A 53211-nucleotide genomic window follows, 5' to 3' on the forward strand; every position below is an offset into this window, starting at 1 on the left:
ACCGCCGGATTGGAAATGCTGCCAGTCTTTGGTTATTTTCAAACCTACGCCAACGCCGCTGTCGGACACAGCGGTATAGGTCAGGTAATACGTATCATCGATCTGTGTAACCCGGCAATCCTCGATACCGAAACGTTCGAGATAGCCCTGGCCGAATAGCGAGGCTTTTGCCTCGGGCTCCGAAAAATGGATGCCGTCGTCGCTGCGCAATAAGCGTAAATGTGAAACGGTGGTCAAGTAATCCAGGCCTTTATAACTGATCACCCGCGCATCGGTGGCGATCAGGTTGGGGTCGTTCAGCGGCACCTCGATGATCTCGGTGTTCCCGGTAGCGTTCAGCGCGGGGAAAAAGATGACCCCTTCTTTTTGCGCTACGCCCTCTGCAACCCGCACCAGCAGCCAGGTCTTGCCCTCAAAGCGAAACACGCCCGGGTTAAGCAGGCTGATGATCTGCAAACCTTGACCGCTTGGTTTCAGATCTTTAGGCATCAGCAGCGGATTTTCCGGAAAGCGGTGAGCGATATCTGTCATCATTTTTTCATGATCTGGTGTCCTATTGTGGCAAACAAAGCAAATACGATATGTGCCGGAACAAGCTGAAGATAGTATTTATCAAAACGAAGGGATGGAGGCAGCGGGTGAGCCTTGAATGTAGCCCTCCAGATCGCCACGGCCAGCAATCCGCTGATGCTGCCCAGCCAGAGCGCAGTTTTCCAGTCAGGCTTGATCCGGCCTCTTTGCCATAAGGTGATGTATACCATAGCAAATAGCAAACCGACCGCATAGTGTCCCAGCCAACCCAATGCCTGACTTTCCTTTTTTTTGAGCTTAGGAACCAGCCGGTTAGCCAGCTGGCCGAGCCGTTCGGGTTCGCTGAAGTTTTCGCCATCAGCCAGCGATACCAGGTAACTGAACAACGTCATGAACGTGGTACCCGTAATGCCCGTGATCAATAGATCCTTAGTTTTCATGGGTGTCAATAATGGTCAGATCACGTGTTGCTGGCCCCGTTAACACTTTACCATTTATGTCATAGCGTGCACCATGGCAGGGGCAATCCCAGGTCTTTTCGGCACCGTTCCAGTTAATGATACAGGCCGCATGCGTACACACCGGGCTGAGCGCATGGATCTCTCCTGTGTCATCGCGGTAGGCCGCGACCTTTTTGCCATCCACCTCGACCAGCTTGCCGGTACCTGGCTGTAATCTTTTGAGTGAATCCGTTTCATGAACATTGATCCTGTCGGCTATAAAGTGATAAGCCACATCCGCATTCTCTTTCACAAACTCGCTGAAGCTGTCTATCGGTTTGATCCGTGAAGGGCTGAATAATTTTTCGTACCTGTTTGCTTTCCCTAAGATCAAGTCGGCAAGAATCTTACCCGCGACCGTGCCGAGCATCATCCCGTTACCGTTATAACCGGTAGCACAATAAATCCCTTTGGCCGCCAGCGGCATTTGGCCGATATAGGGCAAGCCGTCGACCGGCACGTAATATTGCGAAGACCAGCGGTATTTGACCGACGAAACGTTATAATAGGCGCGAACGTATTTCTCCAGTCCGGCAAAGGCCTTTTCCGCGTCTTCATGCCCGGTCTTATGATCGAGGCCGCCGACGAGCAAAAGCTCTTCACCGCCGATCACGTGCGTACGCACATAATGGTAAGGCTCTTGCGAATCATAGATCAGCGCATCAGGGTATTTCCCGTTTTTAAGCTTGACCGCCAGCACATAACTTCGGTAAGGCGCGCATTCAAAATTGAACAGATTGATATTCGGCGGTGTATGGGTAGCGTAGATCACGGCTCTCGCCTGAATGCCGTTTGCCATATGCAGACCGTCTTTACTTTCCGCGCTTTCGATCCGTGTATTTTCCAGGATAAGGCCGCCGCCAGCTAAAAAGTTTTTCTGTAAATTTTGCAGATATTTCAGCGGATGGAACTGCGCCTGGCCCGGCCAAAGCAGGGCCTTTTTAAAGGGCACCGGGGTCGGTACTTTATCGGCATATGCTACTGCCACACCCGCTTTCGCGGCTCCCTGGTAGATCTCGTCCAGCAGTTTAACCTCCTCGTCGGTTTCCGCATATAAATAGCCCGGCTTAACTTCAAAGTCGCAATCCTTTTGCCAGGCCACGATCAGGTCGTAACCTTCGCGTATCGCCTGGGCGAACAATTGCGCACCGTCTTCACCAAAGGCGCTTTCGGCCTCGGCATAGGTCGTATCCGCGAAAGTGTTAATATGGGCGCTCGTACCCCCGGTCGTACCAAAGCCGGCTTGCTGCGCCTCTGCTATGACGACGTTTTTACCCGCTTGCTGCAAAGTCAGCGCTGCGGTCAGCCCGGTGATCCCGGCGCCTACGACGAGGCAGTCATACACTTTTTGAGCCCCGGATTGCCGGGCAGTAACAGAGGTTATGCTGGTTTGCCAGGGGGATACCATTTGTCCGTCACGGGTAATAGCGGCTGTTTCGATTGCTTTTTTCATCACGTCTGATATAACCTTGTTTTATCTCCGCAGGTTTTAAAATTCTATAAATAATTAACAAATATTAACTATTAGCTTTTTAAAATTTCTTTAAACCATAATCGGGGTCTTTTTGTTGATTTTTTACAGCAAACGAAAACCTATGAAAGCAGCAGTATTTCACAAACCCGGCCAGATCACCTGCGATAACGTTGAAGATCCGAAGATCGAACTGGCCACCGATGTTATTTTAAAGGTCACTTCGACGGCCATTTGCGGTTCGGACCTGCACATTCTGAGCGGCGCGGTGCCGCAAAAAGAACCGATGATCATGGGCCATGAGTTCATGGGCGTGGTCGAAGAAGTGGGCAAAGAAGTAAAGAACCTGAAACGCGGCGACCGCGTGGTGGTACCCTTTCCCATCGCCTGCGGGCATTGTTTCTTCTGTCAGCATGGTGCTTCACCTGCCTGCGAAAATTCCAATTACAAAACCTATGGCCCGGACGGCGACCTGATGGACCAGAAAGGCGCAGCGCTGTTCGGCTATACCGATCTCTACGGCGGCTATTCCGGGGGGCAGGCGCAATATGTGCGGGTTCCCTACGCGGACATCAGCCCGCGTATTGTGCCGGACAATTTAACGGATGAGCAGGTACTGTTCCTTACCGATATCTTTCCCACAGGCTGGTCGGCCATCGACTGGGCGCAGCTAAAAGGTGGTGAAGTGGTGGCTATTTTTGGTTCGGGTCCGGTTGGCCTGATGGCGCAGAAAGCCGCCTGGCTGAACGGCGCTGGACGTGTGATCGCGATCGATCCGCTCAACTACCGCTTGGAAAAAGCCAAAGCGGTGAATCAGGTGGATACGCTGAACCCGCATGAAGTGGATGTGGTGGAGGCGATTCGCGGCATGACCAATGGCCGCGGCGCTGATGTCTGCGTCGATGCCGTAGGCTTTGAGCCGGAACGCAATTTCTTCGATAAGCTGAAGGCCACGGTCAATTTGGAGAAAGGGAGCATCAAGGTGCTGGAAATGGCTTTTAAAGCGGTACGCCGTATGGGCACGGTATCTATCATGGGCGTTTACGGCTCACCTTATGATAATTTTCCGCTTCATCGCCTTTTTGATAAGGGTATCACCCTGAAAATGGGCCAGGCGCCGGTACTGAACTATGTCGATCACCTGATCGATCTGGTGAAGCAGGACAAAGTGAAACTGGATGATATCATCACTCACCGACTACCGTTGACGCAGGTGGAACATGCTTACAAAATATTTGACGAAAAGGAAGAAGACTGCGTCAAGGTGGTCCTTGATCCGCATGCATAACCATGAAACACACCCTCACCAAACGGAAAAGCTGGAAGGCGATGCTGAAGGCGGCGGCGGGGCCAGTAAAATTGCCGGTGGCACATGACGCGCTCACAGCGCGCCTGATCGAGCTTGCCGGATTCGATGCTTACCAGATCGGCGGGTACGCTCTTTCAGGTGCCACACATGCCATTCCGGATATAGACCTTGAAAAATTCGGCGAAAAAAAATTCTCAGCAGAATGGATCATGCAGGCCTCGCCCTTGCCCGTACTGGTAGACATTGATGACGGGTACGGCGATGTAAAGAATGTAACCCGTACTGTACAGGAATACATCCGCCTGGGGGCTTCAGCCATGTTTATGGAAGACCAGCAGCCGCCGAAGAAATGCGGGCATATGGACGACAAAAAAGTGGTCGACGAACAAGTTATGCTGCAAAAGATCAGGGCCGCGGTTTCCGCCCGTGACGGCCACGATTTTTTTATTCTGGCGCGCACCGACGCCATTGACCCGGAAGGGATCGACAACGCTATTGTGCGCGCCAAAGCTTACCTGGATGCCGGTGCCGACGGCGTGTACCTGGAAGGGCCAAAGACCCTGGAAGACCTGGAAAAGATCGGGAAAGCATTAAACGACGTTCCGCTGGCGACCAGTATCTTGGAAAATGGCGGCAAGACACCTTGGTGTTCGCCAAAGGACTTGGGTGACATGGGCTATAGCATGATCCTATACCCGACTACCGTGATCTTCCAGGTGACAAAAACTATTGGCAAGGCGCTCCACCATTTAAAAGAAGGCAAACCGATGGGGCCATCTCAGGGCGTGGATATGCACCAGTTCATGGAGATCGTAGATCTGCCTTACTGGCAGGATATTGAAGAAAAATTTGAAGGAAAAACGTTATGATCACAAAGGAAAAAACTCCGAAAAAACAAAACCGGCAGCCAGGCATCGAGGCTAAAATGAACCCGGCCCCGGAATACATCAAAGATAACTATAAACCTGCAGGCAAGTTGCTGGACAAAGTCGCGCTGATCACCGGCGGCGATAGTGGGATCGGCAGGGCGGTCAGTGTACATTTTGCGGAAGAGGGTGCAGATATCGTCATTGTTTACCTGAATGAGGATGCAGATGCCAAAGCAACAAGCGACCTGGTTGAAGCAGCCGGAAGAAAATGCCTCCTCATAAAAGGTGATGTCAAGGATGCGGATTTTTGCAAAAACGCAGTGGAGCAAACCGTGAAAACCTATGGCAAACTCAACATACTGGTTAATAATGCCGGCATGCAGTTCCCCGAAAAAGATGTAAAAAACATCACTGAAGAACAACTGGACATCACCTTTAAAACGAATATCTACGCCTATTTCTATTTTGCTGAAGCAGCTGTCGAACACATGGGTGCCGGTGATTGCATTATCAATACGACCTCGGTTACTGCCTATCGTTCCTCTCCTTCGCTGATCGACTATTCATCGACCAAAGGTGCCATCACTACATTTACGCGGTCACTGGCCACTAACCTGGTCGATAAGCAAATACGGGTCAATGCGGTTGCCCCCGGCCCGGTTTGGACGCCGTTGATCGTTTCGACCTTCGATGAGGAGAAGATCAAATCATTCGGCAGCGAAACGGCCATGAAACGCGCTGGCCAACCCTCGGAGCTGGGGCCGGCTTACGTATTTCTAGCCTCCGATGACGCCTCGTTCATTACCGGGCAGGTCATTCATGTCAACGGCGGGGAAGTGGTGAACGGATAAATATTTAGCTAAAACCCATAAAATCAAATCCTATGGAAAATCAACAGAAAACAGTACTGATCACCGGCGGCACCAGCGGGATCGGCAAAGAACTGGCGAAACTGTTCGCACAGGACAACTATAACCTTATTATCGTGGCGCGCGATCAACAGGAACTGGAAAGCACTGCGGCAGAACTCGGTTCATCAGGTATTAATGTAGAAACCATTGCCAAAGACCTTTCCAATATAGATGAAGCTTTCGCACTTTGCCAGGAGATCGGCGACCGGAAGATCGATGTACTGGTCAATGATGCAGGCCAGGGCGTTTACGGCCTTTTCAAGGACAACGATATTGAACGCGAACTGGACATTGTCCACCTGAACATCTGCGCGACGGTGATCCTGACCAAATATTTCGTGCAGCAAATGGTCAGCCGCGGTCAAGGACGCATCCTGAACCTCGGCTCGGTAGCGGGCAAATTGCCCGGTCCATGGCAGGCGGTCTATCATGCGACCAAGGCCTTCGTCTTATCCTTTACTACCGCGGTGCGCGAAGAAGTTAAAGATTCCGGCGTTACCTTGACCGCCTTAATGCCGGGCGTGACCGATACCGATTTCTTTAACAAAGCCGGGATGAATGAAAGCAAAGTGGTGCAGGATAAAGAAGCCATGGCTGATCCGGCGGATGTGGCCAAAGCGGGTTATGAAGCGCTGATGGCCGGGGATGACCGGGTGATCGCGGGCTTTAAGAATAAACTGGAAGTGAATGCCGCTAACCTGATGCCGGACAGTGCTGTGGCGCATAACCTTTATGAACAGCAAAAACCCGTCGAACACGAATAATGAGGCGGAATTTCCGGATAACTATGGAAGCAAAAACTGTAGGTATTGAACAGATCAAAGTGCAGGATGACGGCACCTTCCCGAACAGCCGATTTCCCGCGCTGCTGTATAAGGATGTATTGGATATTCCGGTACTTTTCAAAGCTGCCCATGTAAAAAACCAGTTCGAGAAAAACGGTTGGTCGAACAGCTGGGATGCTGGCATCTTTGAATATCATCATTACCATAGCGTCACCCATGAAGTGCTCGGGGTTTACAAAGGTCAGACCACGCTGCAGCTCGGTGGTCCGAATGGGCAAAAAGTATTCATCGAAAAAGCCGACGTACTGGTCATACCGGCGGGTGTGGCTCATAAAAATCTGGGAGACGAAAGCGGAGTCAGCGTAGTAGGCGCGTATTTCGGCGGGCGGGACTATGACATGAATTACGGTAGGCCCGGCGAAAGGCCGGCTACTGATGAGAATATCAAAAAAGTCCCGGTCCCGGCAAATGATCCGGTATACGGACGAGATAAGGGGCTCTTTAAAATTTGGAAATAATGGAAACGAAAACAAAGACGGCGAGGAAAAAAAAGGATATGTCCGCCAGCTATAACCGTTATAAAAAATTCGGCGGGCAGCAATATACCGGCATGCAGATCGGCCGCAGCCACCACTGGGACTACGATGCCGGCGACTGGAAGGAAACCAAAATCACCCCTGAACTCTGGGAGATATCCTACGCGGTGACCAAACGCCGCAAAGGCCATGCGCCGGAAAACTCCGGGGTACCTGTCGGTACGGAATACCAATGGTATATCCTGGCGCATCAGCACGTTAAAAAACTGAACGCGAATGACTATTCGACCGAAATGAGCGGCCTGAAATTCAAGTTGGCGCACAAACGCGCGGATAAGGAGAAATGGAGCGCGACCGCACCGACGCAACGCAAGCACCTGATCGGCTACTTGCGTGAACTGGCAGACAGTTTGGAAAAAGACCCCATCCACCTGCAATTTGAATATGAGGGTAAGGAATACCGGGGCGAGGCGGTACCAATCTCAGAAACCTGTTCAGAGGGTGTCTGTTTTGAGGCGGATATCTCTTTGAATGATGAAGACCTCGGGATCATTCGCTGCGCCAAAAGTGGCTGGAAAATGGACAGGTTGGAACAGGAACTGGTAGACGTGATCGGCAACGAGATCTTTTTGTACTATGAATAATTAACAATTTAAAATATAATCGACTATGGCAAAGAATTCAGCAAAGACACATGACAAGGTTCATAAGGCTTTACACGAAGAAAAAGAAGGTACGCTGAAAAGCGGAAGCGGTAAAAAAGTAACCTCAAGAAAGCAAGCGATCGCCATCGGCTTGTCCGAAGCGCGCAAAGAAGGTGATAAAGCCCCGAAGAAAAAATCTTAACCTAACCATCCTATGAAAGACGAACACAAAATGACCCGGCGGCAGGCGGTTGCCGGGCTGGGCACTACGCTTGCCGCCGTCGCAGTAGCGCCTGCATTTGGCGGCACCGCGCTTAAGCTGAAACCCGCCGATGGACCGGTCAAGATCAGTGATCCCACCAAAATCCATCCCAAACCCCCATTTAAAAGCCAGCCACAGCCCTGGCCGGGTTTGCAGAGCAAAATGGACCCCATACCCGATTGCGGGGAAACCAGCTACAAGGGCTCTGGCCGTCTGATGGGCCGCAAGGCATTGATCACTGGCGGTGATTCAGGCATGGGGCGTGCGGCAGCTATCGCTTATGCCCGCGAGGGCGCAGACGTGGCGATCAACTATTACCCGACCGAAGAACCCGATGCGCAGGAAGTCATCGCCCTGATCAGAAAAGAAGGACGCAAAGCCATTGCCATTCCCGGCGATCTGCGCAGCGAGGAATTTTGTAAATCGTTGGTGCAAAAAGCGATTGCCGGTTTAGGGGGGTTGGACATTATTGTCAATAATGCCGGAAGGCAGCAGTCGATCAATTCCATTGTGGATGTAACCACGGAGGAATTTGATTCGACGATGAAGACCAATATATACGCGCCTTTCTGGATCATCCGCGAAGCGCTGCCGCATTTGCCGCCGGGTTCGGCCATTATCGGCACGACCTCGGAGCAGGCTTATGACCCCTCACCGGATTTATATGCTTACGCGCAAACAAAAGCTGCTACGATGAACTATGTGAAATCGCTGGCCAAGCAATTGGGACCGAAAGGTATCAGGGTAAACGGCGTCGCACCGGGGCCGGTATGGACGGCTTTGCAGATCAGCGGCGGTGCGCAGCCGGAGAAACAACAGATGTTCGGTAGCTGGACAATGCTGGGCAGGCCGGGGCAGCCGGCGGAGCTGGCGTCAATCTATGTACAGTTAGCGGCAGCCGATGCCAGTTTTGCCAGCGGCCAGGTTTATGGTTCATCGGGAGGTGTGGGTCAGCCATGAGAAAGTTATTCGTATTTGTTTTATTGGCTTTTGGTATGGTTGCCGAAGCCCAGATCCCGCAGCCGGACCCGGATACTACGGCCAAACATTTTCTGATCGTGGCCAGTATCAAGAATTTGCAGGAAGTCAGTTCAGGTCAGTTGGCGGTACAGAAAGCGATGAATCCTGATGTCAAAATGTTCGGCCAGATGATGGTCAAAGATCACGGCGATGCGGAGCAAAAATTATTGGCTTTAGCCAAAAGCCGCGGCATTGCTTTGCCGGCAGCAGCGACCGGGGGCATCAAGCCCGACCTGATGCTGGCACATGCCGGCGCAAAATTTGATCAGCTGTATGTGCATGGTATGGTCAGCGGGCATCGGAATACGGTGGAGATTTTTGAGAATTATGCGACCACGGGCAAGGACCCGGCCGTCAAAGCGTTTGCACAGCAAATGCTGCCGGTGCTGAAGCATCACCTTATGGAGATCCAGGCTATCGATCAAAAGCTGAAATAAATAAAAGAGGCGGGGTGATGCTCCGCCTCCTGATATATCTACCTTACATTTGTCCCGCCCAATCATCGTCACTATCCCCGCGGAGCAGGATCATAGCGAACCAAATGATGAAACTGATACCCAGCAGGTCTTTCAGCCCGGCGGGCAGTTGCCGGTGAGATAGCCATTGCATTCCTGCCCACAACAGCAGTGTCAGTAAGGCAAGCGCCGCAGCCAGCGGCTCCGGAATAATTTTGTACTTCATGCCATTTCCTCCAGGTTTTTTAACCGGAAGATCTCCCTGGCGATCAGCTTGCAATTGTGGCCAAGCTCGTCCAGCGTGCAGCAGATCGTCTTGATCTTTACCGGTAAGTCATTTACCGTTTCCATTAGGTCAATATGCAGCAGGCAGCCGTCCCTGAGCTGTTCAGCCCCTTTCAGCTGCCCGAACAAGCTATAGGCCGCCTCCCGGTCATTGCCGAAAAAGTACTGCCCGTAATCTGTAAATCCCTGCGGCGTTTTCAGGCTCAGCAGGATATAAAATTGTGTTTTCATAGTCGTGTTTAAACACCAAGAGCCCCTGTCGCAGGAGCTCTTGCATTAAAAAACTATTACACTTATTTGATCTCGATCTGGCGGCGCACCGCTTTGGCTTCTTCGCGTTTGGCAATATCGATGCACAGGATACCGTCGGTATATGAAGCATCGATCTGGCTGTGATCAGCGCTGTCCGGCAGCGTGAAAGAACGCACGAATGAACTGTAGCTGAACTCGCGCTTGTTATAGTTCTTTTGGCTGTCATTTTGCTCCGACTGCTGCTCTACCGAAATAGTGAGCTGGTTGCGTTCCAGGTTCAGCTTGAAATCTTCTTTTTTTAATCCCGGTGCAGCCAGTTCAACATGGTAGCTGTTCTCACTCTCGCTGATATTAACCGCTGGTACGCGGGTGATCATGCGGTCGTTGAAAAACGTGTCGCTGAAGATCGATTCGAAAACATCATTAAAGCCTGGCAATAATGTGTTGTTACGGTTGTTGTTGAATTTAACTAAGGTCATGGCCTTTTCTCCTTTAAATGTTACTCTAAAAAATTAATGTCAATTGTTAATTAAACTATACTAGTCCAGCAACGCCTATGCCAATCCAGCATTCCTGAAAAAATTGCAGAAATGCGCTGCAAAATTTTCAGCGGAAATGTCAGAATTTCAGCGACCGGTTCTGGCTTTCAGTTCGTTATTCAAGCTTTAATGGAAAGCCCGGACGAAGAAGTTTTTCAGTATTCCCACAAAGGCCTGCCACCCGCTGGACTCCGGATCTTGATATTCCCTGGATCGGGATGACAGTAGCGATCTTTTTGGCTTTGGATTAATGAGCACTTTGGCAAATAATCCTACCGCGGCTTTTTTGATCACCCTGAATACACCGTCCTTTTTCTTGATATCCTTTTTGATGTCTGGTACTTCAGATTACTGTAAATGGAGTGACATACCCATTTATTTCCCGTCAATTAAAGTCATTTTGCTGAATATATCGATGGCTCCCCGTTCTACATCCACCTTAGCGTTACTTTTAAAAAATTCTTCAGGTTGAGGAGGTCGGTGCCCTTGAATGACAGGCCCGTAACCATATCGGGGGTATCTTTAAGCACGAGCAGCAACAGGCCTTTACACCAGCGACGCTCCAGGCGCTTTTCGACCGGGGCCTGCTCAACGGTAGTGAAAAGAACGGCTCCATGAATTATAACCTGCATAAGATCATGAGGGCCAATGACGCTCTACGGATCCGGACCTGCTGGCTCCGGGGCTTGATTAAATGGGGGTGATTCATCAATGCGGGTATGAGAATTGCATTTGTAAGCATAGTATGGATCTCGGACAATTCGATCGGTTAGATTACACACGTAAAACGGAAGCTATCCTGAAAGGGACCTTCCTGGCCACCCGCATAACCGCAGCGTATTCCGTAAAGCTGTATAATGTCGATAACTTCTACGTGGAAGTATACTTTCATAACCGCAGCCAACTGATCATCCGTTTCCGGGCTTTCGACCAGACAGCCCTCGTATTGCCTTACCTGGATGAATTAAAGATCGCTGTCTAAATATGCCGATGGGTCCGTTCAGCTGTCTATTATCATAAGCGGCACGGCACGGCTTTGCTACACTAAAATATAAAAGCGTACCCAAATCAGGCGATACGGCGCGGTGGTATCACATTTGCAGGAGTTGGTTAATATTTAACTAAAACATCAAACCATGAGATCATTACTGTATATTCTCGCTGTCATCCTGATTATAGGCTGGGCGATCGGAACTTTTGCTTATGCCGCTGGCGGCCTTATCCACATTTTACTGGTTATCGCCATTATTTCGCTGATATTAGGTTTTCTGCGCCGCGATACCACCGTCGTTTAAGTTATTTAATCGAAGAAATACCAAAAGGTCCGGTCATTCCGGGCCTTTTTCACGAAAAAAGAAATTGATCGGATGAATTGGTGGATCGGATGTTCTGGTTTTCATTATAAACATTGGAAAGGCAGCTTTTACCCGGCTGACCTTCCCCAAACACGCTGGTTCGGCTATTATGCGGCAAACTTCCCAACCTTGGAGCTGAACGTTACATTTTACCGCTTCCCGAAACTGCCGGTACTGCGCGCCTGGTACGACAAGTCGCCCTCGGATTTCCGCTTCGCGGTGAAAGCACCAAAAGCGATCACGCATTATAAACAATTCCACGGTACAGCGGATATGCTGACAGATTTTTATCGCACGACGGGTGATGGCCTGCAGGAGAAATTAGGTCCGGTTCTTTTTCAGTTTCCTCCACGTTTTCGCTATGAGCCTGACCGGCTTGAACGTGTGCTGAACCAGCTTGACCCTTCATTCCATAATGTTTTGGAGTTCCGGCATCCGGGCTGGTGGTGCGATGCGGTTTACAATGCGTTGAGGCAGCGGGGAGTAACGTTCTGCGGGATGAGTTATCCCGGGCTGCCCGCTGATATCATCGTGACCTCGCCGACCGTTTACTATCGTTTTCATGGAGTACCGGAGCGCTACCGGTCTGCTTACAGCGATGCGCAACTGCAGGCTTTTACGGAAAAGCTGCTTAAAGATGAAAATATCAGGGATACCTGGTGTTATTTTAATAATGACGCGGCGGTTGCGGCTATTCCCAATGCCCGTACGCTTAGGCAATTTGCAGAAGCAAACCGCTAATGCCCGGGCGCTAATGCCTTAGCACCTCCCTACGCGATCAGGCCCGGGTGGAATGGACCGTAACCCTGGTTATTATGCAGAAATTGCCGGCTGGTGGATTTAAAGATATGGATATCCTTCATCAGCATACGCGCCAACAGATTTTGAACCCGTTTTTCGTGAACCGGTTTTTCAGCAGCCGGTCCCGGAATGTTGTTTAATGCGATCACTTTCATAAGTTGAGCAGTTCAACTTTAATGCCATTAGTCGATACGATTCAATGCTGCCGGAATACGGCGGATTGACGGCCGCAACTGACTACTTTAAAAGACTGGCCTTCCTGTTATACCGACAGGTCAAGGTCAATTTTCTCCCGGGTTTTTATCGGCGCGGGCACAAACTATCTAAAAAAACGAGGCGGGCACCGCCCGGGCTGACTTTCCCGGAATGGCATGATATTGGTAATTGGTAAGGTCTAATCTAATATGAAAAACATTATGGCAACTACCGAAAATGCAACAGGCGTGATCAACGACCTGATCGGGATCAACAACGACCGCGTCGCGGGTTTTGAAAAAGCGATAGCCGATATCAATGACGAGCATATCGATCTGAAGGAATTATTTCAGCGCTATGCTGCGCAGAGCCGTCAGAACAGCGAAGAACTGGCCGGTATAGTAGGCGCTGAAGGCGAGCCGGTAGAAACCGGTACCAGCGTAGCCGGCAGTCTGCACCGCGCCTGGATTGATGTGAAATCGCTCTTCGGCGGCAACACCCGCGAAAGTATTTTGTCCGAAGCCGAGCGCGGTGAAGATGCGATCAAAAAAGCTTACCGTGATGCGCTCGAAGACGAAGATCTAACCGCAGAGGCGCGTACCATCGTCAGCCGCCAGCAAAGCGGTATCGACGCTGCCCATGATGAAGTAAAAGCTTTGCGCGACGCGGCCAAATAAATCGTTCGATCTATAACAGGCGCTGCCACCGGCAGCGCCTTACTTTTTTACCGATGAATAGTATAGACCAACAACAACCCGAAGAAAACCGGGAAAACCTGAGCGGTGCTGCAGCCGTGGAAAAGATCAAAGAACTGGCCGGCCAAACGCAGACCTGCTTTTTCAATACCGACCTGAAGTCCGGACGTGCCGCCGCAACACGGCCTATGTCCGTTCAGCAGATCGACGGCGAGGGAAACCTGTGGTTCCTGAGTGCGGTAGACAGCCATAAAAATGCGGAAATTCAACAAGACAGCCGCGTTCAGCTTTTATTTATGGGTTCGGCCCATTCCGATTTTCTGACCCTGGGCGGCGAGGCCAGCATCAGCACCGATAAGGCAAAGATCAAAGAACTATGGGAACCCATCGTCAAGACCTGGTTCACCGGGGGTGAGGATGACCCGCGTATCACCGTGATCAAAGTAGTGCCCGATGAGGGCTATTACTGGGATACCAAACACGGCAAAATGGTCGCCTTCCTCAAGATGATCGCCGGCGCAATTACCGGCAAAACTTTGGATGACAGCATTCAGGGAACGGTGAAACCATGAAAGCTTTATTCATCAACTGCACGCTGAAGCGTACGCCCGCATTCTCTAATACGGAAGCGCTGGCAAAAAAAGCCGCTGAACAATTTCAGGCTAAAGGCATTGAAACCGAGATCATTCGCCTTAATGATTATACCGTGCTGACCGGTAATAGCTCCGATGAAGGTGAAGGCGATGAATGGCCGCAGATACTGGAGAAGATCAAGGCCTGCAATATCTTTATTATTGCCACGCCTATTTGGATGGGGCACCTGGCTTCGACCGCGCAAAAGGTGATCGAACGGCTGGATGCCATTTTCCGGGATGAAGACCTGATCGATGAGAAGACCGGGCAGTTCATGCCTTATAACAAGGTGGCCGGTTGCCTGGTGACGGGCAATGAAGATGGTGCACATAGCTGCGCCGCGCAGGTACTCTGGTCTTTACAGGAAGTGGGCTTCACGATCCCGCCTAATGTCAATGCGTATTGGGTGGGTTTGGCCGGTGGTGAAGAAGATTATGTGGAAGCCGGCGGCGAGCGTTATTTGTATACCAACAAGAGCCTGCGTTACATGACCGAAAACCTCGCCTGGTTCGCGCAGCTCTTACAAGATCACCCTATCGGTACCAATTTGCTGGAGGCCGAAGAAAAAGCTAAAGCCGAAAGCGATGAGGAATAAAAGTCCGTTTCGCCGCATCGCTATTTTAGGCGGCGGCCCCTCTGCCTTATTTGTTTTCAAACGCCTGCTGGAAAGCGAACATCCGGGTTTCATCGTGGACATTTATGAAAAAAGCGGCGAGCTGGGCTGCGGGATGCCTTACGGACACGATGGCTCCGCAGATGAACACGTCACCAATGTTTCGGGCAACGAGATCCCGGAATTGCCCGCCGACATGGCCGACTGGGTGAAAAAAGTGCCGAAAGATACGCTGGATAAATACCACCTCGATCCCGGAAAGTTCAATGATTATAAAGTACTGCCGCGCCTGCTTTTTGGCCAGTATCTATGTGACCAGTTTAAAGTGTTGTTACAGCAAGCCAAAGAGGTCGGCCTGAAAACACAGGTGTATTACAACACCATTGTCCTGGACATCGTTGACCAGCCTGACCAGCAACAAGTAGAAGTAGTAACCAATAAAGGCGCCGACATTTATGATCATGTGATCATCTGTACCGGCCACCTCTGGCCCAAAAAGCACGAAGGCCGGGCGCCGGGCTGGTTCGATTCGCCTTACCCGCCGGAAAAGATCGCGCTAAAGGCCGGTTACCCTGTAGCGGTAAGAGGCGCTTCGCTGACAGCCATCGATGCCATTCGTACCCTCGGGCGTCACAACGGCAGCTTTGAAAAGGATGAAAAAGGGCGGCTGCACTTTTACCCCGAAAGTCCCGGTTTTAAGATCGTGATGCACTCGCGTAACGGGCTCCTGCCCGCTGTGCGCTTCCACCTGGAAGATTCACATTTAGGCAAAGACACCGTGTTGTCACCGGAAAAGATCGCGGCTAATCGTGAAGCCAACGCGGGTTTTTTATCCCTGGATTATGTTTTCGAGGATAACTTCAAAAAAGGTATCCGCGAACATGATCCGGCGTGTTACGAAGAAATCAAAGACATGAATATGGAGGCTTTTGTCGATCACATGATGGCTAAACGTGAAGCGCAGGATCCGTTCGAACTGCTGAAAGCCGAGTATGCTGAAGCCGAACGCTCGATCAAAACGCGTACATCTGTTTATTGGAAGGAAATGCTGGCCGTTCTCAGTTTTGCCATGAATTACCCGGCTAAATATTTTTCGGCCGAAGATTACCAGCGTATACACCAGACACTGATGCCGCTCATCTCCGTAGTCATCGCCTTCGTCCCGCAAAGCTCGGCGGAAACCCTGATGGCTATGCACGAGGCGGGTTGCCTGGAAATGAAAATAGTGGATCACAGCGCAGAACCTGAACCCAGTGAACAGGGAGGTGCGGACTATGCCGGCGTACATTACGAGCTCTTCATCGACTGTATCGGCCAGCCGCATATTCCGTTTGAAGATATTCCCTTTGAGGGGCTGAAAGCCGCCGGCACGCATGCGCGCCTGGGCTACCGGGACCAGCCCGATGAATACCTGACCGTCCCCGGTCTGGCGATCAACGACCGTTTCCAGTTACTGGACGCTTACGGCGCGCTGAATGAAGGCATTTATATCATGGCCGTTCCGTTTATCGGCGGTTATAACCCGGATTATTCAGGGCTGGATTTCAGCGAGGCGGCATCTAAACTGGTGCTGGAAGGTTTACTGAATCAAGCATTAAGCCCATGAGCCTTAAACTTCATATGGTCTTATTAGGTTCCAAAGCGCCCGGCCGCAATGTCGAACAGCACGATTTCTTCTTCGGCATCGGCACTTCACTTGCCGGCCTGTTGCCGGCCATGCGCGAATTCTGGCCCGAAGCCGGTGACAGCCTGCATATCGACGGCTGGCGGGAAGTGACGCAAGTAGAGGGTTACCGGGTAAATATTCTCGACAAACCACAGGCCGACCCGCACAATCGCCGGCGGTTATTCTTTATTAATCTTGGCGGTTACCAGTCCGGTAAACTGGAGGAACAGCATTACACCTTACTCACCGTCCAGGAAGACCGGAAACAGGCGGTCAAAGCCTCGACCGGTACCGATTTTTTTAAGACGGCCTCCATCGAAAAGGTCAAAGCCGCCGCCGCGCACATCGATGAGAAATACGGCATCGATGTAGACGAAATCTATCATATTGAAGACTTGCTTTCACCGGGATGCAAAGCATTATACCATATCGAGCTACTGCCGGACCAAAGTTCAGCTACGGACGAAATTCATTTAGGTTATCTTAAACTCAACCAGTGGAACAACGGGCTGAAACATTGACCGCCTGGATAGCCGGAAAATATGCCGGTCGACATATCCCGTTTAGCGGTGAACCTTATTTCGTCCACTGCCTGGCCGTGGCCGAAGCCGCGGCCCCATACGTTAATTGGGGTTATGAGGCCGGGTTATGCCACGATCTGTTAGAAGACCACATCGCTACCGTGGAAGAATTGCGAATGGCTTTATCGGAAGCCGGCTATCGCCTCCCGGAAACCGAACTGATCATAGCCATGGTCATCGAACTGAGCGATGTTTTTACAGCGGAACACTTCCCTGACTTTAATGACAAGAAACTTCGCAGGCTGGAAAATAAGCGCCTGGTAACAATCAGTTCCCAGTCCCAAACCATCAAGTATGCTGACCTGATCGATAACGCCGCCTGGGTGCGGCAATATGAGCCGTACAAATGGCCGCGATATGCCCGGCGCAAACTCAGGTTATTGACAGCACTGGATAAAGGCAGCCAGGAATTACGTCGGCAAGCAGTGGAGGTCTTCAGCTGTGATTTGAATTTTTGATCAGAAATTGTATCATTCATTAAAAAAGAAGCTGCGAATTGCCTGGCTTTTAGAGCCGTGCTCGCCATCAGCCCCTTTCCTGTTTCCATTGTTTTTTGAGCCGCGCATATACCGTATTATCCTCCGCAGCCTTCCATCGTTCCTTAAAAATGCGTGCCGCTTCGGCCTTGTCGCTTTCGCCGGTACCGCGCTTCAGCAACACATAATTATTGGTTTGGTCATACTTCTTACCTCCTTTGTAATTCGCATATCGCCGCGCACGTGTAAATCCCATTTCCAAATACTTTCTTGCCATATCCGCGCCTACAAAATCGCCCTGCTCCAGGTAATTTTCAAAAAGCGCAAATATGGCTGAGCTGCTTTCGTCAGCGATTTCCGGGGTTTTAAAACGCCAGTAGGGCCCGATCTCACTTTTATAAGGTTCACAGATCAGTACGCCCTGTTCCCCTTTTCCAACCTGGTATAGTTCCGGATGTTCCCGGTAATTGACCTCCGGTTTCCAGGGATAATGATCATGGTCAAAATTCAGATATGCGGGTATCAATTCTGTCGTAATTTGGCCTCCATGCTCAGCGTCGTGTGCGGCACGGCCATCAGGCGCTCTTTCTGGATCAGTTTGCCGGTAGCCCTGCAAATACCATAGGTCTTATTACCGATGCGTACCAGCGCAGCTTCCAGTTGCTCGATAAATTTTTGCTGGCGACCGGCCATCTGGTAAATGGTTTCCTTTTCCAGTGTGGCCGCACCGTCTTCCAAGGTCGCATATGCGCCGCTGTTATCATCATTGCTGGCGCTGCCGTTCAGGACATCCAGTAAATCTTTATATTCTGCCCGGGCGATCTCCAGCTTATTCTGGATCAATTGTTTGAATTCGCCCAACTCCGTATCTGAGTAGCGCGTCGGCGCTGTTTTTGTCGTTGTATTTTCCATTATGGCTAAACACAAAAGAGTTTTCATGGTTTTATAAAAAAAGGAGGAACTATGCCCTGGTACAACGGCGATTATCCGCCATCTTATAAGAACCAACCCAAATATCTGCGGGATAAAGCGACCGAGATCGCCAACGAGGTATTGAAAACGACCGGCAATGAAGGCGAGGCGATCGCGACCGGTTTGAAGCAGGCACGCATTCATTTTGAGCATCACCCGGAAGAAATTCCAAAAAAACAAGAAATAACATGCCTTCGGCGGTGATCAAATCCTATCGATATGATGGGGATACACAGATCTTTGAGGTCGTCTATCATTCAGGAAAGGTATATCATTATTTAAATGTGCCGGAAAGCGAATACCGCCTGTTCAAAGCAACGATGGTTAAAGGCATTTGGTTCAACCGGCATATTAAAAATAAGTATGCGTTCAAAGAAGTGACGCCGGGATTAAATCAAACCGACCTGTTTACAACCTAGGCCGCCGGGGGCGCATCTTCCGTTCCGGGTCACCGGGGCGGCGAAGTTTTTCATACTGCGACGCAGAAGCAGGCGTTGCAGCATCTGCCAGTTTAACGCTGAGCTGCCGGTCGCCCATGGCCTCGCCATCCAGTGCGGCCATCACGGCCACAGCGTCCTTTTCCGAAACCATTTCGACGAAAGCATAGCCTTTGGCGATCCGCGTTTTCTTATCCCGCACGATCTTCATCACCACGATACTGCCATGCGGCGCAATGAGTTGCGCCAATCCCATCTCATCCATATCCAATGGAAAACCGCCGATAAAAAGTTTGATCATAAAAACAAAAGTAAAATTAAATCACCAGCCGGAAGGTCAGGTTGATCCGGGCCTTCATTGGCTTGTTAGATTTGGCAATGCGGTGCTCGAAAGCTTCCTGTAAACCGGACTTCATCAGTAGAAATGAACCGTGCTCCAGGCGAACCGAGTAGTGTTCCCGGTGATCCTGCTTATTACGGATGTCAAAACTGCGTACCTGCCCGAAGCTCACCGAAGCGATCACCGGCTGGCTGCCCATGATGCTTTCCTTATCGCTGTGCCAGGCCACCGAATCATTACCATCACGATAATAGTTCAGTAAAACACTATTGAACTGGATACCCGCCAAAGGCTCTACCATTTCGCGAATCATTTGCAATTCCGGCGTCCAGGGCAAAGTTCCTGCGATGCGTTCCGTTTCGCCATACCAGCAGGTCAGTCGTGGCGTCAGGTATTCTTTATCCCACAACTTCTGCGTCGTTTGCTTCCAGGGTGTAGTTTCAATAAAATATTGAAGCAATTGATCGCTGGCCTGCGCATCGATCAAGCTGGGTCTGTATTCCAAAAAATCTTTGGGCAAACCTTTGCTTTGCCCCGCATCCGGAAAAAACGCCAATTGCTCCATTAATACTCCTTCTCAACAATAATTTTTAAGGTTTCCGGCAAACAAGGATGTGCTTGCAAAAAAGCCGTCCGCTGCTGCCCGGCCAAATTCCCGTTCAGCCAGGTCTTCACATCGCCCCGCTCCAGGATCGCCGGCATCCGCTCATGGATCTCGGCCATCGCCCGGTTCGGCGGCATGGTGATCATCAAACAGGTGGGCAATAACACATTGGTAGCCACATCCAGCCAAATGTCCCACAATCCTGCGATGTAAAAGGGTTTGCCGTCAGCCCGCTCGACACGGTAAGATTTCTTCTGGTCTTTATTATACTCAAAAAAAGCCTGTATCCGGATCACGCAATGTTTCTTACCTAACTGGTTGCGCCATACGGTATGCAAATTTTCAATCTTCGCATGCTTATGCTTACTGTGAATTTTTTCATCATCCGCAGTCAATAAACCCCATCGGTATTGCTGCACCTTATCCGGCATAGCATCGGTCACGACCGTTAACATCGAGCCGGGATTCCCGCCTGTATTGGGCTTTGGCTTAAACTGCCTCCCATCCCTGCCTGTGATCAAAATATCTTTTTGTTCGCCTATTAAAACTCTTCCGCACATATCTAAAGTAAACGCACAAAAATACTAAATATTTTAGCAATTAATTGAATTAATTAACTCAAACGATTTTAAAGTTCATTCCTTATTATTTGATGAAACGTTTGCTTTTATTATTCGTCCTCATCTCGTCCGCGGCTTTTGCGCAGCAGGATATTTTATTGAGCACTTATCCGTATCCGTACGAGGTTAGTTATATCAATTTCGATAGTCAGCACCAAAAACTGAAAATGGCCTATATGGATATCAAGCCGCAAAAGCCGAACGGCAAAACGGTAGTACTTTTACACGGTAAAAACTTTAACGGCGCTTACTGGAAAACGACCATTGCAGCTTTGACCCAGGACGGGTACCGGGTGATCGTGCCTGACCAGATCGGCTTTGGGAAATCAAGCAAACCTGTGGGTTACCAGTTCACGTTTCAGCAACTGGCGCAAAACACCAAAAAGCTGCTCGACACACTCGGGGTCAAAAACATCGAATTGTTAGGCCATTCTATGGGCGGTATGATCGCGACCCGGTTTACCTTAATGTATCCCAATAGCGTTTCAAAATTAGTATTGGTTGACCCGCTCGGCCTGGAAGACTGGAAACGCGTCGCGCCCTATGCCTCGATCGACAGTAATTTCAAAAAGGAACTAAAAACCGATTTCGCCGCGGCCAGGAAATACCAGCAGGAGAATTATTACCACGGCACCTGGAAACCCGAATATGATGAATGGGCCAAACTGCAGGTGGCCTGGTACGGCGACCCGAATTACCCAACGGTCGCCATGGATAATGCACTCACTTCTGATATGATCTTTACACAGCCGGTGGTTTACGAATTTAATTTGATCAAGGCATCCACTTTACTGATCGTAGGCAGTTTAGACCGTACCGCCATTAACAAAGACCTGGTCAACGACCCGGCTATCAAAGCCCAAATGGGACAATATCCCCAATTGGCTAAAGCAGCCCAACAACAGATCAAAGGTTCGCAGTTGGTCATCATCGCGGGTGCAGGCCACTTGCCGCAGATCGAAGCCTTTGACCGGTATATCGCCGCCGTGAAAAAGTTCCTCGCTGATTAAAGTTGGATGCCGGTCAATCCCGCCAATTCAGCCAGTAGCCGCTCCTGGGCAGCGATGTCATCCGCTGCCCTGTTATAGCGTGCCTGTCGTTGATGGTAAAAATACTGGCCGCTGACCAACGCTGCGGGCTCATGGCTGGTCGCCAGCCAAACCTGCGTTTCATAACCCATTTGCAGATCATCGGGCGCGGCCCGGCCACCCATCTTCGTCGGCACCCAACCTGGGTCGACCGCATTGGCATAAACTTCAGGCCATTTACGCGCGAGGATTTTAGCCAGCATCAACACATGCAGTTTGCTATCGGCATAAGATAGCCGCTCTGTCCATTGCGCATGACCCGATAAATGCATACCCGAACTTAAATAAATAAGCCGCTTCGGTTTGTTCATTAACGCCGTTAGGATATAAGGCGCGAGCGTATTGACATGTAAGAGTTGCTGCATCCCGACCTGGTAGACACCGGCATTATGTATCACCGCATCAAACGTTCCCAGGGCATTGGCTTTTTCAGCAAGGGCTTTGGTGTCACCGATATCAGCTAAATCAGCCGTCAGCACATCTTTTGCACCCGGAGCATGGTTTAATGCATCTCGCGCACGCTGCTCATCCCGTGCATGCAGCACGACCACGTGCCCGTCCTTCATAAGTTGCCGGGCGGCTAGTTGCCCTAAGCCATCTGCCGAACCGGTAATAAATATCTTCGCCATTGCTTTTGTTTCTTTATCAGCTGGGTGATGCCAAAGGTAAGGAATACCATCACCACTACCGAAACGGGAAAGGTGTCGCACGTCGGGACTAAAATGATTTGCCGAGACACGGGTAGATTGTTAAAAAATGTTAAAGCTGTTTGAATTTTTTACATAGCTTTTTTTCTTTGGACCATCAATTTTAAACAATTAACCTTTTATTGAAAAAGCATTTTTTGAAGCTATTATTAACCATTTTAGTTATTAGATCATGTTACCCCACATCACTACCACCCCATTCCGCGCAATGCGGAGGTTTGCATTTTTATTAGCATTAGTAACCTTGGCCGGCCTGGTACAGGCGCAACAGCAATCCCAACAACCGGCCGCCTGGCCACCCGGTAAGTCCGGCTTCACAGCCAGGTTGATGAACATCGAAGCCGCCACCAGTGAGACCTTCCGTTACAGTACCACCTTGCATAACGGATCAGCAGCCGCACGGGTCTTTGAATTAAAGACCGACATTCCTTTCGGCTGGACGATCGCCTATAAAGTGGATGGCAACCAGGTCACTTCCATCAATATGGATGCGGGGAAAACCCAGGACATCGCCATCGAGATCAATGCCGCCGCTACCGCATCGCCGAAGAAATACCTGGTCCCGATCCGGGCTGTGGCCGGCTCCGATACATTAAAATTAAACCTGGAAGCCGTTGTCAAGGGTTCCTATAGCTTGGCCTTAAGTACGCCTACCGGGCGGCTGAGCGATGAGGTCACTTCCGGCAGCCAAAAAGAATTACAGCTGACCGTGAAAAATACCGGCACCCTGCCGCTCAACGACCTGACGCTTAGCGCGCAGCTGCCCACTGGCTGGGAATCTACTTTTGAACCCGCCAGCATTAAACAGCTGGAAGCCGGAAAGACGGTTGATGTCAAAGCAACCATCAAAGTACCCGATAAGACCATCGCCGGTGATTACGCAGCCAACTTTACCGCTTCGGGCAGCAGCGCAAATTCACAGGTCGCCTTTCGCTTGCTCGTCAAAACCTCCCTGCTTTCCGGCTGGGCAGGTGTACTGGTCATTTTGCTGGCTGTGGGCATTGTTTATTATCTCATCCGTAAATATGGCAGACGATAAACCCCTTATCCCATTTTTTACCGATGAAAGATCCTATTATACAATTAACGGGGTTGACCAAACAGTATGGTACTGTTAAAGCGGTCGATGACCTGAACCTGAATATTCAGCAGGGTGAGATATTCGGCTTGTTGGGGCCAAACGGGGCCGGTAAGACCACCACCATCTTAATGATGCTTGGCCTGACCGATCCGACTGCCGGGACAGCTAAAGTTTGCGGCTACAATGCGACCAGCAACCCGATCCTGGTCAAACGTAAGGTGGGTTATATGCCTGATAACGTCGGTTTTTATCATAACCTCACGGCTTTAGAGAACCTGCTTTATATCGGGCGGCTGAACGGCGTGCCGGAGAACGAATTACCTGATCGCGCAGCCGGCGTGCTTGAAATCGTCGGTCTGACTGCTGAGCGGCATAAAAAGACCGCCGCCTTTTCCCGTGGCATGAAGCAGCGTCTGGGCCTGGCCGATGTGCTGATCAAAAACCCGGAGGTCATCATCCTCGACGAGCCCACGCTCGGCATCGACCCGGTCGGGGTAAAGGATTTTCTGGCGTTGATCAAAAACCTGAGCCGTCAGCAGGGGCTGACCGTTCTGCTTTCCTCTCATCATTTACACCATGTCCAACAGGTCTGCGACCGGGTGGGTATTTTTGTCAGCGGAAAATTGTTGGCCCAGGGCGACATCACCGGTTTGTCTGCCCAATTGTTTGGTGCTGGCAGTCACATCACATCGGTCACATTCGAACAGGCTGTCCCGCAGCCCTGGCCGCTGGAAACAGAATTAAGAACATGGCCAGCCATCAGCCACATCAACATCCATGAAAATGAACTGGAGACGACCAGCAGTAAGGCTATAACTGCCGCGCTGGTCCGTTTCTTAGTGGACAAAGGCTGTAACATCACTGGCGTCCATCAAAAAAATTATGGTCTTGACGATATCTATCAAAAATATTTTGAATCCAATGAATAAAAGATCTCCTGAACCCGGACCTTTCAGCATCATGGTGCACAAGGAAATGGCGGATCATATCCACAGCTGGCGCCTGAGCATCCTTATTGCGCTCATCGTGCTGACCTTTACGGCTTCCATGTACGTGTCGCTGGGGCATATTCGTTCCGCTGTAGCCGATACGAAGGATCCGGATCATTTGTTTTTATACCTTAAGCTCTTAACGGCAACGGATAACTCGATACCGCCATTTCACGTATTCCTGAGCTTTTTGGCACCGCTCCTGGGCATCAGCTTAGGGTTCGATGCGGTCAATTCCGAGCAGAACAACGGGACGCTGACACGTTTGATGGCGCAGCCGGTCTACCGGGATAACTTCCTCCTGGCCAAATTCGTCAGCGCCCTCCTGATAGTCAGCACCCTTTTTATTGCGCTGGCTTTACTGATGATCGGTGGCGGACTGCTCTTCACCGGTGTGCGCATGGAACCGGCGGAGCTGCTCCGGGTAGTTGGCTTTATCGCGATCACGATCGTCTATGTCGCATTTTGGGTTAGCTTATCGGTCGTGCTTTCCATCTTGTTTAAACAGGCGGCCACATCCGCGCTCACCGCCATCGGTATATGGCTGTTTTTTACCATATTCTTTCAGATCGTGATCAATCTTGTGGTCAGGGCTGTCATGCCAGATCCGGCCTACCTGACCCAGGCTGAACTCATCCGTTACAATGACGTGATCTTAAACCTGCTGCGCATCGCACCCAACCAATTGTATTCGGATGCCGTCACTACCTTACTGATGCCATCCGTGCGCAGCCTCGGTCCTGTTACCATGGAGCAGATGGCGGGCGCTATTCCTGCCCCGTTGCCGCTGAAGGAAAGTGTTATGATCGTCTGGCCGCAGGTTAGCGGTATGCTGGCCGCAACCGCCGGCTGCTTCGCGCTGGCTTATTCACTTTTTATGCGCCGCGAGATCAGGAGTTAAACATGCAAAGCGTTTTTGCTATCGACGGGCTGCTGTTCAGGCAGCCCGTTGAATAGATCGTTTAAGCATAGAAACAGGGGGGATGCTCATAATCTTTATTCCGCCCCCCTTAACGGACAGGTAAGAATCGGCTGACTTAATTCCCCGGATCGTAACGGTAATGCCAATCCGTATCCTTTTGGCTAAGCGAAGCGGTCTTGCCGCTGTCAAAATTCTCACTGATATAAAAAGTCTTCCAATGGCTGATCTCGGAGATCATGTGCCGGACGGTGATGGTAATGGTCAGATCGGTACGACCCGAAGCTTTCAGGTTCTGATGAATGATCCTACAGACCTTGCGTACAAATTCATCAATATACACTTTCTTTTCCGCGGGCGGATAAAAGGTGGCTTTATAATAGTCCGGTTCAAACCGCCGCAGATCGATAGATAAACCGCGCTGCGGATCGAACTCAAATAAAAACGCCAGTTCGCGCTTTTTGATCTTGTGCAATAGACGCGGATTGTTCCAGACCCAACTCATCAGCGCCTGCCGCAGCGTTTCATAAAATCTTTCCTGCCCGTAACTCATCTCGCAACGATAATATCCTTCCAGTTGGTCGTGTATTGCTTACTCAAAAACTCCTGCTTCATCTTCCAGGTCTTGTCATACCCCTCAGCGGCCACCCGCAAAGCGCCCCGCCCGTAGCGCGCATTGATATCATCCATTAAATTACTCAACGCGTCCTGTTTGCCGGCGTCATAATTGCTGAAAAGGTTGTACTGCACTTCGCCGGCCGTGATGATGCCCGTTGCCCGGACCCCGGTCTTTAAATAATTATAGCCCGGCTGGTAAATGGCTCTTAACGCCTGCACACATATTTTGGTCAATTGCTGGGTGCTGTTGGTAGCGAACGGCACTTTGACGGTAAGACTCGGGTAATGCTGGTCGTGCTTCTCGTTATGCTTATTGGTCCGCAGGTAAATCGTCAGCATCATGGCCATACTCTTTTGCTGCCGCAATTTTATCGCGACGGTGGCGGCATGCATCGCCGCCGCTTCCTCGAGCTGTTCCAACTCGGTTTGATAGGTATTGAAACTTTGACTGGATTCGATGCCTTTGGAACGGTCGGCCACATCTTTGATCACATTGCAGGGGATACCCCATAGCTCCTGGTGCAGGCGCCAGCCCTGCACGGTCATATATTGTCTGACCAGGTCGGCTTTCAGCTGCCGGAAATCTTCCGCAGTAACCACGCCCAGTTCCTTCAACTTTTCATAATACTGCCGGCCTACGCCCCAGACGTCTTCGATGGGAAAATCCTTGATGACCGCATCGATTTTGTCCGGGGTATCTAATACGAGGTAATCGCGCTTCATTTTTTTTGACGCTTTGTTAGCCAGTTTGGCTAATGCCATCGTCGGGCCGACACCGACGGTGATGGATAAACCGGTATCCTGCATCACGTTCTCACTAATAGTCGCTACATGCTTTTCCAAGTCAACCGTCAGGTTGTTCAGCGCCAGGAAAGCTTCATCAATACTATACACCATCAGCATATAGGTATAGCGCGCCAGGTTGTTCATCATTCGTGCGCTCATATCGGCATACAGCGCATAATTACTGCTGAAGATCACCGCGTCCAGTTCCTTTAACTGTTTACGCACCATAAACTCGGCGTCCCCCATTTTAATGCCCGCCGCTTTGGCCTCATTGCTTCGGGCGATCACGCAGCCGTCATTGTTGGACAGCACCACGACCACCCGGCCTTTCAGGGTCGGGTTGAAGAGCGTCTCGCAGCTCACATAGCAGTTATTGATATCAACATGCGCAAACATGGCCGTACCTTCCTGTTTTTTGTGCGGGCTGCAATAACGGGTTCAGGGTCAGCATGACCACCCCCCAGCATTCCCATTGGTCTCCTGCAATAATGATCGTCTCTGCCGGGGTATTGGCCCTCAGTATCAGTTTGTCGCGTTCCGGGCAATACTCCCGAACATAAAAATCACCCTCATGAAAAAACACGACGATACAGCCCGGCACCGGCGGCAGTGAACGGTCGATTACCAGGATATGGTCCTCCAGGATATGATACGCAGTCATTGCTTCGCTTCCCATTCGCATATAATAAGTATTGTCCGGATCGATCACGATAATATCGGTCACATCAAGCGTCGGCTCCTCGTGCGTCAGCATCGGCAGGCGAAAGCCCAGCACATCTCTCTTGGTCGCCTGTTTCCTTAGTCTCAGCATCTCACAAATGTAGGGGTCAGGTTTTAATTTTACTAATATTTTTAGCATTCGGTTATTCGCATAGGCTATTGACCAGGAGGCAGCGAGCCCGCCGTGACTTGCTGCACGGTCTCTTTGAAGTTGGACATGTTGAAGTGCGCCCCTGCTTTTTGCTCTTGACCAATTTAATTTTTCATCAGGGGTACGGGAAAAACCCGGCTATGATCCTTCGGACGCCACGGCCGGCAACGGCAGCCGGCAGGGCGGCCGCTTTTTCCCGCCTCGAGATCCGAGCCCTCCCGCAGTACACCAAAGACTTTGCAAGGGATAGCCATTCCGGACTTGATAAGGCGCGTTCATTTAGCCTTTGCTTGAGGCAAATTTATACCTCTTCGGCAAGCAAGGCCGGGCTTCGTGACCGAAAAAATCTCCACACCTCCGCTGCGCTCCGGGTCGTATTTTTTCTATGTCAGCCTTGCATGCCAGCCCCCCGCGCAAATTTTCTGCCTCTATCAAAGGCCAAATGAGGTTTTCCGCCGAATGGCCATAACAGAATGTTTAACGCAAAAATTTAAAAAAATGGAAATCACAGGAAGATTGGTAGCAAACGCTACCGTGAGAGCAGTAAGCGAGGACAAAAAAGTAACCGGGTTCAGGGTAGCGGTTAACCGCAATTATCAGTCAAAAGGCGAGCGGAAGCAGGAAACCGCCTTTGTTGATTGCACCTACTGGCGTGGGGATGGGGTTGCGCCGTACTTAAAAAAAGGCATGTTGGTTCAGCTTTCGGGCTTTATGACCGCCGAGCCGTGGGTAAGCCGTGACGGTGAGCCGATGGCAAGCCTGAAATTCAGAACCGATAACATCGACATGCTGACCAAATCGGCGCAGTAATCACCATTAATCAGGGAAAAGGATATGAGTGTAAGGACAGAGTGTTGGGATATCGCCCACGATTGGGCGAACCGGCAAGACGGAACAGGGATTGGCGCAGGTGGAAATATGCTCTATGGGGGTGGTTGTATCTATTCTTATGGTGAGCATTTTATCATTGCTAAGCATGTTAAAAATGAGACGGGGGAAAGGGCGGTATTATTTACCGAACGAACCTACAGCCAAACTACCGCTAAACATATTGCCATCGTACGCAACGCATCAAGCCATCTGAATATTATTTATGTGGCTGACCCTGCCTTAACCAAAGAGGAATTATTTGAGGATTGGAAAGAGCGTATTGTTACCATAGGCGAAAAGCTGGCACAGGCAAAACGCCCTCAAAAACATGCGGCTGAAATTGCCGGGTTATTCAGTGAAGCCACACGCTATGCAAACTTTTTTGGCTACGCTATACCTGAACCGTTGGCACAGGTTGGTAACATTCGAAACAGTGCGCAATTCGCCGCTTACCTCGAAATGGACAGGGCAGAAAAAGCGGCCGAACTGGCCAAGCAAAAAAAGCGTTCACAAAAGCTACAAAAAGCCAAATTAAAGGCATGGCGGGCATTTGAAACCAACAATTACATCGGTTCTGATGGTTGGGATTATTTGCGGTGCAATGTGAATACCTGTGAGGTAGAAACGACCCAAAGTGTAACCTTTTCCCTGTTTGAGGGCAAAGCCTTGTTTGCCCAAATCACCGCCACACTCGCCAAAGGCGGCTGTAAGGATTGCGGTCAAAAATTCTTAGGGGAATACCCCATAATCGAAATCAATAAAGACCATATCCGCATCGGCTGTCATAAGGTAGCCATCAAGGAAATTAACCGATTTGCAAACCAACAGGGATGGCTATAGGCCATCCCATTAAAAAAAGCATCATTCAACCATTATGAAAACACAACACAGCTATACAGTTCCCTGCGGCTTGCTTTTGCTTGGCATTTGCTTATTTATCCGCTACCGCATCGGTAAACGCAGGTTCAACCGCAGGGGCGTGGCAGGGTTACAGCAATTCAGCAGTTACCGCAGGTTTATCCTAACCACCACCATAGAGCAAATATTTATGATAGCAGCTAACCTGTGCGGACTGGCAGGTTTGGTTTTACTGGCTGTCTCTGGCATTAACCATTTTAAATTTTAACAACATGAAAACGAATTTTTTTGAACAGATAGCAGGGTTACAGATTAACGGTAACCTGCTGTTAAATATCCACCATGATGATAAAGGTTTGTTTACCGTTTCTGCGGTTATCAAAAAGCCAAGTTTAAGCGCAGTCAATACCATACCGCCTATGCTTTGGAACGGTACGGGTGCGGAACTGGATGAAATCTTTTTTACGCAGTTCGCCCCGCCCGCTAAAGCTACGATAGGATTGATTAACAATTTGGAAACCTACCAAAAGGAACTGGACAAAGCCAAAAAGAACGGCAAGAACGATAAGGATAAGGCAGGCAAAACCGCCGTCGCAACCGAGCCGGAAGATGATAAAGACGATGAACCGGATTTATTCAGCGCACCTGCCGATGATACCGAAGCCAAAGCCGAGAAGAAACGCCTGTTTGATGAAGCGATGGATAAATCAAAGGAACTGGCCAAGCAAATGAAATATACCGAAGCGTTGGCGCAACTTCCTGACCCTGCCGATTATCCCGATAAAGCGGAACTGATTGAAAGCAGGCGCAAAGAGATTGAAGCCGGAAAAGAGATATACGACAAGTTAGCTAACCAATTCAAAGATTAAGCCATCGTCATGAAAACACTGATTTTACCGAGGATATTCCTGCACAAGGAGAACGGGCAGGAAATCCGATTGACCGACCCCAACGACAATTTCACCATCACCGATGTACAGAACTTTTTCGCCGGAACGTACCCCGTATTGACGAATGCAAAAGTTATCGGGCCGGAAATCATCAACGATGAAGCGGTTTACCGCTTTGAAAGCACGATGGGAACGAAAGGATAGCCATGAAAAAGCAAGTAATTAACCGGGTAATCAAAATCAACACCAAAAGATAGGTAACCAGGCGGGTTTCGGGAGGTTTATCATTCAATATTGCGTGAAAATGAGCCCGATAACGTTTGTAAAGGTCTTTGGAAATATTTACCGTATCATCGATCCTTCCCCAGAGATGGACCTGCTCACAAAATGAGTTGTAAAAATAAAAATGATCAAAGTTTTCGCTTTGAATGTCCATTACGTTACCATAAATAAATTTTACATTATCCAATCTGGTAAATGCTCTTAACCGATCAGCCTCTTTAACAAGATATTCCCGGTGTTCTATACCGTAAAAGGTCGCTTCGGGATGAAGGCTTCCGGCGGCGATACAAAACTTGCCTGCCCCACTGCCGATATCGAGTATGCGCGCTCCGGGCGAAGCAAGAAAATCAGCTGCTGCTTTAGCCACATTCAAAGGCGACCAGTGGACAGCTGATAAGGCATTAACGATTGGCGGGTACATTTTATCGAAAACATTATCTGTACGTATACGAGTTGCTTTGGAGCCTATGCTCCGTGGACGGGTAATATCAATGGTCATTACTGTCAGATTTGATGAAAGGCACAATTTACATTTACTGTTTGGCAAGATTAAAATTGTTGTAGCGAAAGGTTCGCGTTGCCAACTTGCGGCTCCAGAAAGGAACAGCAAAAGATATTTATGGTGCGGACTTTAGGCATCAACAAATATGCGGCAATTCGTCGACCATAAGGGGGAAAGAGATCAGTCAGAGAACTGATTTTTATCAGTTTTTTATATTAACGATAGTTAGCCCGCTTGACGAGCAATTTGATATCTTTTATCATGATCTTTCTGCCTTCGGTATCCAGAATACCTTCTGTTTTAAATTCTTTTAGCAAGCGAATGACGTTTTCCTGGGCAATGCCCGCGATGTTGGCCAGGTCGGAACGAGAGATATTTAAGATGACTTCCTGATCCGTAAAATGGGCGCTTTTATATTTCTCCCGGAGAACGATAAGTGCTATAGCCAGGCGTTCCGGGCCGGTGCGCTGTGCAAACACCGAGATACTGTTCGATAGCACGGTAAATTCATGGCTCAGGGCTTTCAAGAGTTTTTGCATGAAACGAGGCGAGCCTGATAAAGCAGCGAAGAAATCTTCCTTTGGAATAAAGGAAACTAAACTTTCTTCCAGGGCCGCAGCAGAATCGGGGTAACGCTCTTCGGAAAGTACCGCGTGATAACCGATGAGTTCACCCTGGTCAGCTACATAGATGATCTGCTCTTTGCCAATCTGATCTACTTTATACTTTTTGACCTTACCGCTCCTGATCAAAAAAATACCGGACGGAACTGAACCCTCACGGAAAATAACATCACCTTTTTGGTAACGATTTTCCGATTGGTGGCTGATTAATCTATTATATTCTTCTTCCGAAAGAACGCTTAATACGGATTGTGTCGTAAAATTCCAGCGATCAATCGGGAAAATTCCCGATATACTCATATTGCAAAGTTACGATAATATTAAAAACTGATAAAAATCAGATTCTGTATTGATGTAATTCCAATAAATAGCCGGTATTACCCCGGTACATTTGTATGTGATTACTGCATTTCCCCATTCACCCTTTCCGCCGGAGCCGGAGGATAATAAATCATTAAAAGCACCTTATAAAAGAAGAAATCCTATGGATTGTTTTTTTCGCACGGATGCTGATTTTGACTGGATTTATCCCGAACATTTTCAACTGATGTCGCAAAAGCAGTGGACGCCACTTCAGGTGGCAAAATCAGCCGCAGGTTATCTAAACGTTAAGGGGGCGAAGATTTTGGATATCGGTAGCGGAATTGGAAAATTTTGCCTTACGGCTGCACATTTGTATCCTGACTCTCATTTCTTCGGGGTAGAACAAAGGCATGAATTGGTGCATTATGCCAAAATTGCCAAGAATTACCTGCGGTTAGAAAATATCAGCTTTATTCATGCTAACATCACTCAAGTAAATTTTAAAGAGTTTGATCATTTTTATTTCTATAATTCATTTTATGAAAATATTGACAGGGAGAATGCCATCGACGATTCGATAGAGACTTCCTATAGTCTTTATGATTATTACACCCAGTATCTGCAATCCGTTTTGAAGGATAAACCATCCGGTACCAGGGTAGTCACCTATCAAAGCCTGGGTGAGATATTACCCGATGGATATAAACAGATAGAATCATCCCATTTTACCTTACTTCGGTTATGGATCAAAGAATAAATGAAATTTTTAAGCCTGAAAACCTATTTTAAACATAACGCGCTTCCACAAATGTACAGTGATACGATAAATATTTCCTATTTCCGCAAAGATGCGGCTTTTGATACTTTATACCCCCAGCACATTCGTGAATTATCACAAATGCACTGGACTGCTTTGGATATTGCGCTCGAAGCGAGTAATTTTCTGGCCTCACCTGGTGCAAGAATATTGGATATCGGGAGCGGAGTTGGCAAATTTTGCATCGCGGCCGGGGTCTATCATCCGGACAGTCATTTTTTTGGTGTTGAGCAGCGAAAAGAATTGTTTACCTATGCCAAAGCTGCACAAGAAGAGGTCAGTGTAGAAAATGTTCATTTCAGTTATGGTAACCTGACGGAATTGAATTATGAGAACTATGATCATTTTTATTTTTACAATTCCTTTTACGAAAATATTGAACCGGGCAGCCGTATCGATTATTCAGTAAAAACGTCTTTCGAACTTTATAATCGATATACAGAGTTCATTCACGAAATGCTGAGCAGCCGTCCGGCAGGAACAAAGCTGGCCGCATATCATGCGCCGGACAAACAAATCCCGGCATCTTATAAATTAACAGATAATTCTTACAGCAGGTTCCTGAAGTTGTGGGTAAAAGAATAGTGAGTTGGTTTCAGGCCCTGCTGTAAGTATATAATATAAAGCCGCATCGGCTGATCATAGCTATGCAGATTAACCAATTAAATGGATAAAACACCGAAATCGTGGGCGATGCTGCATGCCAAATGCCCACGTTGCAGACGTGGGAATATGTTCGAGGGGGGTATGTACAGTTTCAGCTCTAACCGGGTCAATATCAATTGCCCAAATTGCAGAATGATCTTCGAGATCGAGCCGGGTTATTTTTATGCGGCAATGTATGTAAGTTATGCCCTTAATATTATGGAGGGTGGTTTAATTTGTTATTTGACCTATTTGATCACCGGCAATAGTGATTCTCCCTGGCTGTATGTATCTACGATCATGATCGGGTTATTCGCCCTTTCACCGATTAATTTTAGATATTCCAGAGTGTTTCTTCTGTATTGGCTGTCGCCCAAAGTCCATTATCACCCGGATTTGGATAGACCGCGAACAAAAGACCATGACCGTTAAAAGTATATTGAATTATAAGAAATTATGAATTTATTAGAGAAAACATTATCAAAATTAGGGCCCCTGGGTTCGCACGCGCATTATGCCCACGGGTACTTCGCCTATCCTAAACTGGAAGGCGAACTGGGCACTAAAATGTTTTTTAACGGTAAAGAAAAGCTGGTATGGAGCTTAAATAATTACCTGGGTCTTGCCAGTCATCCGGAAGTGCGTAAAGCGGATGAGGAAGGGACAAAACAATATGGACTGGCCTATCCGATGGGTGCCCGTATGATGACTGGAAACTCTGCTTTACATGAATTATTGGAGAAAAATTTGAGTGAGTTCGTACATAAACAGGATACTTTTCTGCTTAATTATGGTTATCAGGGAATGGTTTCAATAATAGACAGCTTGGTAGACCGTCACGATGTGATCGTCTACGATTCAGAATCTCACGCCTGCATTATTGATGGCTGTCGCTTACATCCCGGTAAACGATTTGTATTTAAGCATAATGACATGGCTGATTTTAAAAAGCAGCTGGACAGAGCAGAGAAACTGACCGCAATTAGTAACGGTGGCATCCTGGTGATTACTGAAGGGGTATTCGGCATGCGCGGTGATCAGGGCAAACTCAAAGAGATCGCTTTGTTAAAAAAGTCTCACGATTTTACCCTAATGGTTGACGACGCGCACGGTATCGGCGTAATGGGTAAGACAGGTGCGGGGACTGGCGAAGAACAAGACGTACAAGAATTTATCGATCTGTATTTCGGAACGTTCGCTAAATCATTTGCCGCGATTGGGGCGTTCGTATCCGGCAAAAAAGAGGTCATTCAATATCTGCGGTACAATATGCGTTCACAAATTTATGCAAAAGCATTGCCTATGCCTATAGTTTACGGGCTATGTCAGCGCCTGCAAATAATTAGGGAGCACCCTGAGCTGCGCATTAAGTTATGGCAAAACACGCGTGAATTGCAGGAGGGATTGACGGAAGCAGGCCTGGATATCGGCAATACGGAGTCGCCTGTAACACCCGTTTATTTGCAGGGATCGATTAAAGCGGCAACAAGACTGGTGGAAGACCTTCGGGAAAATTATGACATATTTTGTTCAATGGTGGTTTATCCGGTAGTTCCGCAGGGAGTAATCATTTTGCGGCTCATACCCACTGCCGTTCACACGTTCCAACAGGTATACAAAACCATTAATGCTTTTAAAGAAATCCGTGAAAATTTAATTGGGGGTGTTTATGACCGTTCTGAAAAACCGATACAGGTGATAAATCAAATTTTAACTAGTAACCTATGCCAGTAGAACTGCCTTTTTCCCTCGCTTACCTGGGACTTAAAAATAAGGACATCCGCAGAAATCTTCCGGTTTCTGAACTGGTAAGGCAAACCCTTAGCACCAAGCAAGGGTTTATGGCCGATTCCGGCGCGGTAATGTGTGATACAGGGGTTTTCACAGGCCGGGCACCCAAAGATAAATTCATCGTAAATGATGAAACAACCGAATACCTGGTATGGTGGGGCGAGGTTAACCAATCCTTCTCAAAATCGGGTTTTGAGCAACTTTATCAAAAAGTCCTCGTTTACCTGGCGAACAAAACATTATATATCAATGACGGTTACGCCTGCGCGGCAGACGCTTACCGCATTAATTTAAGGGTAATAACTGAATATCCCTGGCAAGCTTTATTCGCCAATAACCTGTTTTTAAGATTAAAAGAAAGCGAATTAGCAGATTTTAACGAAGACTGGCTGATCATTTCAGTACCAGGATTTTTTGCGACCCCTCATCAGGATGGCACCAATTCATCTAATTTCACCATCATCAATTTTGAAAAGAAGGTAATTCTGATCGGCGGAACCGCTTATACCGGCGAAATTAAGAAAGCAGTTTTCACAGTACTGAATTACCTGTTACCTCAAAAAAGGGTGTTACCAATGCATTGCAGCGCCAATATCGGCCTTGATGGTCAGACCGCACTTTTCTTCGGATTGTCAGGTACTGGTAAAACTACGCTTTCTGCGGATGCGGAGCGTCAACTGATCGGCGACGATGAACATGGCTGGGACGATAACCAAATTTTTAATTTTGAAGGGGGGTGTTATGCCAAGTGCGTCAACCTGACCAGGGCAAAAGAGCCCCAAATTTACAAGGCGATCAAATATGGGACCTTACTGGAAAACACCAGTTTCTTCCCCGAGAGTAATCAGGTGAACTTTGCCGATATTACAGAAACCGAAAATACCAGGGCAGCTTACCCCATCCATAATATGGATAATGTTGCTGTTCCATCTATCGGAAAAAGCCCTAAAAATATTTTCTTTTTGACCAATGATGCTTTTGGCGTACTGCCGCCTATATCAAAGTTGACGGCAGATCAGGCCATATATCATTTTATTTCCGGATACACTGCAAAAGTCGCCGGCACAGAAGTTGGGATCAAACAACCAATCACTACTTTTTCGGCTTGCTATGCAAAACCATTCCTCCCATTGCACCCGATGACGTATGCACTTATGCTGGGCAAAAAACTTAAAAAAGAAAAAATCAACGTTTGGCTGGTCAATACGGGCTGGACAGGCGGGAACTACGGCACTGGTCAGCGCATAGCGCTGGCATACACCCGCGCGCTGATCAAAGCGGCATTATCGGGTGATCTTAATACAGTAGAATATGGTATAGATATTACCTTCGGGTTGTCCTTTCCAAAAACTTGTCCTAATGTGCCACAAGAAATGCTCAATCCTGAAACCAATTGGGCTGATAATTCACAATACCGGGTAACTGCTAAAATTCTTGCGTTGGCATTCACCAAAAATTTCAATCAATATAAGAATTACGCAGCTGAAACGATTGTACAGGCAGGCCCGCGGGTTAGTATATAAACCATTTATAATAATTAAAAAAATCATTTAACGATATGAATTTTCCAGCAGAACTACTTTACACAAAAGATCATGAATGGATCAGCTTTGAGGACGGTTATGCCCTGGTAGGCATCACTGATTTTGCGCAAAAAGAATTAGGCGATATTGTGTACCTGGACATTCCCTCACTTAATACAATGGTGAATAAAGAAGATGTATTCGGCACAGTGGAGGCCGTAAAAACTGTTTCCGATCTATTTATGCCCATTACTGGCCAAATCCTGGAAGTAAACCCTGTGATCGATAAAAACCCGGAATTGATTAACCAGGAACCTTACGCGACCTGGCTGGTTAAAGTAGCGCCGCCAGATGACGCAACCGATAAATCAGCGTTGCTTAGTGCGGAAGAATATAAAGAAATCATCGGTCATTAAGAAGCCCCAAGCGATGAAAAATCCTGATTTAAGATCAACTGGCGAAAACCATAACTATCGGTTAGCGCCTTTTGCGGCACCAAAAAAGCTATTCGAAATTTTATTTGAGCCGAATAATGCTGTGCCAATTAAAAATCAGGGCGGGGTATTTAACGCATCACGCCGGGGAACGCTTATTATAGAGGGGCAAGATCGGCTGAATTGATCATGCAATTAATAGGCATATGTTCTGAGGCCATTCAGATGCAGAGGGTTTTGAGTTATACCCGCCGGAAGAGTTACCGGAACGACGGCATTCTAACTTCAAAAAGGATCATATAAAAGACAATAGCAAAACCAAGTATGCAGAAGAAACTACAGGAGAAGATAGCGCAGTTCACTGATGCGAAAACGATAAAGGAAACAGGCTTATACCCTTATTTCCGTTCAATAGCATCTGCGCAAAACACGGAGGTCATCATACATGGCAAGCCTGTACTCATGTTTGGTTCCAATTCTTACCTGGGCTTAACTGACCACCCTTACATTAAAGAAGCGGCGATTAGCGCGCTCAAAAAATATGGCACCGGGTGTGCGGGGTCACGTTTCTTAAATGGTACGCTGGACATTCACATTGAACTGGAGCGGCGACTTGCACAGTTTGTAGGAAAGGAGGCGGCCGTATTATTTAGTACTGGATTCCAGGTTAACATCGGGGTATTATCATGTCTGACCGGCAGGAACGATTTTATATTGCTGGACGAGATGGATCATGCTTCTATTATTGATGGTTGTCGCCTTTCTTTTTCCAAAGTAATTAAATATGGTCATAATAACATGACCGATCTGGAACATAAGCTATGCACCTTGCCTGAAAATGCTGTAAAACTTATTGTTGTCGATGGTATCTTCAGTATGGAAGGGGATTTCGTAGACTTGCCGCCTATTGTACTTTTGGCAGAGAAGTATGGTGCAAACATCATGATCGATGATGCACATGCTCTTGGCGTTATCGGTAAAAATGGTTCAGGAACTGCTTCACACTTCAACCTAACCAGTAAAGTTGACTTAATCTCAGGGACATTTAGCAAATCGTTCGCTTCACTTGGTGGGTTTGTAGCTTCGGATCATGAAACAATAGATTATATCAAACATCGCGCCCGATCATTGATTTTTAGTGCGAGTATGCCTCCTGCTACGGTAGCGAGTACATTGGCGGCTTTAGACCTGATGGTCAATGAACCGGAACACATCAAGAAGCTTTGGGATAATACGCACTATGCAGCCAGGTTAATGCTGGCCGAGGGCTTCGACTTGGGTATCTCCGAAAGCCCGATTCTGCCGATCTACATCCGGAACAACGAGAAAACTTTTTTGACTACGAAATTCCTCCATGATGCGGGCGTTTTCGTAAATCCTATAGTATCGCCTGCTGTTCCCGCGGATTCATCACTTATTCGTTTTTCGTTGATGGCAACGCATACCTTTGCACAGATTGACGAAGCGGTAGATAAAATCGCTAAAGCCTTTCAAAAATTTGGAGTTACAGCTTTAAAAGAAGTACCGGTAAAATCGTCAACTGTAGTTTAACAAAATTGATTAATGATGGCCAACGCAAAAATAACCGCCATTGGTTCGTACGTACCGCCGGAAGTAATATCCAACTCATGGTTTAAAGACAAAATTGATACTCAAGAAGAATGGATTTTTACCCGGACGGGCATTAAAGAACGCCGATTTGCTGCCCCCAATCAATTTACCAGTGATCTGGCGGTCAAAGCTGTGATAAACTTGCTTGCCCAATATCCTGGAACTCTGATAAAAGAAGTTGATTTTATCGTTGTAGCAACCACCACTGCTGATCAGGCGATGCCCAATATGGCCAGCCGTGTTCAGCATTATCTTCAAATTCCGCAAGCAGGCAGCATTGACGTTGCAGCAGCCTGCGCAGGTTTTGTTTATGGCATTATTTTAGCAAACGGGTTGATTGCTGCGGGCAGCCACCGTAGGGTGCTGGTAATAGGTGCAGAAACGCTATCCAAGTTCACTGACTACACAGACAGGAGTTCCTGTATATTATTCGGCGACGGAGCAGGCGCAGTAATCGTTGAAGCTACTGAAAAACCAGGCATTTTTAAGAGTGTGAATGGAACAGATGGAAGCCATGGGCAAGATCTCTATCTGAGCCAGAACTGAGAGCAGATCAATGGGGAGCCAGTCACAGCAAACGGCATGATCCATCAGAATGGTAAGGCGGTGTTCAAATGGGCGGTACAGCAAATGAGCCAAAAGGTTCTTGAACTATTGGAAATAAATAGAATGCTGGCCAGCGAGTTGGATTGGATAATTTTACATAGCGCTAACCTTCGAATTATTGAAGCAGTGGCCGAAGCAACAGGTTTTCCACTAAGTCGCATGCTCACCAGCATTGAATCATTTGGTAACACATCCTCCGCTTCAATACCCTTGGCCTGGGATATGGCCGCCCAATCAGGTAAGTTAAGACAGGGAAATAAAGTATTATTGCTTGGTTTCGGTGGCGGGTTAACTTATGCAGGTGTAATTATAGAGGTATAATAATTGTGAAGACGATTTAAAAATTATGCTTTTTGATATGAAAATGTCCGTTGATAGCTTTTCCGATAAGTTGAATAAGTTCCGTGTCAAAAGTCACATCATTTCCTTGATGGCTTTCTACCCAAACATCAGCATTATCCAGGTGAACTTTACAGTTTACACCTTCTAAAAGAATTTCAAAAGACAGATCTCTTTTACATGGTGGGGTTAATACATAATACATATAAGCCCGCTGATTGTATTTGATCCATAAAGGCAAGCCGATCATCGATCTGATTAATAAATAATTTTATAAGATCCAGGCATAAATTTAAGCTAAATCTTCAACAAAAAGATGATTAAATAACCGGCTTGACCTGTTGATCAATTTAATATCAAATTTGCGTTCAGCGTCTATATAAAGTATCAGGACCGGTTGGGTTGCGATAAAGGGCGAGGTGTGTTTAAAACGTAATAAAATAGTCTCTTTATCGCAATTTACCCCGGCTTTTAGTCGGGCAGCTTTGATGAAATCTTCAGCGATTGTGTGCAATAATTGCATGTTTTCATCGCTGTCTTCAGTGTTGAACTGATACCCTGCCTGTTTCAGGTCATAACCCATATTAAAAGTATCCTTCATCTTACTGCTGTCGTCTTCACTTTATTAACAAAAGTAAGTTATTTAGCAACATACAGGACAGTAAAATATCAGGAAGAATACTGATTTTTATCATACAAGTTCACTTTCCCTGACGTAAAGAATCACTTAATTTTGTGGCATGGAAAAACAAAAAACAGATTATTCTTTTTGGACAAAGTACAAAAAGTTTGCTGGTAATGAGATCCTGTTATACCTGGTGATGGTTATCGGCATTATTGCCGGAATTATTATTTTCAGCTACATCAAAGGATAGCGAATCGGCCGTGCTGACTTAATGCGTTATATCGCTATTTAGATTTGCTTAACCGGAACATAAGGAGGTTGCTCATTGCCTGTGCTGTCTCTTTTGCGTCAGCAGCTGTTTCACCCTCAAAATACCGATCGATCACCTGTTCGAATAATTGTAACCACCGATTAAATTGGACCTGAGTAAGTGTTAGCGGTGCGTAATGAGCAAATGGATTACCCGTATAACCCGAAGTTTTAAGGAGCGCTGCTTCCCAATAAGCGCAGATACCATTAAAATGTGCAACATCGCTCAAGTCAATCTTACCGCTAAAAGGAGGGCCTGTAATCGGGTCGCTAATTACGGCATAATGGAAAAGCCGGATCATGTAGCGGATATCAGCCAGGTTATTTATGCCACGTTTATCCATCATATCTTTAATAATTTTACACTCACGACAGGCTGAGAATTTTGCGGCATTGTTCGGCACTTAACTTTAGGCAATTTAGTGGGCGTTGATTAATAAAAATCTCAAAAAAGACAGCTAAAAAACTGATTTTTATCATAAAGATTTTTTGGGGTAAGCTGAAGTCCATATTTTAGGGTTTGCAGACAAAAGGATAAGCTACCTGCAAAGTCAGCATTCCTGCAATTTTTTTTAATTATTCATTATGATGTCTAAAATCCTGGCAACAATAGCTATCGGTTTTTTTTATTACGCACGTTCTTCTATTGTTTGGATCTTTTTCACGTAAGAAGATATTATAATTCGCACATTGCGCTCTGGCTGACAGGGCTGGTTGTGTTTGCTTATAGCTGCTATATATCATGATTCCGGTCAAGCTGGTTTTATTGATTACTTTGACACTTTCTACCACAGGATCATGATCCTTGTTTTCACATTGTTGCTATCGATGGCCGCTCATGCCCTTGTGCGGCTCCTTGTGCCGCCGCTGGTACGTCGCCTTTAATAATCAGAGTGAATTTAGTGATGGGTGTTTTTAATAGTTCCCTTTACCGAATACAAGCCTGCGCGGTAATACTGTTTTGCTTTGATACGTAGAATATCATATGTTAAGGCAAATATTAAGATTATTACCGGAACAAAAAAGCAATAGAAGGAAAAGCGCTGAAATAGATAAGCGCCGCTCACCGCGCCCGCCATAAAGAAAAAAATAATAGAAAAATGAAGTTTTATCTTCTGTTTAACGATCGATTTTTCTTTCGCTTCTGTTCGAAACAACTGTGCCAGTTCGATGCCCAGATCTGTAAAAGTCCCTGTAAGATGCGTAGTTCGGACCGCTGCTCCTGATACAACCGTTACCAGTGCGTTTTGTAAACCCATCGCAAATAAAAGACTGCCCGCAAAAAACTCTTTCGAAATTAAAGTGCCGTTGTAATTGTGCCCGGTTAAGGCTGTAACTGTTAAGATCACAATCTCCACCATTACCGGCAGTAGATAAGAAAAACGTTGATTTCGCCCGATCAAAGAAATAACCAGGCTTGAAAAAAAAGCCCCTGAAAAAAAAAGACACATCCATAAGGCGATCACCTGTGCGGTTTTCCAGTCCTGGAGAGCTATCCTTTCCGCGAAAAGGGCCGCATGGCCGGTAACATTCGTTGTTAATACCGAAAAACCTAAAAATCCCTCTGCATTAACTAAGCCTGCGGTCAAGCCCAAAAGGACTGTTAACCTTAAATTGTGGCGTGCAGTACGTTTCGATCCGAGGTGTCTTAACATTTAAATTTATTTGTCAAACCGTTAATTATAATAGGGTATATATAAGTTCTATTATTCTATATCTCCAGCAGGAAAATGAAATTCCTATAAGTTTTTGATTTAAAATCACCCGGGAAATAGTCAAATTCACAGGAATTTCCTTGTCAGACTTGGAAATTAATAGTGTATCCTTAAGTTCGGCTCGAATACCGATCAGAATAAATCGAACTTGTTCTAAAATATGCAACTGAAGTTCTTTATGAAAAACAGACATAACATGAGCACCTGTAATTTCTTCTTTGTTAAATTTAAAAAATACTATTGCTGTGGGATTGCAGGCATTAATGGCACCGTTCAAGTCACAGGCAAATATAGGTTAGGAAGGTGTATTGAGTATATTTTCTTTAAATTCAATGCCCATTTAATCCATTACTAACTTTTTACAAAGTTATATTAAAAAATTAAGGGTCAAAAGTGCGAATAAGGTATTAAAATACCGTTTGGGAAATCATAAGTATTTTCATTTAGAACATGTCTTATTTTTGAATTCCATCAGTTTAATTAGCAGGAGATTGCTCTATTTCAATTACATAACCTTTGTGTCCGTTAATTATAGTTCTCATCATAATATCAGGCTGAAAATTACTTCAATCCACTATTTTAAAGGTACTGGAAAATATTTTCATTACTAATATACGCAGTTATAATGTAACCAATCGAAGTCCAAGTATTGCAAACCCATATTTTTTAAATCAAAATGCTTCTAAAAGTTTAGTTAAAAACAGGCTATGATCCTTCGGACGCCTCGGCCGGCAATGGCAGCCGGTAGGGCGGTCTGCTTTTGCCTGTATTTAGATCCGGGCCTCCCCCGTATCACACGAAAGACGGTTCAACGGATAGCCTATCCGGACTTTTTTAAGGGTCTTCATTGAGCCTTTGCTTGAGGTAAATTTATACCTCTTTGGCGTACACCAATCAGAATTTGTAGATCAGATCTACGATTCACGGGAAAAACAGAGTAAAAGCGATTTGTCTGCGCTGGCCGACAGGCTTCGGCAAAATTCGGATAAGGTAAACGACGGTTCTTTTAAACCTACCATTCAGCAATGCAGCAAAGGGGGAACCTTATGGTCGCCGTTAACGAGCTTATCGCTAAAAACCATATCCTGATGTCTGTAATTGCGGCTCATTGTAAGGATGACTTTTTTGTCTGGGTAAACACCGATCATGCCAGCCAGATCATGACAGCATCAACTACCTGGTATTGGTGCTGCCCCACCAAGCCTGTTTTTGTGGGTTCCAGAAAGATCGCTTTTGCGAGTGAACTTGACGGTTACAATCCGGAGATATTTGACCGCCTGTTCGACTCGGAAATTATGATCACCCATATCGGTGAGGCCGCGCTAGGTGAGCCTACTGAAAAATATATCCTGAAGCGCCATGTAGAAAGCGGCAGCGGCCAGATCAAAAACTTAAAATTCAGATACTGGGGCATTCAAAATAAAAGCGTGACCGCAGGGCTTGAATGGCTGGCCGAGCAGGCCGATATCGACCTGATGGTGCTGATCCACCGTAAGCGCAATATCTTCCAAAAACTGTTTCAAAAAAAGTGTGACCAAGAAGCTGGCCAACCAGTTAAGAAAACCGATACTGGTTTTTCCGGCCAATTTGAAACGAACGCCGGCACAGATAGCTTAACACCATTTTAAGCCGTTTTGCAAAAATGCCTGAAGCTATGCGCTCCGGGCATTTTTTATTTGACGACGGTCACTATTAAGGAAAAAAACATCCCTTTTGGCGTGATTCCTATCACTTATCGAAGCCCCTTCAGGTCATTCCTCACCCCGGCAGAGCGGGCTACTTTTGAGTCGTAATTAAAACAATATATTATGAATCACTTCTATAAAAAAATATTGTCCGCCCTGGTGTTCGCAGCGATCATCATCGGCGCAGCCGTCCAGCAACTGCGGGCGCAGACCTTCAAATTAATCCCTGAGAAAGATGCCACCATCAAGGTGCTCGGTTCATCGAATGTACATGACTGGACGTTAGTTTCATCATCCATGGAAAGCCAGGGTGAATTCAAGATCGAAGAAAACCAGCTTCGTAGTATTGCTGCCTTCACGTTTTCCCTAAACGCCAAAAGCCTGAAGAGCGAACATGAGTCAATGGACGGTCGGACCTACAAAACCATGAAGGCCGACCAATATCCAAAGGTTACTTATAAGCTCACCTCGGCCACCATAAACGCAGCTTCAAAGAATAAATACCAGGTGAAGGCGACGGGCGACCTGGCCATCGCAGGCGTTACACAAACCATTGTAATGAACATCCTCGCAACGGTCAATCCCGATAATACGATCACTGTTACCGGTTCCGAAAACCTGAAGCTGACCGACTTTAAGATTGAGCCGCCAAGATTTATGCTGGGCGCCATGAAGGTCAAAAACGACCTGACCATACAATTCAACCTGACCTATAAAAACAATCAGCTATTAACTAAAACCTTATAAATAAGCACTGTTATGAAAACAAAATATTTAACCCTAATTGCTGCTGTTACCCTTTCAGCGATGAGCTTTGCTCCCCTTGTTACCCATGCTCAGGATGGACAAATTCAATTTTACCGCCCCAACAATAAAAGTGGCATCAATGTATTTGAAACCAGTAAAAAGGATACCGTCAAATTCACGGGACTAAAAGTAAAGATCGGAGGTGGGTTTACCCTGGCTTATCAAACCCTGAAAGCCTCAAACACAGCGACCCCGGTAATTAAAACAGTGGGAACCTCAACTGGTGACGTAAACAGCATCACACCGTTATATAACGGTTTTAACCTGCCGATGGCCAACCTGATCTTTGACGTACAGTTAGCGGACGGTGTCCGGTTGAACCTAACCTCTTACCTGTCTGCCAGACACCACGAGGATACCTGGGTAAAGGGCGGTTATTTACAGATCGATAAAATGCCATTCTTACATAGCCCGCTGATTGATGATATCATGAAAAGTGTGACCATCGTGGTGGGACAATCTGATGTGGACTACGGCGACCAGCATTTCCGCAGATCAGATGGCGGTAATACGATATATAACCCGTTTATCGAAAATTATGTAATGGATGAATTCGCTACCGAGATCGGTATGCATGTCTATTATAAATGCCAAAAAACCGGGTTGTTCGCCATGGGCGGGATCACCGACGGCGAACTGAATGCGGTGACCATCGCCCCAACCAAAGTCGATGCGGCAACAGGTCAGGTCAATAAATTTCCGCCGGCATTTTTGGGTAAACTGGGTTACGACAAACAATTGACCACGGATTTCAGATTACGAATCTCCGGTTCATTTTACACTGTAAGCAGTGCGAACAGTAACACGCTGTTTGGCGGCGATCGTTCCGGATCAAATTACTTTAATGTAATGTCCAACCCGATCACTGCGGCAGGGACTACCTTGACCCAGGCAGTAGATTACAATGCTTTTTCCGGCAGGTTCAATCCCGGCTTCAGCGAGGAGAACCACAGCTTTATGGGTAACCTGTTCCTGAAATACAAAGGCCTTGAATTTTTCGGTACGATCGAAAACGCCAAAGGACGTGCAATCACCGAAACCACCAACCGGAGCGCAAAACAATATGCGGGCGACCTGGTGTACCGCTTCCCTGCTGAAACTGAGAATTTCTGGATAGGTTACCGCTACGATACCGTGAACGCAACCATTACCGGTAACAGCACCGATGTAACTGTTAACCGCTCTGCAGCCTCTGCCGGCTGGTTCCTGACCAGAAATATCATGATGAAAGGTGAGTATGTCAGTCAGCAATATAAAGGCTATGATGCGACCAATTTGTTCAATGGCGGCAAATTCAGCGGGCTGGTCATTCAGGCGGCGATCTCCTTTTAACCAAAACTTTTAATTCAAGCCCCCTTAAGCCATTTATGGGGGCTTGTTTCATCCATTAACAAAATGAAAAAGACCCTGCTTTCCGGGCTGATCGCCGGCTGTATATTGTTTGTGGTAAGCTATGGCAGCCTTTACCTGGCCGTAAAATATTTCCCATCGCTTTTTACGGATTATTTTAATCCCCTGTTCAATTCCGACGGTAGCCGGGATGTGCTTTTTTACTTGCATGCATTCGTCTTCAGCTTTGCACTTTCCTGGTTTTGGGACCGCTTTAAAGGGATGTTCAGAGGGTACTTTATTTTAAGAGGTGTCGAATTCGGACTGGTCTACGCCTTCATTGCGCTGCTGCCGGTCATGTGGATATCCTTTAGTGCGCTGGACATCACCGTCGCCATGGTTACCAGCTGGTTCTTTTACGGGCTGGTTCAGGCTTCCCTTGCCGGAATGGTCTTTGCTAAAATTAATCCCTGATCAATATAACCGTTATGCGCTTCGCTAATTTAGGATGGCTGATCGTCCTGTTGCTGCTGACCGGATTTACAGGTATACACAAACCGGCTGAGCCAGGAGATACCGAAAGATGGCTGATCAATAAGTCCAGCAGCTTAACGATCAACGGCAGCACCAACATCAATAAATTCGCTTGCGAAATCCCCGGTTACGGACAAACCGATACGTTGATCCTGTCCAGGGACCGCGGTAATATTACCCTTTCAGGTAGCGTGGTCTTAAAAATCCGGAACTTTGACTGTCATAACGCGATCATGACTAATGACCTGCGCAAAACGCTGAAAGAACCCGTGATGCCCACATTGAGGATCAGTTTTCTCTCCCTGAGTAAAATGCCTGCACTTTCCGCTCATCCGGAAGTGATCACTGGCCTTGTCGATATTGAACTGGCCGGCGTAAAAAAACGCTTTGAGATCACTTACCAGGTATCCGCCGACTCGCCGAATGAATTTCACCTGTTGGGCGCACGTAATGTAACCTTTTCCGATTTTAACCTGATCCCTCCGCGAAAACTAGGTGGCATGATCAAAACTAATGATAAGCTCAGCGTTACTTTTCATCTGGCGATCACCCCCCTCGCCAAAAGTTAACTGCCAACTGACCAACATCACATTTTGGCGTGACCCCGGTCATGCTCTGTGAAGTGAAAAGCTTAAACCTTTGTAGGGACGTTTTCCCGGTCATCCCTGATAGAACGTTGATTAAATCTGATCATTATGTTTTCAAAATCCAGTGAATATGCTATCCGCGCGGCGATCTATATCGCGGCCGAGGGTACACGGGATAAAAAGATAGGGATCGGTGAGATATGCGATCATATCGTTGCCCCGCGGCACTTTACGGCCAAGATCCTGCAGGTGCTGACCAAAAACCACATCATCAGTTCGCAGGCCGGCGTGAATGGCGGGTTTTACCTGGATAATGGGCAGCCGGCGATCTCCCTGATCGAGATCGTTAAGGCAGTTGACGGCGATGGTCTTTTCAAAGGCTGCGGCCTTGGACTGAAGGAGTGCTCTGAAACAGAACCCTGCCCGATCCACCACCAGTTCAAACCGATAAGGAACGCCATCATCAAGATGATGCACGATGCCACGATAGCCGGGATGGCTGCCGAACTGAAAAAGGGAGGCGGTTTTTTAAGAAAGCATTAGTTAGTTCATTGATCAATGAAAGATAAAAAGGTCTTTATATGCCACAAATGATGATAAAAAGGAAACATAACTGGATTACCCTATGCTTATTCAACCTCGCCCTGGTGGCGATGCTGGGTGCCGTTTTACGCAGTAAGATCCTGTTTTCTATACCCTGGCTGGACTTCAAATATATCCTGAACGCACATTCGCATTTTGCTTTCGGCGGCTGGATAACGCTTTGTCTGCTAACCTTATTCACCTATGAACTACTACCTGAAAAATTCAGCAGCCAACGCAAATACAATTGCCTGCTGGGCAGTATATTCTTGTCCGCAGCAGGGATGCTGGTAAGCTTTCCCTTCCAAGGTTATGGATTTTGGTCGATCTCTTTTTCTACCCTTTTTATTTTTGCGACTTACGCCTTTTCCTGGTTCTTTATCCGCGACCTGCGCAGATCAGGGGTTCCGGGATATATTTTTCAACTGGCGGTTATTGCATTGCTGGCCCTGTGTATTTCTTCCGTAGGCCCGTTTACGCTCGCATATATGCTGGCCACCCATTCGGCCAACCTCCTTTTATATAAGGATTCCATTTATACTTACCTGCATCTGCAGTACAATGGCTTTTTTACCCTGGCTATTTTTGCGATATGGTTCGGAAGGATTAGTCATTCCTGGACCGGTAAAACACGGCAACAAGCAGCACGGTTTGCGGGCTTACTGTCGGTTTCGGTATTGCCGACCCTCTTTCTTTCCTATTTATGGCATTACCCGAATATCCTGATCCGCAGTATCGCAGTAAGCGGTTGTATGCTGCTGGTAGCTTGTCTGAACTACTTTATCCCCGTGTTTAAAACCGCCTGGGCAGGCCTGAGATTCGGATCAAAACCATTACGGATATTGACAGGACTGGCAATGACCGCCTTCTTTGCCAAAACTTTGATGCAGGCAGGGATCGTTTACCCTGCCTTGGGCGCGTTGATATTCGATAACCGGCCGGTGATCATCGGTTACCTGCACCTGGTCATGTTGGGGTTCGTTACGCTTTTCCTGCTGGCGCATCTTTTTCTCAACGGGTATTTCAGCCCGGCGAGCAAGCCTACGATATGGGGTATTATCCTATTTACCGCAGCGGTCATGATCAATGAACTGCTCCTGATGACACAAGGACTCGCTGCGATGCTCTCCGCCAGCTGCTCATTCTTTCCGCTTTGGCTGTGGTTGACCGCACTCTTGCTTTTCGGCGGCGCTCTGGTGATCGCCCTCGGGGCAGTCGACTATCGGCGGTCACTGCGCAGAGAGCTTTCTACTGAAACAACAAAATCTTTAACATAAATAATGAATAATATGAACCAGACTGAAGAATTACAACCCGAAGTATTAGATGTGACCATCATTGAACCACGCTTAAAACACCCGACCATATTTGCCCGTTTTGACGCGCTTTTACCGGGCGCTGCGCTGATCATCCACAATGATCATGATCCCAAACCGCTTTATTACCAGCTATTAGGTGAACGGGGCAACTGTTTTACCTGGAATTATTTGGAGAACGGGCCGCAAACATGGGAAGTGGAAATTCGTAAGAACGAGACGGGTGAACAGGCCCAGACCCTGGGGGAGATCGTTGCCAAAGATTTACGTAAAGCCGAAGTGTTTAAAAAGTTGGGGTTGGATTTTTGCTGCGGTGGCAAAAAAACTTTGGAAGCTGCCTGCCGGGAGAAAGGACTTGATGTTTTAACGGTCCGCGCAGAACTGGAAAAACCACAAACTGTTCCGGCCGCTGCACAGCATGATTTTGGCTCGTGGAGCCTGGCCTTCCTGGCGGACTATGTCGTCAACGTTCATCATGCCTACGTGAAGACCAACCTGCCGATGTTACTGGAGCTCAGCGAAAAGGTGGCTAAACGTCATGGTGGCGCTCATCAGGAGCTGATTACCGTCTATAATAAAGTAACAGCGATGGGCAGCGAACTATTGCTGCACCTGAAGAAAGAGGAAACCATCCTGTTCCCTTACATCAAACAGCTGGAGGCCCGGGCCAATGGGCAGGATGTGCCATTAACCTTTTCCTCTGTGAAGGAACCTGTTGCCGTTATGGAAAACGACCATGACATCGTCGGACGCCTGGCGGAGGATATCAAGGCCCTGACTAATAATTATACCCTCCCGGAAAATGCCTGCAACAGCTATGGCTTGTTGTTTAAAAAGCTGGAAGAGTTCGAAAATGATCTGCACATGCATATCCACCTCGAAAATAATATTCTGTTCCCCAAAGCGATCGCGCTGGAACAGGCAGGAAGCTAATTTAGAACCGCCGGACCGGCTTGATCAGTCCGGCTTACCCAATATTTATGACCATAAATAACGATTCCAAGATCAGTGAGATCATCAAGGCTGACAGCCGTGCTGTCGATGTCCTGGTGACGCTTAACCCTTTCTTTAAAAAGCTCAAAAACCCGATCCTGCGAAAAGTATTAGGTGCCCGGGCGACCGTGGCTGACGCCGCAAAGATCGGCAATTGTTCCAGTGAGCTCATTTTGTCTACGCTGGGCGGTATCGGCTTTGAGGTGGATCTCACCGGAGAAATTGCCGGTGCAAAACTGGAAACGATCGGCGAATATTCCACGCGGGAATACGATCAGGTGTTTGACGCGCGCCCGCTGCTGGCCACAGGAAACGATCCTTTCCAGCAGATCATGGAACAGCTCAAAAGTATTCGTGCCGGGCAAACCCTGCTGCTAATCAATTCTTTTGAGCCGGCGCCGCTGATCAAAATTTTAGCGTCCCGCCGATATGTGATATCTGTACTGCGAAAAGCCCCGGATCTGGTAGAAACTTATATAACTGCGGGCGACGAAATTGGCGACGAACCTGGGGAGCGACAGACAGGTGGGGACTTTGGCGCTTTGCTGGAAACTTTTGCCGGAAGGCTGGAGACGATCGATGTGCGGGGGCTGGAAATGCCCCGCCCGATGATCACGATCCTGGAACAACTGGAAAAGTTAGCGGAAGGCCAAGCCCTGTACGTTCATCATAAAAAGATTCCGGTTTATTTGCTGCCGGAATTAACAGAACGTCATTTTAAATTTTCCTGGCAAGCCGCCGGAGAAGGCATTGACCTCATCATTTATCCCGGACAATAATGGAAATGCCAGCCCACCAGGTACCGCGCAAACGAGCGATCCTGCCCTATTATTTAGCGGCGGTAATTTCACTGCTTATGATTTCCGTACTGACCCTGTTTTCGATCAGTGATTTTCGTGGTCATTTCTTTCAGCCGCATATACTGGCTATTACACACCTGACCGTTTTTGGCTGGGCAACGATGATGATCATAGGGGCAAGTAACCAGTTGATCCCGGTAGTAGCCGATAAAAAACTGTACAGTGACCGGTTGCCTGTATTATCGTTTTTACTGATCATTATAGGGACCTGTCTGTTGGTGCACGCCTTCTGGATATTTGAACTGGGCGCGATGATCTTTACCGGGGCGGGGCTGATACTCACCGCGCTGATCCTGCATGTGACCAATATTATCTTAACGACACGAAAAGCGGCCACAGCAATCGCCGTTGATTATATTATTACCGCTCATCTTTGGCTGATCATCACCGCGAGCATCGGCCTGCTCCTGCTACTGAACTTCCGGTTTGGGCTGCTGCCGGAAAACCACCTGCATTACCTGCGGATACATGCTTCGGTTGGAATGGCGGGCTGGTTCCTCCTACTGGTGATCGGGGTGAGTTCCCGGCTGGTACCCATGTTCTTATTAAGCCGGAAGGAGGTCAAAAAATACCTGACGGCAGCTTATTACCTAATCAATACCGGGCTGGTGTTTTTACTGGCCGAAGGTATGATCTTCCAAACCGCTAAGGGCCTGCTGCTGGAGGTCGCGCTGGTAGTAGGCGGCATCGCCTGTTACCTGGTTTACCTGGTTCATTGCTACCGGAGCGCCATCCGGAAAAAAATGGATGCCGGTATGAAAATGACCACGGTAGCTATCGCGGCCATCGCTTTGCCTTTCCTGCTGCTACTGGCCACCCTGTTTTGGTATAAGGAAAATCCGATTAATATTATATCCGCCTATGGCTATGCATTCTTCGCTGGTTTTATCACGATCCTGATCATGGGACAAACTTTCAAAACGCTGCCCTTTATTATTTGGATGCACTTGAACAAACCGGACAGGATCGCTGACCTGCAGCCTAAGGATCTGTATGAGGAAAAGTTGGTCACCATTCAACTTTACCTCTATCTCTCCGGGTTTATGCTGTTCCTTTCAGGTATCCTTTTTAAAAGCCAGTGGCTGATGTACCCCGGCAGCGCACTAATGACCTGCGCCGCATTACTGTACGCCGGTCATGTTTTTTACATGGTCAATAAACTCAGGAAATGATCGAGATCGCTATCACCGACCCACAATACCAGGAAAAGCTGCTGCTGATGGAAATGCTTTCCATCGTCAAGGACCCTGAACTGGATCTGAACATCGTTGACCTCGGGCTGATCTATGGGGTTTCCTTTGATCTACAGGAGAAAAAGATCAGCATCCTGATGACGCTTTCTACTCCCGCCTGCCCGGCAGGCGACTATATCCGTTCGGCGGTTGAAATGACCGCGGAGAAGGCCTTTCCCGCTTTTACTATTGCGATAGAGATCACTTTTACGCCAGCTTGGTCAGCCGATATGATCAGTGAAATGGGACGCCAGGAATTAGGTTGGTAAAAAGTTGCACAAACTCATAAAAAAGCCTGCCGGATTCTGGCAGGCTTTTTTGTACTTAGCCGCATTTGGAGGAGCCGCAATCCTTACAGGTCAGACAACCCTCCTGGTAATGAAGATTGGTTGATTGACATGTCCCGCATTGCTGCTTCCGGGCCTGGGTGCCATTAGGGATATATTTCTTCAGTGCCCGGGCCACCCCATTCTTCCAAGTATTGATCGCTTCATCGAGTTGGAGGCTGTTGATCAGGTCCACGATCTTTTCAATGGGCATACCATGCCGCAGCGTGCTGGAAATCAGCTTGGCATAATTCCAGTATTCCGGGTTAAACTTATAAGACAGGCCCTCAATGGTGGTCTTATGTCCGTGACGGTTTTTGTATTGAAAATCATAACGCGACAATCCTTCCGCGTCCCGGCTTTTGACGATGATTCCTTCATTTACCCATTTCGGGATCAACAGGCCGTCTTCATCATCCGCAAGCCCTGTAAAGATCTCGTAAGGTTTTCCTTCAATGAGGCCGATAAAGGCGATCCATTTATCCTTACTGTTCTGAAAGCGGACGATTTCCGCTTCCAGTAGGGCGGGCCGTGTCGTCGGAAAGCTGGCCGACTCCCCGTTTGTTGCTGTTGGGCTATTGGACACCAGCACGCCCGAACGGCAACCGTCCCGGTACACAGTAACGCCCTTGCAGCCCGCTTCCCAGGCCGCCATATACAATTGGCCAACCAGTTCCTCGGAAACGTCCGCGGGCATATTAATAGTCACACTGATCGAATGGTCTACCCATTGCTGTATGGCCCCTTGCATTTCTACTTTTTTAAGGTAGTCCACATCATTCGCGGTAGCTTTATAATAAG

General features: G+C 47.7%; 75 protein-coding genes (2 of these 75 running past the window's edge). 50 read left to right on the plus strand and 25 right to left on the minus strand.

The genetic code is table 11. From position 1 onward, the window contains the following. The 3 genes in view from HQ865_RS25160 to HQ865_RS25170 are tightly spaced (each overlapping or abutting the next) and all read right to left on the minus strand, a layout consistent with a single transcriptional unit that may run on beyond the window. Positions 1 to 534, minus strand: partial view of a glycoside hydrolase family 130 protein gene (locus HQ865_RS25160; RefSeq protein WP_317170041.1) — the 5' portion only. It extends 525 nt beyond the left edge of the window; the window shows 534 of its 1059 coding nt (coding positions 1-534); it begins with the start codon at positions 532 to 534; the stop codon falls past the left edge of the window. Next, complete coding sequence (locus HQ865_RS25165) at positions 531 to 971, minus strand: hypothetical protein (protein WP_173417548.1); 441 nt, start codon at positions 969 to 971, stop codon at positions 531 to 533. Before HQ865_RS25165 ends, HQ865_RS25160 begins: the two co-directional genes overlap by 4 nt. Next, positions 961 to 2484: an FAD-dependent oxidoreductase gene (locus HQ865_RS25170; RefSeq protein ID WP_237073614.1), complete on the minus strand. Its 1524-nt coding sequence runs from the start codon at positions 2482 to 2484 to the stop codon at positions 961 to 963. Before HQ865_RS25170 ends, HQ865_RS25165 begins: the two co-directional genes overlap by 11 nt. A 142-nt stretch (positions 2485 to 2626) precedes the next feature. Between HQ865_RS25170 and HQ865_RS25175 the strand changes: the two genes are divergently transcribed. Genes HQ865_RS25175 through HQ865_RS25215 form a run of 9 tightly spaced genes read left to right on the plus strand, consistent with a single transcriptional unit; the run spans position 2627 to position 9275 of the window. After that, positions 2627 to 3790, plus strand: a complete 1164-nt coding sequence (locus HQ865_RS25175; RefSeq protein ID WP_173417549.1) for a zinc-dependent alcohol dehydrogenase — start codon at positions 2627 to 2629, stop codon at positions 3788 to 3790. A gap of 2 nt (positions 3791 to 3792) precedes the next feature. After that, a complete protein-coding gene (locus HQ865_RS25180) occupies positions 3793 to 4680 on the plus strand; it encodes an isocitrate lyase/PEP mutase family protein (protein WP_173417550.1) in 888 nt (295 codons plus the stop codon). Continuing rightward, a complete protein-coding gene (locus HQ865_RS25185) occupies positions 4677 to 5531 on the plus strand; it encodes an SDR family oxidoreductase (protein ID WP_173417551.1) in 855 nt (284 codons plus the stop codon). The genes HQ865_RS25180 and HQ865_RS25185 overlap by 4 nt, the downstream gene beginning before the upstream one ends. 32 nt (positions 5532 to 5563) lie before the next feature. After that, the gene (locus tag HQ865_RS25190; RefSeq protein ID WP_173417552.1) at positions 5564 to 6355 is read left to right on the plus strand and encodes an SDR family NAD(P)-dependent oxidoreductase; all 792 of its coding nucleotides are present in this window, start codon (positions 5564 to 5566) and stop codon (positions 6353 to 6355) included. Between the two features lie 23 nt (positions 6356 to 6378). Beyond that, positions 6379 to 6894 carry a cupin gene (locus tag HQ865_RS25195; RefSeq protein ID WP_173417553.1) on the plus strand — a complete coding sequence of 172 codons (516 nt, stop codon included), beginning with the start codon at positions 6379 to 6381 and terminating at the stop codon, positions 6892 to 6894. Next, positions 6894 to 7556, plus strand: coding sequence for a hypothetical protein (locus HQ865_RS25200; RefSeq protein ID WP_237073616.1), 663 nt, complete (start codon positions 6894 to 6896; stop codon positions 7554 to 7556). The genes HQ865_RS25195 and HQ865_RS25200 overlap by 1 nt, the downstream gene beginning before the upstream one ends. Positions 7557 to 7581: 25 nt before the next feature. After that, complete coding sequence (locus tag HQ865_RS25205; RefSeq protein WP_173417554.1) at positions 7582 to 7758, plus strand: DUF6496 domain-containing protein; 177 nt, start codon at positions 7582 to 7584, stop codon at positions 7756 to 7758. Between the two features lie 12 nt (positions 7759 to 7770). Beyond that, positions 7771 to 8778 (plus strand): SDR family oxidoreductase, encoded by a 1008-nt coding sequence (locus HQ865_RS25210; RefSeq protein ID WP_173417555.1) that lies wholly within the window; start codon positions 7771 to 7773, stop codon positions 8776 to 8778. Next, a complete protein-coding gene (locus HQ865_RS25215) occupies positions 8775 to 9275 on the plus strand; it encodes a DUF4142 domain-containing protein (RefSeq protein ID WP_173417556.1) in 501 nt (166 codons plus the stop codon). Before HQ865_RS25210 ends, HQ865_RS25215 begins: the two co-directional genes overlap by 4 nt. Positions 9276 to 9318: 43 nt before the next feature. Here the strand turns inward: HQ865_RS25215 and HQ865_RS25220 are convergent, their stop codons facing one another. From HQ865_RS25220 to HQ865_RS25235, 4 genes are all read right to left on the minus strand, one after another. Further along, positions 9319 to 9519 carry a hypothetical protein gene (locus HQ865_RS25220; protein ID WP_173417557.1) on the minus strand — a complete coding sequence of 67 codons (201 nt, stop codon included), beginning with the start codon at positions 9517 to 9519 and terminating at the stop codon, positions 9319 to 9321. Next, positions 9516 to 9809, minus strand: a complete 294-nt coding sequence (locus tag HQ865_RS25225; RefSeq protein WP_173417558.1) for a hypothetical protein — start codon at positions 9807 to 9809, stop codon at positions 9516 to 9518. Before HQ865_RS25225 ends, HQ865_RS25220 begins: the two co-directional genes overlap by 4 nt. Before the next feature lie 62 nt (positions 9810 to 9871). Further along, positions 9872 to 10309 carry an Hsp20/alpha crystallin family protein gene (locus tag HQ865_RS25230; RefSeq protein ID WP_173417559.1) on the minus strand — a complete coding sequence of 146 codons (438 nt, stop codon included), beginning with the start codon at positions 10307 to 10309 and terminating at the stop codon, positions 9872 to 9874. Positions 10310 to 10797: 488 nt separating this feature from the next. Next, complete coding sequence (locus HQ865_RS25235; RefSeq protein WP_173417560.1) at positions 10798 to 11001, minus strand: hypothetical protein; 204 nt, start codon at positions 10999 to 11001, stop codon at positions 10798 to 10800. Positions 11002 to 11114: 113 nt separating this feature from the next. Between HQ865_RS25235 and HQ865_RS25240 the strand changes: the two genes are divergently transcribed. The 3 genes from HQ865_RS25240 to HQ865_RS25250 all read left to right on the plus strand — a co-directional run bounded on the left by HQ865_RS25240 (position 11115) and on the right by HQ865_RS25250 (position 12465). Next, positions 11115 to 11351, plus strand: a complete 237-nt coding sequence (locus HQ865_RS25240) for a hypothetical protein (protein ID WP_173417561.1) — start codon at positions 11115 to 11117, stop codon at positions 11349 to 11351. Positions 11352 to 11505: 154 nt separating this feature from the next. Continuing rightward, the gene (locus tag HQ865_RS25245) at positions 11506 to 11664 is read left to right on the plus strand and encodes a lmo0937 family membrane protein (protein WP_173417562.1); all 159 of its coding nucleotides are present in this window, start codon (positions 11506 to 11508) and stop codon (positions 11662 to 11664) included. A gap of 72 nt (positions 11665 to 11736) precedes the next feature. Further along, entirely contained in the window at positions 11737 to 12465 is a 729-nt protein-coding gene (locus HQ865_RS25250) for a DUF72 domain-containing protein (RefSeq protein ID WP_173417563.1), read from the plus strand. 29 nt (positions 12466 to 12494) lie between these two features. On the opposite strand, the gene HQ865_RS25255 is transcribed toward HQ865_RS25250, so the two are convergent. Next, positions 12495 to 12680, minus strand: coding sequence for a hypothetical protein (locus tag HQ865_RS25255; RefSeq protein WP_173417564.1), 186 nt, complete (start codon positions 12678 to 12680; stop codon positions 12495 to 12497). A 261-nt stretch (positions 12681 to 12941) separates the two neighbouring features. On the opposite strand from HQ865_RS25255, the gene HQ865_RS25260 reads away from it, so the two are divergent. From HQ865_RS25260 to HQ865_RS25285, 6 genes are read left to right on the plus strand one after another with little or no spacing between them, the layout of a single operon-like run. After that, entirely contained in the window at positions 12942 to 13397 is a 456-nt protein-coding gene (locus HQ865_RS25260) for a ferritin-like domain-containing protein (protein ID WP_173417565.1), read from the plus strand. A gap of 53 nt (positions 13398 to 13450) precedes the next feature. Then, positions 13451 to 13987, plus strand: a complete 537-nt coding sequence (locus HQ865_RS25265) for a pyridoxamine 5'-phosphate oxidase family protein (RefSeq protein ID WP_173417566.1) — start codon at positions 13451 to 13453, stop codon at positions 13985 to 13987. After that, positions 13984 to 14643 (plus strand): flavodoxin family protein, encoded by a 660-nt coding sequence (locus HQ865_RS25270; RefSeq protein WP_173417567.1) that lies wholly within the window; start codon positions 13984 to 13986, stop codon positions 14641 to 14643. Before HQ865_RS25265 ends, HQ865_RS25270 begins: the two co-directional genes overlap by 4 nt. Further along, on the plus strand, positions 14633 to 16267 hold the full coding sequence (locus HQ865_RS25275) for an FAD/NAD(P)-binding protein (RefSeq protein ID WP_173417568.1): 1635 nt from the start codon (positions 14633 to 14635) through the stop codon (positions 16265 to 16267). Before HQ865_RS25270 ends, HQ865_RS25275 begins: the two co-directional genes overlap by 11 nt. Further along, complete coding sequence (locus HQ865_RS25280) at positions 16264 to 16848, plus strand: DUF1543 domain-containing protein (RefSeq protein WP_173417569.1); 585 nt, start codon at positions 16264 to 16266, stop codon at positions 16846 to 16848. Before HQ865_RS25275 ends, HQ865_RS25280 begins: the two co-directional genes overlap by 4 nt. Then, positions 16824 to 17366 carry a hypothetical protein gene (locus HQ865_RS25285; RefSeq protein ID WP_173417570.1) on the plus strand — a complete coding sequence of 181 codons (543 nt, stop codon included), beginning with the start codon at positions 16824 to 16826 and terminating at the stop codon, positions 17364 to 17366. Before HQ865_RS25280 ends, HQ865_RS25285 begins: the two co-directional genes overlap by 25 nt. Before the next feature lie 67 nt (positions 17367 to 17433). Here HQ865_RS25285 and HQ865_RS25290 read toward each other — a convergent pair whose 3' ends face one another. Beyond that, positions 17434 to 17910: a DUF4385 domain-containing protein gene (locus tag HQ865_RS25290; RefSeq protein ID WP_173417571.1), complete on the minus strand. Its 477-nt coding sequence runs from the start codon at positions 17908 to 17910 to the stop codon at positions 17434 to 17436. Next, positions 17907 to 18296 (minus strand): TraR/DksA family transcriptional regulator, encoded by a 390-nt coding sequence (locus tag HQ865_RS25295; RefSeq protein WP_173417572.1) that lies wholly within the window; start codon positions 18294 to 18296, stop codon positions 17907 to 17909. The genes HQ865_RS25290 and HQ865_RS25295 overlap by 4 nt, the downstream gene beginning before the upstream one ends. A gap of 51 nt (positions 18297 to 18347) precedes the next feature. Here HQ865_RS25295 and HQ865_RS25300 point away from each other — a divergent pair, with 51 nt between their 5' ends. Further along, the gene (locus HQ865_RS25300) at positions 18348 to 18560 is read left to right on the plus strand and encodes a DUF2188 domain-containing protein (protein WP_173417573.1); all 213 of its coding nucleotides are present in this window, start codon (positions 18348 to 18350) and stop codon (positions 18558 to 18560) included. Then, complete coding sequence (locus HQ865_RS25305) at positions 18545 to 18775, plus strand: KTSC domain-containing protein (RefSeq protein ID WP_173417574.1); 231 nt, start codon at positions 18545 to 18547, stop codon at positions 18773 to 18775. The genes HQ865_RS25300 and HQ865_RS25305 overlap by 16 nt, the downstream gene beginning before the upstream one ends. Here the strand turns inward: HQ865_RS25305 and HQ865_RS25310 are convergent. From HQ865_RS25310 to HQ865_RS25320, 3 genes are read right to left on the minus strand one after another with little or no spacing between them, the layout of a single operon-like run. Beyond that, positions 18765 to 19094, minus strand: a complete 330-nt coding sequence (locus tag HQ865_RS25310) for an RNA recognition motif domain-containing protein (RefSeq protein ID WP_173417575.1) — start codon at positions 19092 to 19094, stop codon at positions 18765 to 18767. The genes HQ865_RS25305 and HQ865_RS25310 overlap by 11 nt on opposite strands. Before the next feature lie 16 nt (positions 19095 to 19110). Further along, positions 19111 to 19638: an alpha-ketoglutarate-dependent dioxygenase AlkB family protein gene (locus HQ865_RS25315; RefSeq protein ID WP_237073623.1), complete on the minus strand. Its 528-nt coding sequence runs from the start codon at positions 19636 to 19638 to the stop codon at positions 19111 to 19113. A 59-nt stretch (positions 19639 to 19697) separates the two neighbouring features. Continuing rightward, positions 19698 to 20297, minus strand: coding sequence for an SOS response-associated peptidase (locus HQ865_RS25320; RefSeq protein ID WP_173417577.1), 600 nt, complete (start codon positions 20295 to 20297; stop codon positions 19698 to 19700). A 92-nt stretch (positions 20298 to 20389) separates the two neighbouring features. Between HQ865_RS25320 and HQ865_RS25325 the strand changes: the two genes are divergently transcribed. Next, on the plus strand, positions 20390 to 21367 hold the full coding sequence (locus tag HQ865_RS25325; protein WP_173417578.1) for an alpha/beta fold hydrolase: 978 nt from the start codon (positions 20390 to 20392) through the stop codon (positions 21365 to 21367). Here the strand turns inward: HQ865_RS25325 and HQ865_RS25330 are convergent. Next, positions 21364 to 22074: an SDR family NAD(P)-dependent oxidoreductase gene (locus tag HQ865_RS25330; RefSeq protein WP_173417579.1), complete on the minus strand. Its 711-nt coding sequence runs from the start codon at positions 22072 to 22074 to the stop codon at positions 21364 to 21366. The two genes, HQ865_RS25325 and HQ865_RS25330, sit on opposite strands and share 4 nt — an antisense overlap. 322 nt (positions 22075 to 22396) lie before the next feature. Here HQ865_RS25330 and HQ865_RS25335 point away from each other — a divergent pair, with 322 nt between their 5' ends. From HQ865_RS25335 to HQ865_RS25345, 3 genes are read left to right on the plus strand one after another with little or no spacing between them, the layout of a single operon-like run. Continuing rightward, positions 22397 to 23191, plus strand: coding sequence for a COG1470 family protein (locus HQ865_RS25335; RefSeq protein ID WP_237073625.1), 795 nt, complete (start codon positions 22397 to 22399; stop codon positions 23189 to 23191). A 23-nt stretch (positions 23192 to 23214) separates the two neighbouring features. Beyond that, positions 23215 to 24162 (plus strand): ABC transporter ATP-binding protein, encoded by a 948-nt coding sequence (locus tag HQ865_RS25340; RefSeq protein WP_173417580.1) that lies wholly within the window; start codon positions 23215 to 23217, stop codon positions 24160 to 24162. Beyond that, positions 24155 to 25123 (plus strand): ABC transporter permease, encoded by a 969-nt coding sequence (locus tag HQ865_RS25345; protein WP_202020431.1) that lies wholly within the window; start codon positions 24155 to 24157, stop codon positions 25121 to 25123. Before HQ865_RS25340 ends, HQ865_RS25345 begins: the two co-directional genes overlap by 8 nt. A 136-nt stretch (positions 25124 to 25259) precedes the next feature. On the opposite strand, the gene HQ865_RS25350 is transcribed toward HQ865_RS25345, so the two are convergent. The 3 genes from HQ865_RS25350 to HQ865_RS25360 are packed head-to-tail and all read right to left on the minus strand — an operon-like array spanning position 25260 to position 27404. Continuing rightward, positions 25260 to 25694, minus strand: coding sequence for a hypothetical protein (locus HQ865_RS25350; protein WP_173417581.1), 435 nt, complete (start codon positions 25692 to 25694; stop codon positions 25260 to 25262). Further along, the gene (locus HQ865_RS25355; RefSeq protein ID WP_173417582.1) at positions 25691 to 26941 is read right to left on the minus strand and encodes a Y-family DNA polymerase; all 1251 of its coding nucleotides are present in this window, start codon (positions 26939 to 26941) and stop codon (positions 25691 to 25693) included. The genes HQ865_RS25350 and HQ865_RS25355 overlap by 4 nt, the downstream gene beginning before the upstream one ends. After that, positions 26925 to 27404 carry a LexA family protein gene (locus HQ865_RS25360; protein ID WP_173417583.1) on the minus strand — a complete coding sequence of 160 codons (480 nt, stop codon included), beginning with the start codon at positions 27402 to 27404 and terminating at the stop codon, positions 26925 to 26927. Before HQ865_RS25360 ends, HQ865_RS25355 begins: the two co-directional genes overlap by 17 nt. 510 nt (positions 27405 to 27914) lie before the next feature. On the opposite strand from HQ865_RS25360, the gene HQ865_RS25365 reads away from it, so the two are divergent. The 5 genes from HQ865_RS25365 to HQ865_RS25385 are packed head-to-tail and all read left to right on the plus strand — an operon-like array spanning position 27915 to position 30238. Then, positions 27915 to 28226 carry a single-stranded DNA-binding protein gene (locus HQ865_RS25365; RefSeq protein WP_173417584.1) on the plus strand — a complete coding sequence of 104 codons (312 nt, stop codon included), beginning with the start codon at positions 27915 to 27917 and terminating at the stop codon, positions 28224 to 28226. Between the two features lie 24 nt (positions 28227 to 28250). Then, positions 28251 to 29126 (plus strand): hypothetical protein, encoded by an 876-nt coding sequence (locus HQ865_RS25370; protein ID WP_173417585.1) that lies wholly within the window; start codon positions 28251 to 28253, stop codon positions 29124 to 29126. A 34-nt stretch (positions 29127 to 29160) separates the two neighbouring features. Beyond that, the gene (locus HQ865_RS25375) at positions 29161 to 29412 is read left to right on the plus strand and encodes a hypothetical protein (RefSeq protein WP_173417586.1); all 252 of its coding nucleotides are present in this window, start codon (positions 29161 to 29163) and stop codon (positions 29410 to 29412) included. A 4-nt stretch (positions 29413 to 29416) separates the two neighbouring features. Continuing rightward, positions 29417 to 30013 (plus strand): hypothetical protein, encoded by a 597-nt coding sequence (locus HQ865_RS25380; protein ID WP_173417587.1) that lies wholly within the window; start codon positions 29417 to 29419, stop codon positions 30011 to 30013. A gap of 9 nt (positions 30014 to 30022) precedes the next feature. Further along, positions 30023 to 30238 carry a PRTRC system protein C gene (locus tag HQ865_RS25385; protein ID WP_173417588.1) on the plus strand — a complete coding sequence of 72 codons (216 nt, stop codon included), beginning with the start codon at positions 30023 to 30025 and terminating at the stop codon, positions 30236 to 30238. On the opposite strand, the gene HQ865_RS25390 is transcribed toward HQ865_RS25385, so the two are convergent. Next, positions 30186 to 30815, minus strand: a complete 630-nt coding sequence (locus HQ865_RS25390) for a methyltransferase domain-containing protein (RefSeq protein WP_173417589.1) — start codon at positions 30813 to 30815, stop codon at positions 30186 to 30188. The two genes, HQ865_RS25385 and HQ865_RS25390, sit on opposite strands and share 53 nt — an antisense overlap. Positions 30816 to 31033: 218 nt before the next feature. Then, positions 31034 to 31741, minus strand: a complete 708-nt coding sequence (locus HQ865_RS25395) for a Crp/Fnr family transcriptional regulator (protein ID WP_173417590.1) — start codon at positions 31739 to 31741, stop codon at positions 31034 to 31036. Between the two features lie 97 nt (positions 31742 to 31838). On the opposite strand from HQ865_RS25395, the gene HQ865_RS25400 reads away from it, so the two are divergent. The 9 genes from HQ865_RS25400 (at position 31839) to HQ865_RS26005 (ending at position 39492) form a co-directional block, all read left to right on the plus strand. After that, positions 31839 to 32501, plus strand: a complete 663-nt coding sequence (locus HQ865_RS25400) for a class I SAM-dependent methyltransferase (protein WP_237073817.1) — start codon at positions 31839 to 31841, stop codon at positions 32499 to 32501. Further along, positions 32502 to 33146, plus strand: coding sequence for a methyltransferase domain-containing protein (locus tag HQ865_RS25405; protein ID WP_173417591.1), 645 nt, complete (start codon positions 32502 to 32504; stop codon positions 33144 to 33146). 516 nt (positions 33147 to 33662) lie between these two features. Beyond that, positions 33663 to 34940 carry an aminotransferase class I/II-fold pyridoxal phosphate-dependent enzyme gene (locus HQ865_RS25410; RefSeq protein ID WP_173417592.1) on the plus strand — a complete coding sequence of 426 codons (1278 nt, stop codon included), beginning with the start codon at positions 33663 to 33665 and terminating at the stop codon, positions 34938 to 34940. Next, positions 34931 to 36520, plus strand: a complete 1590-nt coding sequence (gene pckA / locus HQ865_RS25415; RefSeq protein WP_173417593.1) for a phosphoenolpyruvate carboxykinase (ATP) — start codon at positions 34931 to 34933, stop codon at positions 36518 to 36520. Before HQ865_RS25410 ends, pckA begins: the two co-directional genes overlap by 10 nt. 35 nt (positions 36521 to 36555) lie before the next feature. Continuing rightward, on the plus strand, positions 36556 to 36936 hold the full coding sequence (gene gcvH / locus HQ865_RS25420) for a glycine cleavage system protein GcvH (RefSeq protein ID WP_173417594.1): 381 nt from the start codon (positions 36556 to 36558) through the stop codon (positions 36934 to 36936). A 13-nt stretch (positions 36937 to 36949) separates the two neighbouring features. Continuing rightward, positions 36950 to 37141: a hypothetical protein gene (locus tag HQ865_RS25425; RefSeq protein WP_173417595.1), complete on the plus strand. Its 192-nt coding sequence runs from the start codon at positions 36950 to 36952 to the stop codon at positions 37139 to 37141. A gap of 137 nt (positions 37142 to 37278) precedes the next feature. Then, positions 37279 to 38505 (plus strand): serine palmitoyltransferase, encoded by a 1227-nt coding sequence (gene spt / locus HQ865_RS25430; RefSeq protein ID WP_173417596.1) that lies wholly within the window; start codon positions 37279 to 37281, stop codon positions 38503 to 38505. Positions 38506 to 38517: 12 nt separating this feature from the next. Next, positions 38518 to 39111 (plus strand): hypothetical protein, encoded by a 594-nt coding sequence (locus HQ865_RS26000; protein WP_237073629.1) that lies wholly within the window; start codon positions 38518 to 38520, stop codon positions 39109 to 39111. Between the two features lie 36 nt (positions 39112 to 39147). Continuing rightward, the gene (locus HQ865_RS26005) at positions 39148 to 39492 is read left to right on the plus strand and encodes a 3-oxoacyl-[acyl-carrier-protein] synthase III C-terminal domain-containing protein (protein WP_237073631.1); all 345 of its coding nucleotides are present in this window, start codon (positions 39148 to 39150) and stop codon (positions 39490 to 39492) included. 16 nt (positions 39493 to 39508) lie between these two features. Here HQ865_RS26005 and HQ865_RS25440 read toward each other — a convergent pair whose 3' ends face one another. Next, a complete protein-coding gene (locus HQ865_RS25440; protein WP_173417597.1) occupies positions 39509 to 39760 on the minus strand; it encodes a hypothetical protein in 252 nt (83 codons plus the stop codon). A 42-nt stretch (positions 39761 to 39802) separates the two neighbouring features. After that, positions 39803 to 40111, minus strand: a complete 309-nt coding sequence (locus HQ865_RS25445; protein ID WP_173417598.1) for a hypothetical protein — start codon at positions 40109 to 40111, stop codon at positions 39803 to 39805. 139 nt (positions 40112 to 40250) lie between these two features. Between HQ865_RS25445 and HQ865_RS26080 the strand changes: the two genes are divergently transcribed. After that, positions 40251 to 40385 (plus strand): hypothetical protein, encoded by a 135-nt coding sequence (locus HQ865_RS26080; protein WP_262889706.1) that lies wholly within the window; start codon positions 40251 to 40253, stop codon positions 40383 to 40385. A gap of 34 nt (positions 40386 to 40419) precedes the next feature. Here the strand turns inward: HQ865_RS26080 and HQ865_RS25450 are convergent, their stop codons facing one another. The 3 genes from HQ865_RS25450 to HQ865_RS25460 form a co-directional block, all read right to left on the minus strand. Beyond that, complete coding sequence (locus HQ865_RS25450; protein ID WP_173417599.1) at positions 40420 to 40791, minus strand: group III truncated hemoglobin; 372 nt, start codon at positions 40789 to 40791, stop codon at positions 40420 to 40422. Positions 40792 to 41343: 552 nt separating this feature from the next. Continuing rightward, complete coding sequence (locus HQ865_RS25455) at positions 41344 to 42033, minus strand: YoaK family protein (protein WP_237073632.1); 690 nt, start codon at positions 42031 to 42033, stop codon at positions 41344 to 41346. 91 nt (positions 42034 to 42124) lie between these two features. Continuing rightward, on the minus strand, positions 42125 to 42451 hold the full coding sequence (locus tag HQ865_RS25460) for a PAS domain-containing protein (protein ID WP_317170054.1): 327 nt from the start codon (positions 42449 to 42451) through the stop codon (positions 42125 to 42127). Positions 42452 to 43205: 754 nt separating this feature from the next. Between HQ865_RS25460 and HQ865_RS25465 the strand changes: the two genes are divergently transcribed. The 11 genes from HQ865_RS25465 (at position 43206) to HQ865_RS25515 (ending at position 52353) form a co-directional block, all read left to right on the plus strand. Then, on the plus strand, positions 43206 to 43787 hold the full coding sequence (locus tag HQ865_RS25465) for a hypothetical protein (RefSeq protein ID WP_173417602.1): 582 nt from the start codon (positions 43206 to 43208) through the stop codon (positions 43785 to 43787). 180 nt (positions 43788 to 43967) lie between these two features. Next, entirely contained in the window at positions 43968 to 44591 is a 624-nt protein-coding gene (locus HQ865_RS25470; RefSeq protein ID WP_173417603.1) for a YceI family protein, read from the plus strand. A 12-nt stretch (positions 44592 to 44603) separates the two neighbouring features. Continuing rightward, positions 44604 to 45983 (plus strand): hypothetical protein, encoded by a 1380-nt coding sequence (locus HQ865_RS25475; RefSeq protein WP_173417604.1) that lies wholly within the window; start codon positions 44604 to 44606, stop codon positions 45981 to 45983. Positions 45984 to 46046: 63 nt separating this feature from the next. After that, positions 46047 to 46454: a hypothetical protein gene (locus tag HQ865_RS25480; protein ID WP_173417605.1), complete on the plus strand. Its 408-nt coding sequence runs from the start codon at positions 46047 to 46049 to the stop codon at positions 46452 to 46454. A 14-nt stretch (positions 46455 to 46468) separates the two neighbouring features. Then, a complete protein-coding gene (locus HQ865_RS25485; protein ID WP_173417606.1) occupies positions 46469 to 47083 on the plus strand; it encodes a YceI family protein in 615 nt (204 codons plus the stop codon). A 126-nt stretch (positions 47084 to 47209) separates the two neighbouring features. Beyond that, a complete protein-coding gene (locus tag HQ865_RS25490; protein ID WP_173417607.1) occupies positions 47210 to 47644 on the plus strand; it encodes an RrF2 family transcriptional regulator in 435 nt (144 codons plus the stop codon). A 47-nt stretch (positions 47645 to 47691) separates the two neighbouring features. Next, a complete protein-coding gene (locus HQ865_RS25495) occupies positions 47692 to 48960 on the plus strand; it encodes a hypothetical protein (protein ID WP_173417608.1) in 1269 nt (422 codons plus the stop codon). A gap of 12 nt (positions 48961 to 48972) precedes the next feature. Next, positions 48973 to 49932, plus strand: coding sequence for an iron-sulfur cluster repair di-iron protein (gene ric / locus HQ865_RS25500; RefSeq protein WP_173417609.1), 960 nt, complete (start codon positions 48973 to 48975; stop codon positions 49930 to 49932). Between the two features lie 47 nt (positions 49933 to 49979). Beyond that, the gene (locus HQ865_RS25505) at positions 49980 to 50771 is read left to right on the plus strand and encodes a DUF2249 domain-containing protein (protein WP_173417610.1); all 792 of its coding nucleotides are present in this window, start codon (positions 49980 to 49982) and stop codon (positions 50769 to 50771) included. 77 nt (positions 50772 to 50848) lie between these two features. Then, on the plus strand, positions 50849 to 52024 hold the full coding sequence (locus tag HQ865_RS25510; RefSeq protein WP_173417611.1) for a hypothetical protein: 1176 nt from the start codon (positions 50849 to 50851) through the stop codon (positions 52022 to 52024). Then, on the plus strand, positions 52021 to 52353 hold the full coding sequence (locus tag HQ865_RS25515) for a metal-sulfur cluster assembly factor (protein ID WP_173417612.1): 333 nt from the start codon (positions 52021 to 52023) through the stop codon (positions 52351 to 52353). Before HQ865_RS25510 ends, HQ865_RS25515 begins: the two co-directional genes overlap by 4 nt. 55 nt (positions 52354 to 52408) lie before the next feature. Here the strand turns inward: HQ865_RS25515 and HQ865_RS25520 are convergent, their stop codons facing one another. Next, a protein-coding gene (locus tag HQ865_RS25520) for an adenosylcobalamin-dependent ribonucleoside-diphosphate reductase (RefSeq protein WP_173417613.1) crosses the window boundary here: on the minus strand, positions 52409 to 53211 show its end. 1732 nt of this gene lie beyond the right edge of the window; 803 of the gene's 2535 nt are visible here — the last part of the coding sequence; the start codon falls outside the window, past its right edge — the gene reads right to left on this strand; the stop codon is at positions 52409 to 52411.

The sequence above is a fragment of the Mucilaginibacter mali genome (genome assembly GCF_013283875.1).
Taxonomy (GTDB): domain Bacteria; phylum Bacteroidota; class Bacteroidia; order Sphingobacteriales; family Sphingobacteriaceae; genus Mucilaginibacter; species Mucilaginibacter mali.

Bases quoted from the DNA above. Each gene is read 5' to 3' on its own strand.
- HQ865_RS25165 (WP_173417548.1), bottom strand. From the start codon at position 971: ATGAAAACTAAGGATCTATTGATCACGGGCATTACGGGTACCACGTTC.
- HQ865_RS25170 (WP_237073614.1), bottom strand. From the start codon at position 2,484: ATGAAAAAAGCAATCGAAACAGCCGCTATTACCCGTGACGGACAAATG.
- HQ865_RS25175 (WP_173417549.1), top strand. From the start codon at position 2,627: ATGAAAGCAGCAGTATTTCACAAACCCGGCCAGATCACCTGCGATAAC.
- HQ865_RS25180 (WP_173417550.1), top strand. From the start codon at position 3,793: ATGAAACACACCCTCACCAAACGGAAAAGCTGGAAGGCGATGCTGAAG.
- HQ865_RS25185 (WP_173417551.1), top strand. From the start codon at position 4,677: ATGATCACAAAGGAAAAAACTCCGAAAAAACAAAACCGGCAGCCAGGC.
- HQ865_RS25190 (WP_173417552.1), top strand. From the start codon at position 5,564: ATGGAAAATCAACAGAAAACAGTACTGATCACCGGCGGCACCAGCGGG.
- HQ865_RS25195 (WP_173417553.1), top strand. From the start codon at position 6,379: ATGGAAGCAAAAACTGTAGGTATTGAACAGATCAAAGTGCAGGATGAC.
- HQ865_RS25200 (WP_237073616.1), top strand. From the start codon at position 6,894: ATGGAAACGAAAACAAAGACGGCGAGGAAAAAAAAGGATATGTCCGCC.
- HQ865_RS25205 (WP_173417554.1), top strand. From the start codon at position 7,582: ATGGCAAAGAATTCAGCAAAGACACATGACAAGGTTCATAAGGCTTTA.
- HQ865_RS25210 (WP_173417555.1), top strand. From the start codon at position 7,771: ATGAAAGACGAACACAAAATGACCCGGCGGCAGGCGGTTGCCGGGCTG.
- HQ865_RS25215 (WP_173417556.1), top strand. From the start codon at position 8,775: ATGAGAAAGTTATTCGTATTTGTTTTATTGGCTTTTGGTATGGTTGCC.
- HQ865_RS25220 (WP_173417557.1), bottom strand. From the start codon at position 9,519: ATGAAGTACAAAATTATTCCGGAGCCGCTGGCTGCGGCGCTTGCCTTA.
- HQ865_RS25225 (WP_173417558.1), bottom strand. From the start codon at position 9,809: ATGAAAACACAATTTTATATCCTGCTGAGCCTGAAAACGCCGCAGGGA.
- HQ865_RS25230 (WP_173417559.1), bottom strand. From the start codon at position 10,309: ATGACCTTAGTTAAATTCAACAACAACCGTAACAACACATTATTGCCA.
- HQ865_RS25235 (WP_173417560.1), bottom strand. From the start codon at position 11,001: ATGCAGGTTATAATTCATGGAGCCGTTCTTTTCACTACCGTTGAGCAG.
- HQ865_RS25240 (WP_173417561.1), top strand. From the start codon at position 11,115: ATGGATCTCGGACAATTCGATCGGTTAGATTACACACGTAAAACGGAA.
- HQ865_RS25245 (WP_173417562.1), top strand. From the start codon at position 11,506: ATGAGATCATTACTGTATATTCTCGCTGTCATCCTGATTATAGGCTGG.
- HQ865_RS25250 (WP_173417563.1), top strand. From the start codon at position 11,737: ATGAATTGGTGGATCGGATGTTCTGGTTTTCATTATAAACATTGGAAA.
- HQ865_RS25255 (WP_173417564.1), bottom strand. From the start codon at position 12,680: ATGAAAGTGATCGCATTAAACAACATTCCGGGACCGGCTGCTGAAAAA.
- HQ865_RS25260 (WP_173417565.1), top strand. From the start codon at position 12,942: ATGGCAACTACCGAAAATGCAACAGGCGTGATCAACGACCTGATCGGG.
- HQ865_RS25265 (WP_173417566.1), top strand. From the start codon at position 13,451: ATGAATAGTATAGACCAACAACAACCCGAAGAAAACCGGGAAAACCTG.
- HQ865_RS25270 (WP_173417567.1), top strand. From the start codon at position 13,984: ATGAAAGCTTTATTCATCAACTGCACGCTGAAGCGTACGCCCGCATTC.
- HQ865_RS25275 (WP_173417568.1), top strand. From the start codon at position 14,633: ATGAGGAATAAAAGTCCGTTTCGCCGCATCGCTATTTTAGGCGGCGGC.
- HQ865_RS25280 (WP_173417569.1), top strand. From the start codon at position 16,264: ATGAGCCTTAAACTTCATATGGTCTTATTAGGTTCCAAAGCGCCCGGC.
- HQ865_RS25295 (WP_173417572.1), bottom strand. From the start codon at position 18,296: ATGGAAAATACAACGACAAAAACAGCGCCGACGCGCTACTCAGATACG.
- HQ865_RS25300 (WP_173417573.1), top strand. From the start codon at position 18,348: ATGCCCTGGTACAACGGCGATTATCCGCCATCTTATAAGAACCAACCC.
- HQ865_RS25305 (WP_173417574.1), top strand. From the start codon at position 18,545: ATGCCTTCGGCGGTGATCAAATCCTATCGATATGATGGGGATACACAG.
- HQ865_RS25310 (WP_173417575.1), bottom strand. From the start codon at position 19,094: ATGATCAAACTTTTTATCGGCGGTTTTCCATTGGATATGGATGAGATG.
- HQ865_RS25320 (WP_173417577.1), bottom strand. From the start codon at position 20,297: ATGTGCGGAAGAGTTTTAATAGGCGAACAAAAAGATATTTTGATCACA.
- HQ865_RS25325 (WP_173417578.1), top strand. From the start codon at position 20,390: ATGAAACGTTTGCTTTTATTATTCGTCCTCATCTCGTCCGCGGCTTTT.
- HQ865_RS25330 (WP_173417579.1), bottom strand. From the start codon at position 22,074: ATGGCGAAGATATTTATTACCGGTTCGGCAGATGGCTTAGGGCAACTA.
- HQ865_RS25340 (WP_173417580.1), top strand. From the start codon at position 23,215: ATGAAAGATCCTATTATACAATTAACGGGGTTGACCAAACAGTATGGT.
- HQ865_RS25345 (WP_202020431.1), top strand. From the start codon at position 24,155: ATGAATAAAAGATCTCCTGAACCCGGACCTTTCAGCATCATGGTGCAC.
- HQ865_RS25350 (WP_173417581.1), bottom strand. From the start codon at position 25,694: ATGAGTTACGGGCAGGAAAGATTTTATGAAACGCTGCGGCAGGCGCTG.
- HQ865_RS25355 (WP_173417582.1), bottom strand. From the start codon at position 26,941: ATGTTTGCGCATGTTGATATCAATAACTGCTATGTGAGCTGCGAGACG.
- HQ865_RS25360 (WP_173417583.1), bottom strand. From the start codon at position 27,404: ATGCTAAAAATATTAGTAAAATTAAAACCTGACCCCTACATTTGTGAG.
- HQ865_RS25365 (WP_173417584.1), top strand. From the start codon at position 27,915: ATGGAAATCACAGGAAGATTGGTAGCAAACGCTACCGTGAGAGCAGTA.
- HQ865_RS25370 (WP_173417585.1), top strand. From the start codon at position 28,251: ATGAGTGTAAGGACAGAGTGTTGGGATATCGCCCACGATTGGGCGAAC.
- HQ865_RS25375 (WP_173417586.1), top strand. From the start codon at position 29,161: ATGAAAACACAACACAGCTATACAGTTCCCTGCGGCTTGCTTTTGCTT.
- HQ865_RS25380 (WP_173417587.1), top strand. From the start codon at position 29,417: ATGAAAACGAATTTTTTTGAACAGATAGCAGGGTTACAGATTAACGGT.
- HQ865_RS25385 (WP_173417588.1), top strand. From the start codon at position 30,023: ATGAAAACACTGATTTTACCGAGGATATTCCTGCACAAGGAGAACGGG.
- HQ865_RS25390 (WP_173417589.1), bottom strand. From the start codon at position 30,815: ATGACCATTGATATTACCCGTCCACGGAGCATAGGCTCCAAAGCAACT.
- HQ865_RS25395 (WP_173417590.1), bottom strand. From the start codon at position 31,741: ATGAGTATATCGGGAATTTTCCCGATTGATCGCTGGAATTTTACGACA.
- HQ865_RS25405 (WP_173417591.1), top strand. From the start codon at position 32,502: ATGAAATTTTTAAGCCTGAAAACCTATTTTAAACATAACGCGCTTCCA.
- HQ865_RS25410 (WP_173417592.1), top strand. From the start codon at position 33,663: ATGAATTTATTAGAGAAAACATTATCAAAATTAGGGCCCCTGGGTTCG.
- pckA (WP_173417593.1), top strand. From the start codon at position 34,931: ATGCCAGTAGAACTGCCTTTTTCCCTCGCTTACCTGGGACTTAAAAAT.
- gcvH (WP_173417594.1), top strand. From the start codon at position 36,556: ATGAATTTTCCAGCAGAACTACTTTACACAAAAGATCATGAATGGATC.
- HQ865_RS25425 (WP_173417595.1), top strand. From the start codon at position 36,950: ATGAAAAATCCTGATTTAAGATCAACTGGCGAAAACCATAACTATCGG.
- spt (WP_173417596.1), top strand. From the start codon at position 37,279: ATGCAGAAGAAACTACAGGAGAAGATAGCGCAGTTCACTGATGCGAAA.
- HQ865_RS26000 (WP_237073629.1), top strand. From the start codon at position 38,518: ATGATGGCCAACGCAAAAATAACCGCCATTGGTTCGTACGTACCGCCG.
- HQ865_RS26005 (WP_237073631.1), top strand. From the start codon at position 39,148: ATGATCCATCAGAATGGTAAGGCGGTGTTCAAATGGGCGGTACAGCAA.
- HQ865_RS25440 (WP_173417597.1), bottom strand. From the start codon at position 39,760: ATGATCGGCTTGCCTTTATGGATCAAATACAATCAGCGGGCTTATATG.
- HQ865_RS25445 (WP_173417598.1), bottom strand. From the start codon at position 40,111: ATGAAGGATACTTTTAATATGGGTTATGACCTGAAACAGGCAGGGTAT.
- HQ865_RS26080 (WP_262889706.1), top strand. From the start codon at position 40,251: ATGGAAAAACAAAAAACAGATTATTCTTTTTGGACAAAGTACAAAAAG.
- HQ865_RS25450 (WP_173417599.1), bottom strand. From the start codon at position 40,791: ATGATGGATAAACGTGGCATAAATAACCTGGCTGATATCCGCTACATG.
- HQ865_RS25465 (WP_173417602.1), top strand. From the start codon at position 43,206: ATGGTCGCCGTTAACGAGCTTATCGCTAAAAACCATATCCTGATGTCT.
- HQ865_RS25470 (WP_173417603.1), top strand. From the start codon at position 43,968: ATGAATCACTTCTATAAAAAAATATTGTCCGCCCTGGTGTTCGCAGCG.
- HQ865_RS25475 (WP_173417604.1), top strand. From the start codon at position 44,604: ATGAAAACAAAATATTTAACCCTAATTGCTGCTGTTACCCTTTCAGCG.
- HQ865_RS25480 (WP_173417605.1), top strand. From the start codon at position 46,047: ATGAAAAAGACCCTGCTTTCCGGGCTGATCGCCGGCTGTATATTGTTT.
- HQ865_RS25485 (WP_173417606.1), top strand. From the start codon at position 46,469: ATGCGCTTCGCTAATTTAGGATGGCTGATCGTCCTGTTGCTGCTGACC.
- HQ865_RS25490 (WP_173417607.1), top strand. From the start codon at position 47,210: ATGTTTTCAAAATCCAGTGAATATGCTATCCGCGCGGCGATCTATATC.
- HQ865_RS25495 (WP_173417608.1), top strand. From the start codon at position 47,692: ATGATGATAAAAAGGAAACATAACTGGATTACCCTATGCTTATTCAAC.
- ric (WP_173417609.1), top strand. From the start codon at position 48,973: ATGAACCAGACTGAAGAATTACAACCCGAAGTATTAGATGTGACCATC.
- HQ865_RS25505 (WP_173417610.1), top strand. From the start codon at position 49,980: ATGACCATAAATAACGATTCCAAGATCAGTGAGATCATCAAGGCTGAC.
- HQ865_RS25510 (WP_173417611.1), top strand. From the start codon at position 50,849: ATGATTTCCGTACTGACCCTGTTTTCGATCAGTGATTTTCGTGGTCAT.
- HQ865_RS25515 (WP_173417612.1), top strand. From the start codon at position 52,021: ATGATCGAGATCGCTATCACCGACCCACAATACCAGGAAAAGCTGCTG.